The sequence below is a fragment of the Citrobacter sp. KTE151 genome (assembly GCF_000398845.1).
GTDB classification, from domain to species: Bacteria; Pseudomonadota; Gammaproteobacteria; order Enterobacterales; family Enterobacteriaceae; genus Citrobacter; species Citrobacter braakii.
This window is the reverse complement of sequence record NZ_KB976064.1, coordinates 1,263,284-1,320,954: the sequence shown is the minus strand read 5'-3', so window position 1 is coordinate 1,320,954 and position 57,671 is coordinate 1,263,284. Positions and strand designations below refer to the sequence as shown.

Here is a 57,671-nt window from a genome sequence, read left to right as displayed (position 1 = left end):
GGAAGAAAGGTTTTTATGCTTCCTTCCAGTACGTGACGTTAATCGGCGGGCAGTTACTGGCACTGCTGGTTGTGGTCATATTACAGCAAACGTTAGAAGACTCAGCGCTAAGATCGTGGGGTTGGCGTATTCCATTTGCGTTGGGCGCCGTACTGGCTATTGTTGCGTTATGGCTGCGTCGACAGTTGGATGAAACCTCGAAACAGGACGTTCGCGCGCTGAAAGAAGCTGGTTCTCTGAAAGGTCTGTGGCGTAATCGCAAAGCCTTCATCATGGTGCTTGGCTTTACCGCTGCTGGCTCGCTGTGTTTTTACACGTTCACAACCTACATGCAGAAGTACCTGGTTAACACCGCCGGTATGCATGCCAACGTAGCCAGTGGGATTATGACGGCGGCACTGTGTGTGTTTATGCTGGTGCAACCGTTGTTCGGTGCCTTGTCAGATAAAATTGGCCGACGTACTTCAATGCTGTGTTTTGGCGCGTTGGCCGCGATTTTCACCGTCCCCATTCTGACAGCGTTGCAAAGCGTGACGTCCCCGTATATGGCGTTTGCTCTGGTGATGTGTGCCTTGCTGATTGTGAGTTTCTATACGTCAATCAGCGGTATTCTGAAGGCCGAAATGTTCCCGGCACAGGTGCGCGCTCTGGGGGTTGGATTATCTTATGCGGTGGCCAATGCTCTGTTTGGTGGCTCAGCCGAATATGTTGCGTTATCCCTGAAGTCTGTCGGTATGGAAACAACATTCTTCTGGTACGTTACAGCACTGGCAATAGTCGCATTTTTGGTATCCCTGATGCTGCATGGGAAGGGGAAAGGTCTGCGCCTCTAGTGATGTGCCAGTTGCCAGACCGCATAACCGGTAGACGCACCTGCAACATCCCAGGCGAAGTCTTTCCAGCTCCAGCCGCTCCCAGCGGGACGGCTGTCCCATAGCTCTTTTGACGCGCCCAGGCTGACTGAGAACATCAGGCCGATAGCCGCGCTGCGATCGCGGCTGTTGCCCTGATGTTGAGCATATTCGTTTCCAGCCGCGGAGAGCATAGCGGAGGCGATAAAGTGTTGAGCCTTGTCTTGTCCGCTCCAGCGGTCGTTTGCCATGTGGCTGCAGCCAGAAATGGCCATGATACTGAAAAGAATAAACAAGCGCACCGTTGCCTCCATAGGAAAAACCCCGTCACTGGACGGGGTCTTGGTTACAGAATACGGCTAATTAATCTGTCGATACGGATACGGCGTAGTCGACGGATGAGCTTACGCACTTTGACTGGATAGTCGGCAATGCTTTGCAGGTCGCGATAGTGCTTAACGACGGTGGTATGCGTGCGAATAAGCTCCAGCTCTTTATCGCGCTGGGGAGTCAGCTCTTGCTTCGGATCGTGGATAAGGATGGCGTTTTCCAGATCCAGACGCCAGGCGCGAGGGTTAAGGTTGTTGCCGGTGAGCAGCATCCATTTATCATCAACCCACATGCCTTTCAGATGATAGGTGTTGTCATCATCTTTCCATAAGCGCACGACCAGTTGGTCGGTATTCACATAATATTGCAGTCTGCTCAGGAAACGGCGCAGGTTAATTTCATACAGGTAGGGCAGCGCGCCGATGATTTTAAATGGCTCATCTTCTGGAATGAAAAAGTCGTTGGCAGTTTTATCACCGACAATGATCTCGACCTTTTTGCCTTCACGCAGCAGCTGAATGATATTGCGCACCAGTATAGCGGGCAGGTTGAAATAAGGGGTACAGATTGTGAGCTTGTGCTCCGCGCAGGGCATAAGGTGGAAAATGGTCTTATTTAACAGACTGGATTTTCCAAGGCCTACCAGAGGCGTTACCGAAAGCTGTTCATTATCCGCATCACCCTGAAAATGGAATGACGCATCGCGCAGTTCCTGACGGTACAGGCGGATGTCGTTTTTAATTTCCGGGCTTTTAGGGCGATTAATATCATCAAGGCGATTAACGCCGCGACCGTTCATCAGGTTCTGCGTGACCCAATCGAACATGATATCGGCCATTTGCGCGTTGCGAATCAACTGATAACGGTCATAGCGATATTTATCATGCTGATGCAGATAAACATCATTCAGGCTGGCCCCGCTGTACAGGACGCTGTCATCGATGATAAAGCCTTTAAAATGCAGGACGCCAAGCGCTTCTCGGGTGTTAATCGGAACACCGTAGACAGGAATATCAATACCTGGGTTTTCTTGTGCCATTCGGCAATACCAGTCAGCGTTGGTATTTGATGCCGCAGCACCAATACGTCCGCGCTGGGCTCGGTGCCAGTCGACAAGCACCCGTACATCCAGTTCAGGACGCTGCCGTTTTGCCGCATAGAGCGCGTCGAGTATGCCTTTGCCACCGTCATCCTGTTCCAGGTACAGCGCAATAATGCAGATCCGTCGCGTCGCGCTGGCTATTTTTTCCAGCAGAGTCTCCCTGAAATTAGCGGGAGCATAAAAGAAATCTACATCATCAACTGACTGAGAAATCTTGGGTAGTTGGGCAAGGTGTTGTTGATGTTTATTACGCTTAAATTTTGACAACATCACAGTGCATTTCTTCTCTGTTCATTGAAGGGTCCTCTGTGCTATGCAGACGACATAAGCGGGTAATGATACCACCAGTACCTATTAATGTGGTCAACATTTCCAGTACCTTACTCACGATTCCTCAAATTGGGCCAGATTAAGCGTTAGCCCAACAATTCCCTCTTCGAGTTGGACGTCAACAGCGAACCCGAGTTTCCGGGCCAGGGCGACCATCCCACGATTGTTTGGCATCGTAATACCATTCAAACGTCTAAGTCCGTGATCTCGGGTATATGCAATTAATTTTTCCATCAACCGGCGACCCAGTCCAAGCCCTTTGAGATCTGAACGAACCAGCACGGCGAACTCGGCGTCAATGTTATCAGGATCCGAGATTGCTCGCGTTACGCCGAGGATCTCTTGCTGATTGTTTTTACAGCGTATCGCAACAAAGGCCATTTCCCGATCGTAGTCGATCTGCGTCATATTGGCTAAATCTTCGTGGGTAAATTCGTTGATCTCACTGAAATAGCGATAATAAAGATCTTCTTTTGTTACCTGAGAAATGAACTGCTGCAGATGAGGTTCATCCTCGGGCAAAATAGGGCGGAACAAGCAACGCTCGCCGTTCTTCAACTCCACCCATTCTTCAAGCTGATGGGGGTAGGGACGTATAGCCAGCCTGCTTTCGTTATCGCCCGTGAAAGGGGCAATGTCCAGCGTGACATCCAGCGCGGTAAATTCACCGGCGGAGGCCAACAGCGGATGAATATCCAGACGCTGAATTTCCGGACAATCGACGATCAGATTGGAGACCTGCACCAGAAGCTGACTTAACCCGGCGATATCCAATGGGCGTAATGCGCTGCGAGCGCGGATCTTTTTATTTTTGATCCCCTGGATCACCAGATAACGCGCCAGATTCATGTTCAATGGCGGCAACGCCACCACGGCTTGTTCTTCTGGTCGCCACTCAACTCCGCCTTCACCAAGCATAATCAACGGGCCAAATACCGGGTCGTGTTCAACGACGACGCGCAGCTCCTGAGCGCCAGCGCGATTCGCCATACTTTGTACTAATAAACCGTGAATGCGCGCCTGCGGCCAGGCCATTTTTACCCGATCAAAAATCGCATTGGCTGCCTGCTGCACCTCTGTTGCCGTCCGCAGGTAGAGCATTACCCCCTGAACTTCTGATTTATGCGGGATATCAGGAGAACGCAGCTTTAGCGCCACTGGGTAACCGATTTGCTCCGCGATGTGTACGGCTTCAGCGCTGTCGCTGGCGATCCACGTCGGCAGCGTGTGTAAGCCATAGGCTTGTAAAATCGGCTGCACTTCATGGGTATCCAGCGACGTTGCTCCTTCAGCAATCGCCTGCTGTAACAGATTATGCGCCTCGGCGGTGTTGGTGGTCAGGTAGTCGGGCAGCGCAGGGGTTTCCCGCAGTTGCTTCTGGTTACGCCGGTACTCCACCATATGCATAAACGCGGTGATGGTGCCTTCTGGCGTGCGGTAGGTAGGTAATCCGGCTTCGCTAAACAGTCTACGGGCTTCCTGAGAGGAAAACTCTCCGCACCAGTTGGTCAGCAACGAGACAAACTTACCGCGGGGATGACGTTTTACCGCTTCGATTAACGCTTGTGCGCTTTCTGTTCCCGGGGCGGCTGCGCTGGGTGAGTGAATCACCATCAGTGCGTCGAAATCCTGGCTGGCGAGCAAGATATCCAGCGTCTTAACGTAGTGTTCGCTGCTGGCGTCGTCACGCAGATCCAGCGGGTTGGCGATATCAATATGTTCAGGTAACGCATCGCGTAATTTCTGGCAGGTATCTTCACTCAATGTCGCCAACTTACCATTTTTTGACCACAGCTCATCTAATGCCAGTGCGGCAGGCGCGGCCCCATTGCTGATGATCATCAGCCTGTCGCCGCGCAGTGGACGCATGTGGCTCAGGGTTTCTACCGCAGAGAACAGCTCGTGAGTGTCTTGTACGCGTAATAAACCGGCGCGCTGGATAGCCGCGTCCCACGCAGGGTCCATCCCTGCACTGGTATGCAGTAAACGCTGCGCAGCCGGACTGCGACCGCTCTTAATCACCAGAATGGGTTTATTGCGCGAGGCGCTACGGGCGGCGGAGACAAAGCGCCGGGCATCACTTAAATGTTCGAGATACAGTAATATCGCGCTGGTTTTACTGTCGCGCGCCAGGTAATCCAGTAGTTCATCAACGTCGATATCCAGGCTGTCGCCCAGCGCGATAAACCAGGAAAAACCCATGTCGCGCTGCTGCGCCCAGTCCAGAATGGTGTTGGAAATCGCCGCTGACTGGGAAATAAATGCCAACTTACCGCGCTTGATGGGAACGGGGGAAAAGCTGGCGTTAAGCCCCTGCCAGGGCGCGAGAAGTCCCAGGCTGTTTGGGCCGAGGAGACGTATGTTGTAGCGTGCGGCGCAGGCCAACAATTCCAGGTGCTGCGATGCGGGAGCTGAAAGAATAATGCAGGTTTTACAGCCTTTCTCGCCAAGCGCTTCGAGTAATGCCAGGTTGCGGCTGGCATTGGTGCACAACACGGCAAGGTCTGGGCTAAAAGGCAGGCTGTTGATATTGGGCCAGGCCAGGACGCCCAACACCGCTTTCCATGCTGGCGTCACTGGTAAAACAGGTCCATTGAAACCGCCGGCAAGCAGGTTACGCATCATCAGGTAACCTGCGCGATTAGGCTTCATTGACGCCCCAATCACCGCAATGGATTTCGGTCGCAGTAGTGCTTCCAGACCACGCTGACTCATATCGGCTTCCTTAATGACACCAGTGACCGAATGATTTTAAACGCTTTCTGGCGAGTCTGCTGTGACGCTTCCCTGATGTTGCGTTTTTCCTGCCAGGTAGCGGGTTTTAAAGCGAGTGAAATGTTCGCTCAATCCCTCCGCGGCTTGCGTATCGCCCGCCAGATCCAACAACGCGATGGCCACTTCGGCAGTACAGTATTGCCCTTCGGCGTGAATGCCACGCAGGTGGTAAGCGGAAAGTCGCGATAAATCAACGGAGATCACCGGCAGGTTATCAAGGTACGGGCTTTTGCGGAACATTTTACGCGCTTCAGGCCAGGTACCATCAAGCATGATAAACAACGGCGGTTTACCGGCTGGTGGAGCGAAAATCACTTCACGCTCTTCGCCCGCATAGGATGCCGGGAATACAACCATCGGCTGGTAATCCGGATTTTTCACCAGTTCGAGCAGCGCCTGTGGCGGTTCGGTGCGTGACCACTGAAAAGCCGTGGTATCGGGTAAAATATCGGCAATCAAACGTCCCGTGTTGCTGGGCTTCATCGGCTCGGTATCAAACATCACCAGACAAAAGCGGCTTTTGGCCTCAGACGGCACCAGCGTTGCGCACAAGCAGAGCTTCAGCGGCAGCAGGCAGCGCTGACAGCGGCGAATGCGATTACCTCGGGCAAGGAAAGGACGCGTGGCGCGCGCGAGGCGCTCAGCGCGTAACTGAAGAACAGCGTTATCGGTCATGGGAGAACACGTTGAAAAACGCTATTGTCGCAGAGGTGAAAACGGGGCACAAGATGCGCCCCGTAGAGATTATAATGATTCGTTAAGCCAGCTATCAAACGGGGCTTTAGGTACGGCGCCATTAAGCATGTCGACGATTTCACCTTTTCTGAAGATCATAATGGTCGGGATGCTGCGGATACCGAAACGGGCGCTGAGTTCTCGCTCGGCTTCTGTATTCACTTTAACAAAACGCACTTTACCGCTACGCTCTTCCGCGACATCTTCAAAAATCGGGGCGAAGTTACGGCATGGACCACACCAGGGGGCCCAAAAATCAACCACCACCGGGAGATCGTCTTTTAACAGTTTATCCAGTGTTTCACCGGTCGCATTGATCACCTCCCCATCAAACAGGTCGTGACCACAGCGTCCGCATTTAGCCGCTTCCTGGACACGATCGTCGGGGATGCGGTTGATAGCCTGGCAGCTGGTACAAACGGTATTCATAACTAACCTCTGGATGAGTGGAGTGGACTTCACGGCAGTAACGCCAGTATGTTTCTATTATGTTACATATTATCGGGGAGTCTGTTCTAAACAACAATGCGTTTTATTCAATGAGTACAATAGTCCTTAGCTTTTAAATGAAATAATGGCTAACGACGTGCACATCGGGTAATCTTCGCGCTTCGCGCAGAGCAGGTGGAGAAAAACATGAGCGACGAACTGAAGAATAAAAACGGCAAGGTCAAAGTGATGTACGTCCGCAGTGACGATGACTCGGACAAACGCACCCAAAATCCACGTACTGGTAAAGGCGGCGGTCGCCCCGGTACTTCCCGAGCCGAAGGCGGTCGTCGCCCTGCCCGTGATGACAGAAAGGGTCCGAACAGCGAACGTGGTCGAGAACGTGGTCGTGGCCGCGATGTAGAACGCGACCGTGGACGTGAAGATTCACCATGGCGTACCGTGTCCCGCGCACCGAATGATGATGCAGCAGACAAAGCCGATCACGGTGGTATCAGCGGCAAAAGCTTTATCGATCCTGAAGTATTACGTCGTCAGCGCGCGGAAGAAACCCGCGTTTACGGTGAGAATGCCTGTCAGGCTCTGTTCCAGAGTCGTCCGGACGCTATTGTCCGCGCCTGGTTTGTTCAGAGCGTAACCCCGCGCTTTAAAGAAGCATTACGCTGGATGGCGGCGAACCGCAAAGCCTACCACGTGGTTGACGAAGCCGAGCTGGCGAAAGCCTCCGGCACTGAACACCATGGCGGCGTCTGTTTCCTGATCAAAAAACGTAACGGTACCACTGTTAAGCAGTGGGTTGGTCAGGCCGGGGCGCAGGATTGTGTGCTGGCCCTCGAAGACATTGCTAACCCGCACAACCTGGGCGGCATGATGCGTAGCTGCGCGCACTTCGGTGTGAAAGGCGTGGTGGTACAGGATGCGGCGCTGTTGGAATCAGGTGCGGCTATCCGCACCGCTGAAGGCGGAGCTGAGCACGTTCAGCCGATCACCGGTGACAGTATTGTCGATGTGCTGGACGACTTCCGTAATGCGGGTTACACGGTAGTGATGACCTCAAGCGTGAAAGGCAAGCCGCTGTTTACTACCACGTTGCCGGAAAAAATGGTGCTGGTATTAGGGCGTGAGCGTGAGGCTCTGCCAGAAGCAGCATGCTCAGCCGACGACCTGTGCGTGGCGATAGAAGGTACGGGCAACGTAGAAACGCTCAACGTTTCTGTCGCGACCGGCGTGCTGCTAGCGGAGTGGTGGCGTCAGAACAAAGCCTGATAACAAAAATGCCAGCGATTCGCTGGCATTTTTTTACTCGCTTTCTGCGGGTAATACCGGCGTCCAGTCAATCGGCTTTTCACCTCGTTGTTCCAGCCACTCATTAGCCAGTACAAAGTGATTGCAGCCAAAGAAACCGCGATGCGCAGAGAGCGGTGATGGGTGCGGCGCTTTCAATACATGGTGACGCTGCGCATCAATAATCGCACCTTTCTTTTGTGCGTGTGAACCCCAGAGCAGGAATACCACGCCTTCCCGATGTTGGTTAATCAGGCTGATGACTTTATCGGTAAATGTTTCCCATCCCAGACTGGCGTGCGAATGTGCCTGCCCGGCACGGACGGTAAGCACGGTGTTGAGTAACAGCACACCCTGGCGTGCCCAGCTTTCCAGATATCCGTGCGTTGGGCGTGTGAAGCCAGGAATCGTTGCTTCCAGCTCTTTGTACATGTTCAGCAACGAGGGCGGGGTGGCAATACCGGGGCGGACAGAAAACGCGAGACCGTGTGCCTGGCCCGGACCGTGGTATGGATCCTGCCCCAGGATGACGACTTTCACGTCGCCAAGTTCGGTAAAGCGAAAAGCGTTGAATACATCTTTTTGTGGCGGATAAATTGTCATACCTGACTGACGCTCGCCCGCCACAGTATGCAGCGTGTTAACAAAATAAGGCTGCTGTTTCTCTTCTGCCAGCACATCGTGCCAGGTTAATTCGGTGGCCATCTCGCTCTCCTGCGAATTTTCAATCCCCCTAGCTTAACTGCTTCTTTCGACGTCGCAAAATTCTGTACGTTTCTCAAGGGTCTACCCCTTAAAGATAGTTGAAAATTTATGTAAAAAGTTTAGCTGCGCATGTGGCGTAAGTTGATGTAAAACAATAAAATCCACCTATCACCACTTTTCATGTGTGGTTTCTATTGATTTAAATCAAAGATTCAAGGGTGTGTGAGGGGTATATATACACTCAAGCAACAATGGTTTTACCAATTGGCCGGATGACGGCCAACCGAGATCAAATAATTTTGCCGGGGAGGCATCAAATGATTACAGGTATCCAGATTACTAAAGCTGCAAACGACGACCTGCTGAACTCTTTCTGGCTGCTGGACAGCGAAAAAGGCGAAGCACGCTGCATCGTTGCGAAAGCAGGTTTCAATGCTGATGAAGTCGTTGCTGTCAGCAAACTGGGTGAAATCGAATACCGTGAAGTACCGGTAGACGTACAGCCGGAAGTCCGTGTGGAAGGTGGTCAGCACCTGAACGTGAACGTTCTGCGCCGCGAAACTCTGGAAGATGCAGTTAAGCATCCGGAAAAATATCCGCAGTTGACCATCCGTGTTTCTGGTTATGCCGTGCGTTTCAACTCTCTGACGCCAGAACAGCAGCGCGACGTTATTGCTCGTACCTTTACTGAGAGCCTGTAAGGCTCACGGGGAATAACCCCGTCTGGCAGAGAATCTGAAAGCGGAAGATGCCAACGTATCTTCCGCTTTTTTGTGCACAAAAAATGCCGGGCTAAACGGCCCGGCATTCGGTTTACTCTTTGTCGGACTGCTGGGTAGCAGCTCCGCTCGGCTTACGGCGTTTGCCGATATTTTTGGCGTCGCGGTGACGTTTTTTCACCCGCGGTTTCTCTTTCTCTTTCGCTTTTTGCTCGGCGCGCTTCGCCAGCACTTTCTTGGATGGCTTACCGTTAGATTTCTCACTTGGCGCGCGCGTGGTTGGACGCAGTTCGTCGATGACGCGTGCTTTCAGTGGCTCGTCAATATAGCGGCTCGCTTTGCCGAGCAGCAGATGGTCGTGGGCTTCAACCAAAGAGATCGCAGTACCTTTACGGCCTGCACGACCGGTACGGCCAATGCGGTGCAGATAGGCATCGCCGCTGCGCGGCATGTCGAAGTTAAAGACGTGGCTGACGTCAGGAATATCGATCCCACGAGCGGCAACGTCGGTTGCTACCAGCACGTTCACACGACCATCGGTCAGGCGTTTGATCGCTTCATTACGTTTGTTCTGCACCATCTCGCCTTCGAGATAGCAGTTATTAATGCCCGCCTGGCGCAACCAGCCTGCCAGCTCGTGCACACGCTCGCGTTTACGTACAAAAACAATCGAGCGGGTCGCTTCTGGCTGTTTTAACAAATGGATCAGCAGGGCCGTTTTGTGCTCGATGTCATCGGCACGGTAGTAAAACTGATGAATCTTCTTGCGTTCGCGGGTAGACGGATCCGCCGAAACTTCGACCGGATCCTCCAGCAGACGCTCAGCAAAATCTTTGATCGCATCGCCTTCCAGCGTGGCGGAGAACAGCATGGTTTGCTTACGCCAACGGGTTTCTCCAGCGATATGCTCGATGTCCTGGGCAAAGCCCATGTCCAGCATGCGGTCTGCTTCATCGAGGATTAGTGTCTCAACCGCATGGCAGTCGAAGTTTTCTTCTTTAATGTACTGCAGCAGACGACCGGTAGTGGCGACCACGATGTCCTGGTTTTCGCTAAAGACTTCCATGTGGTTCATGTAAGCCACGCCGCCGGTAATCGTGGCGATATCCAGATGCGTATTCTTCGCCAGTTCACGGGCGTGTTCGGCAACCTGCATCGCCAGTTCGCGCGTCGGTGTCAAAATCAAAATGCGCGGCGGGCCAGATTTCTTGCGCGGGAAGTCGAGCAGGTGCTGCAACGCTGGCAGCAAATATGCCGCCGTTTTACCGGTGCCTGTCGGCGCAGAACCGAGTACATCACGGCCATCGAGCGCAGGCGGAATGGCGGCAGCCTGAATGGCGGTCGGGCGAGTGAAACCTTTTTCCTGGAGGGCATCCAGAAGGCTTTCATCGAGTTCAAGTTCGGAAAAAGTCGTTACAGTCATGTTCTACCTCTGAGTGGGGCGCTGATTATAGACGTTACGGCTGCAATCTTCATCTGTTTGTATGGATATACCTTCTCAGGTATTGTTTTTATCCTATGTTATCGTTTTTTTTCCAGGAAGGTTGTTCTTCATGCCCCAGTCTACATCCGTACTTAGACGTAATGGATTTACTTTTAAGCAGTTTTTTGTGGCACACGATCGTTGTGCAATGAAAGTCGGAACGGACGGCATTTTATTGGGGGCCTGGGCCCCTGTTGCTGGCGTAAAGCGGATCCTGGATATTGGTACCGGGAGCGGCCTGTTGGCGCTGATGCTGGCCCAGCGCACAGATGAAAACGTCATCATTGACGCTGTGGAGCTTGATGTTGATGCCGCGCAGCAGGCGCAGGAGAACATCGCGCAATCCCCGTGGATGCATCGCGTGAACGTTCATACGGAAGATGTGCAGCAGTGGGTTCCGCGCCAGACCGTGCGCTTTGATTTGATCATCAGCAACCCTCCCTATTATGAACAGGGAGTGGAATGTGCCACGCCGCAGCGCGAGCAGGCTCGCTACACCACCACGCTCGATCATCAAGTATTGCTGACGCTGGCGGCAGACAGCATTACGGAAGAAGGTTTTTTCTGTGTGGTGCTGCCCGAACAGATTGGTAACGCATTTTCCCAGCAGGCACTGGGCATGGGCTGGCATCTGCGATTGCGCACGGATGTAGCAGAAACCGAGGCCCGACTACCGAATCGGGTACTGCTGGCATTCTCCCCGCAGGCCGGGGAGTGCTTTAGTGACAGGCTGGTGATCCGTGGGCCAGACCAACGTTACTCTGAAGGTTACACGGCGCTGACCCAGGCGTTTTATCTGTTCATGTGATGACTTAGCGGTGAGAGAATGGACGGGCCCGCCTCTGGAAGCTGTTCTGGATAATCCAGCGTATAGTGCAGGCCCCGACTCTCTTTACGCATCATCGCGCAGCGGACAATCAGCTCAGCAACCTGCACCAGATTGCGCAGTTCCAGCAAGTTGTTCGACACGCGGAAATGAGCGTAATACTCGTCGATTTCCTGTTGCAACATGGTGATACGGCGCAGGGCGCGCTCCAGACGTTTAGTTGTGCGCACGATACCGACGTAATCCCACATAAATAGCCGCAGCTCATGCCAGTTATGCTGAATCACAACCAGTTCATCCGGGTTTTCTACCCGGCTTTCATCCCAATCCGGGAGGGTGCTGACGCTGCGAGCATAAGGCATTCGCCTGTCGATATCTTCAGCCGCGGACCAGCCGTAAACCAGGCACTCCAGTAATGAGTTTGACGCCATCCGGTTGGCTCCATGCAGGCCGGTGTAACTCACTTCGCCGATCGCATACAGTTCGTCGACATCTGTACGGCCAAAGTCATCCACCATCACGCCGCCGCAGGTATAGTGCGCGGCAGGAACGATGGGAACCGGCTCTTTGGTCAAATCGATGCCCAGTCCCAGCAATTTTTCATAAATCATCGGGAAATGCTGACGAACAAATTCTTCCGGTTTATGGCTGATGTCGAGAAACATGCAGTCAGCGCCCAGACGCTTCATTTCGTGGTCAATGGCGCGGGCAACAATATCGCGGGGAGCCAGTTCGCCACGCTCGTCAAAATCGGGCATAAAGCGCGAACCGTCCGGGCGTTTCAGATGTGCGCCTTCGCCACGCAGCGCCTCGGTTAGCAGAAAGTTGCGCGCCTGCGGGTGATACAGCGCCGTCGGGTGAAACTGGTTAAATTCCAGGTTGGCGACACGGCATCCCGCGCGCCAGGCCATCGCAATCCCGTCACCCGAGGAAATATCTGGATTGGTGGTGTATTGGTACACCTTTGACGCGCCGCCGGTGGCCAACACTACTGACTTGGCATGGCAGGTTTCTACGGCTTCTTTATTACGGTTCCAGATCCAGGCTCCGACAACCCGACGCGTTCCCGGCAGACCGATTTTATCGGAGACAATCAGATCGACGGCATTACTGCGCTCAAGAACCCGTATGTTGGGGTGATTTTGTGCCTGGCTGACGAGGGTGGTTTCGACTTCTTTACCGGTGGCATCCGCAGAGTGCAGAATGCGTCGATGGCTATGACCACCTTCACGGGTCAGGTGATAGCTCTCCTCACCGTTGGGCTGAACCTGCGTATCAAATAAGACGCCCTGATCGATAAGCCACTGAACGCAGGTGCGGGCATTGCTGGCGACAAATTCAACCGCATGGCGATCGCACAGGCCGGCCCCGGCAATCAGAGTATCTTCAACGTGGGAATCGATGCTGTCGGTTTCATCAAACACCGCGGCAATACCGCCCTGGGCATAAAATGTCGAGCCTTCGCTGACCGGACCTTTGCTCAGGACAATAACCTGATGTTTTTCGGCCAGGCGCAGCGCCAGTGAGAGTCCGGCAGCCCCGCTGCCAATGATCAGCACGTCACAGGATAATTCAGGAGTCGTATTCATGATTTTTGTTTAATTTACTAAACAGTGTTTGGTCACCATAGCACCACATTGCGCGATACTGCACGTTTTATTTTTAAATGTGTTGCAGTGACTAAACATGAAAAAAAAGCATGACGAGGACGAAATGAGCAAAAATATTTTGTGAAGCAGGCCGTTAGCACCAGATTATGTGATGAAATAAAGTGGCCGTTGGGTTACTCTGCAAGCGGTGAAATGGGCATTTCTAAACAGATAGTGCGTCGATCGGATTATGTAGACTTATAATGAGAGATAAGACCTGTCTACAACATGACAAACAAAAAACAATGCGTAACGGAACTTTACGAAACTTGAGCGCTCTAAGCATTTGCTTGCTCATAGTGAAGCTGATGGAGTGGCGTTTCGAAGGCGCGTGGAAATTTGGTTTGGGGAGACTTTACCTCGGATGAGCGAGCAGTTAACGGACCAGGTCCTGGTAGAACGGGTCCAGAAGGGAGATCAGAAAGCCTTTAACCTACTGGTAGTGCGCTATCAGCATAAGGTGGCGAGTCTGGTTTCTCGCTATGTACCGTCGGGCGATGTACCCGATGTAGTACAAGAAGCATTTATCAAGGCCTATCGTGCGCTGGACTCGTTCCGGGGAGATAGTGCTTTTTATACCTGGCTGTATCGTATTGCAGTCAATACAGCGAAGAATTACCTGGTCGCTCAGGGGCGTCGTCCACCTTCCAGTGATATTGATGCGATTGAAGCAGAAAATTACGAAAGTGGCGGTGCGCTGAAAGAAATTTCGAACCCTGAGAACTTAATGTTGTCAGAAGAACTGAGACAGATAGTTTTCCGGACTATTGAGTCCCTCCCGGAAGATTTACGCATGGCAATAACCTTGCGGGAGCTGGATGGCCTGAGCTATGAAGAGATAGCCGCTATCATGGATTGTCCGGTGGGTACGGTGCGTTCACGTATCTTCCGAGCGAGGGAAGCTATTGATAATAAAGTTCAACCGCTTATCAGGCGTTGACGATAGCGGGATACTGGAAAAGGTATTAGGCATGCAGAAAGAAAAACTTTCCGCTTTAATGGATGGCGAAACGCTGGATACTGAGTTACTCAAAGAGCTGACTCAGGACCCGGAAATGCAAAAAACCTGGGAGAGTTATCACCTGATTCGCGATTCTATGCGAGGTGATACCGCCGACGTTCTCCATTTCGATATTTCCGCCCGCGTAATGGCTGCCATCCAGGATGAGCCAGTACGTCAGACGGTGCCATTGATTCCTGAGGCCCAGCCAGCACCGCACCAGTGGCAGAAAATGCCATTCTGGAAGAAAATGCGTCCATGGGCCGCGCAGCTTACCCAAATGGGTGTGGCCGCGTGTGTATCACTTGCAGTTATTGTTGGCGTCCAGCACTATAATGGGCAATCTGAAACGTCCCAGCAGCCCGAAACGCCGGTATTTAATACATTACCGATGATGGGTAAAGCCAGTCCGGTGAGCCTGGGTGTACCCTCTGACGCGACGGCCAGCGGCGGTCAGCAACAGCAGGTACAGGAGCAGCGTCGTCGTATTAATGCCATGTTGCAGGACTACGAACTGCAACGTCGACTGCACTCTGAACAGCTTCAGTTTGAGCAGGCCCAAACACAGCAAGCCGCTGTGCAGGTGCCAGGAATTCAAACTTTAGGAACGCAATCGCAGTAATGAAGCAACTTTGGTTTGCCATGTCACTTGTGGCTGGTAGCCTGTTTTTCTCTGTAAACGCCTCGGCCAATCCTGCGTCCGGGGCGTTGTTGCAGCAGATGAATCTGGCCAGCCAGTCGCTAACCTATGAGCTGTCATTTGTCAGCATCAATAAGCAGGGTGTTGAATCCCTACGTTATCGCCATGCCCGCCTGGATAACCGTCCGCTAGCGCAACTGTTGCAAATGGATGGACCGCGCCGGGAAGTGGTGCAGCGTGGCAATGAAATCAGCTATTTTGAGCCTGGTCTCGAACCGTTCACGCTGAACGGCGACTATATCGTTGACTCTCTGCCCTCTCTGATTTACACCGACTTCAAACGTCTTGCTCCCTACTATGACTTTATCTCAGTAGGTCGCACCCGCATTGCCGATCGGCTCTGTGAAGTGATCCGCGTAGTCGCCCGTGACGGTACGCGTTACAGCTATATCGTCTGGATGGACACGGAGACTAAGCTGCCGATGCGCGTCGATCTTCTCGACCGTGATGGTGAGACGCTGGAACAGTTCCGTGTTATCGCGTTTACCGTAAACAACGGCGTTAGCGATAGCATGCAGGCGCTGGCGAAAGCCAATCTACCGCCGTTGCTGTCAGTTCCTGCGGGTGAGAAAACCAACTTCAACTGGAGCCCGTCGTGGTTGCCGCAAGGCTTCAGCGAAGTTTCCAGCAGTCGACGTCCGCTGCCGACGATGGATAACATGCCGATCGAATCGCGCCTATATTCTGATGGCCTGTTCAGTTTCTCCGTGAACGTAAACCGTGCGATGCAAAACAGCGCCGATCAGCTGTTGCGAACCGGGCGTAGAACGGTTAGCACCAGCGTGCGTGATAACGCGGAAATTACGATTGTGGGCGAGCTTCCACCGCAAACGGCGAAGCGTATCGCGGACAATATTAAGTTCAGGGCTGCACAATGATTAAAGAGTGGGCGACAGTCGTCTCCTGGCAAAATGGTCTGGCGACGGTCAGCTGTGATGTTAAAGCATCATGTAGCAGCTGTGCTTCCCGGGCCGGATGCGGGAGCCGCGTGCTGAACAAACTTGGGCCGCAGACCACGCATACCATCGTGGTGCCCAGCGACGAACCCTTAGCGCCCGGTCAAAAAGTTGAACTGGGTATTGCCGAGGGTAGCCTGCTGGGTTCAGCGATGTTGGTCTACATGTCTCCGTTGGCGGGGCTCTTTCTCTTCGCGGCGCTATTCCAGGTGCTGTTTGGTTCCGACTTTGCGGCATTAAGCGGAGCCGTGCTGGGGGGCGTGGGCGGATTCCTGATTGCCCGTGGATACTCTCGTAAGCTTGCTGAGCGCGAAGCCTGGCAGCCGGTCATTCTGAACGTTGCTCTCCCACCCGATCTCATTCGCGTCGAAACCCAACAGTGATAGCTTTGCCTGATGGCGCTTGTGTCGCCATCCGGCAAAAGTTTCACCGACTTTGCAAAGTTGTTTCCAGTTCCCGCTATCCTTGCTCTATGAACATTTCCTCGCCTCAGCGTTGTAGTGTAGAATGCGGCGTTTCACTTAAACAGACGTTAAGCTCAGATCAGCGACTTCTCAGAGCCTGCTCAGGCGGGCGTAAGGCACAATAATTACACTATATGAAGAACATACGTAACTTTTCAATCATAGCTCACATCGACCACGGTAAATCGACGCTGTCTGACCGTATTATCCAGATCTGCGGTGGCCTGTCTGACCGTGAAATGGAAGCGCAGGTTCTCGACTCGATGGATCTTGAGCGTGAGCGCGGTATTACTATCAAAGCGCAGAGCGTGACGCTCGATTTCAAAGCATCTGATGGTGAAACCTATCAGCTTAACTTTATCGACACCCCGGGCCACGTTGACTTCTCGTATGAAGTTTCCCGCTCGCTTGCTGCCTGTGAAGGCGCACTGCTGGTGGTTGATGCCGGACAGGGCGTCGAAGCACAGACCCTGGCTAACTGCTATACCGCCATGGAAATGGATCTGGAAGTGGTGCCGGTACTGAACAAAATTGACCTGCCAGCCGCCGATCCTGAGCGTGTGGCGGAAGAGATCGAAGATATCGTCGGTATTGATGCGACGGATGCCGTTCGCTGTTCGGCGAAAACCGGCGTAGGCGTCACTGACGTTCTTGAACGTCTGGTGCGCGACATTCCGCCGCCGGAAGGCGACCCGGAAGGTCCGTTACAGGCGCTAATCATCGACTCCTGGTTCGATAACTACCTGGGCGTCGTGTCACTGGTGCGTATTAAAAACGGCACCATGCGTAAAGGCGACAAAATTAAAGTGATGAGCACCGGTCAGGTCTATAACGCTGACCGTCTGGGCATCTTCACGCCAAAACAGGTTGACCGTACCGAGCTGAAATGCGGCGAGGTGGGTTGGTTGGTTTGTGCGATTAAAGACATCTTGGGCGCACCGGTTGGCGATACCCTGACGCAGGCGCGTAACCCGGCGGACAAGCCGCTGCCAGGCTTTAAAAAAGTGAAGCCGCAGGTTTACGCCGGTCTGTTCCCGGTGAGCTCTGACGACTACGAAAACTTCCGTGACGCGCTCGGCAAGCTGAGCCTCAACGACGCCTCCCTGTTCTATGAACCGGAAAGCTCAACCGCGCTGGGCTTCGGCTTCCGCTGTGGCTTCCTCGGTCTGCTGCACATGGAGATCATTCAGGAACGTCTGGAACGTGAATACGATCTGGATCTGATCACTACCGCGCCGACCGTAGTCTACGAAGTCGAAACCACGGCGAAAGAGACGATCTACGTCGATAGCCCGTCCAAGCTGCCGCCGTTGAACAACATTTACGAACTGCGTGAGCCGATTGCTGAGTGTCACATGCTGCTGCCGCAGGCTTACCTCGGTAACGTCATCACGCTGTGTATCGAGAAGCGCGGCGTACAGACCAACATGGTTTACCACGGTAACCAGGTGGCGCTGACCTATGAAATTCCGATGGCGGAAGTGGTACTCGACTTCTTCGACCGTCTGAAGTCAACTTCTCGCGGCTATGCGTCGCTGGACTATAACTTCAAACGTTTCCAGGCGTCTGACATGGTGCGCGTTGATGTTCTCATCAACAACGAACGTGTCGATGCGCTGGCGCTGATTACCCACCGCGACAATTCCCAGAGCCGTGGTCGTGAACTGGTCGAGAAGATGAAAGATCTGATCCCTCGCCAGCAGTTTGATATCGCGATCCAGGCGGCCATTGGTACGCACATCATCGCGCGTTCAACGGTTAAGCAGCTGCGTAAAAACGTTCTGGCGAAATGCTACGGTGGCGATATCAGCCGTAAGAAAAAGCTGCTGCAAAAACAGAAAGAGGGTAAAAAGCGCATGAAGCAGATCGGTAACGTCGAACTGCCACAGGAAGCCTTCCTCGCCATTCTGCATGTCGGTAAAGACAGCAAATAATCTTAAGGAGTTGGCATGGCGAACATGTTTGCCCTGATTCTGGTGATTGCCACACTGGTGACGGGCATTTTATGGTGCGTAGATAAATTCATCTTCGCGCCTAAACGCCGGGAGCGTCAGGCAGCAGCGCAAGCTGCTGCAGGTGATTCACTGGATAAAGCAACGCTGAAAAAAGTGGCCCCTAAGCCAGGCTGGCTGGAAACCGGGGCATCCGTTTTCCCGGTTTTAGCTATTGTGCTGGTGGTGCGTTCATTTATTTATGAGCCATTCCAGATCCCGTCTGGTTCGATGATGCCGACACTGCTTATCGGTGACTTTATCCTGGTGGAGAAATTCGCCTACGGGATTAAAGATCCGATTTACCAGAAAACGCTGATCGAAACCGGCCATCCGAAACGCGGTGATATCGTGGTGTTTAAATACCCGGAAGATCCGCGTCTGGACTACATCAAACGTGCTGTCGGTTTACCGGGAGACAAAGTGACGTACGATCCGGTGGCGAAAGAGGTAACTATTCAGCCAGGATGCAGTTCTGGTCAGGCGTGTGAAAACGCGCTGCCGGTAACGTACTCTGATGTTCAGCCAAGTGATTTTGTGCAGACATTTGCGCGTCGTAACGGCGGTGAAGCGACCAGCGGCTTCTTTGAGGTTCCGCTGAATGAAACGAAAGATAACGGTATTCGCCTCTCTGAGCGTAAAGAAACGCTGGGTGAGGTAACGCACCGCATTCTGACCGTGCCAATCGCGCAGGATCAGGTGGGGATGTATTACCGCCAGCCAGGCCAGCAGTTGGCAACCTGGATCGTCCCGCCGGGACACTACTTCATGATGGGTGATAACCGTGACAACAGCGCGGACAGCCGTTACTGGGGATTTGTGCCGGAAGCGAATCTGGTTGGTAAAGCAACCGCTATCTGGATGAGTTTCGATAAGCAAGAAGGCGAATGGCCGACCGGTGTGCGCTTAAGCCGTATTGGTGGCATTCACTAATCGCTGATAATCGTTCACGTTGTCGTCATTATGGCGACAACGTGAATTATTTCTCGGATAAATTCCCGCAGACTAACGACATCCCTTGTCGTTGTGTATAGAATATTCCCCCGAAGTTTGAGGTTGGCACCGACAGGTTGCCACGGCACACGAAACAGCGTTGGTTTGTGTATAAATGCATTCAGCCGAAGCGGGATAGCTAAGCGAAATGCGTATATCAGGTCTGTTTCGTGTGCTGAATTGTTGACGCATTCATTTATTGGTATCGCATGAACCCCATCGTAATTAATCGGCTTCAACGGAAGCTGGGCTACACTTTTAATCATCAGGAGCTGTTGCAGCAGGCATTAACTCACCGTAGCGCCAGCAGCAAACATAACGAGCGTTTAGAATTTTTAGGCGACTCTATTCTGAGTTTTGTTATCGCTAATGCGCTGTATCACCGTTTTCCGCGTGTGGATGAAGGTGATATGAGTCGCATGCGCGCGACGCTGGTTCGCGGCAATACGCTGGCTGAATTAGCCCGTGAGTTTGACCTCGGTGAATGTTTACGTTTGGGGCCAGGCGAGCTGAAAAGCGGCGGTTTCCGTCGTGAATCGATCCTGGCAGATACCGTTGAAGCTTTGATCGGCGGCGTCTTCCTCGACAGCGATATTCAAACCGTTGAACAACTGATCCTGAACTGGTATCAGACTCGTCTGGATGAAATTAGCCCAGGCGATAAACAAAAAGATCCGAAAACGCGCCTGCAGGAATATTTGCAGGGTCGCCACCTGCCGCTACCGTCCTATCTGGTGGTGCAGGTTCGTGGTGAAGCACACGATCAAGAATTTACTATCCACTGCCAGGTCAGCGGCCTGAGTGAACCGGTGGTTGGCACAGGTTCGAGCCGTCGTAAGGCTGAGCAGGCTGCCGCCGAACAGGCGTTGAAAAAACTGGAGCTGGAATGAGCGAAGAGAAAACTTACTGCGGATTTATTGCCATCGTCGGTCGCCCGAACGTCGGCAAATCCACCCTGTTGAATAATCTGCTTGGGCAGAAGATTTCCATAACCTCACGTAAGGCTCAGACAACACGTCACCGTATTGTTGGCATCCATACCGAAGGTGCGTATCAGGCAATTTATGTTGATACCCCGGGCCTGCATATGGAAGAAAAACGGGCGATCAACCGCCTGATGAACAAAGCGGCGAGCAGCTCGATTGGTGATGTTGAACTGGTTATTTTCGTTGTGGAAGGCACCCGCTGGACGCCGGACGACGAAATGGTGCTCAACAAGCTGCGCGACGGTAAAGCCCCGGTTATTCTGGCTGTGAACAAAGTTGACAACGTTCAGGAAAAAGCCGATTTACTGCCGCACCTGCAGTTTCTGGCAAGCCAGATGAACTTCCTTGATATTGTCCCGATTTCTGCCGAAACCGGCCTGAATGTTGATACCGTTGCGGGCATCGTGCGTAAGCACCTGCCGGAAGCCATTCATCACTTCCCGGAAGATTACATCACCGACCGTTCTCAGCGCTTTATGGCGTCTGAAATCATCCGTGAAAAGCTGATGCGTTTTCTGGGGGCTGAACTGCCGTACTCCGTTACCGTGGAGATTGAACGTTTTATCTCTAACGAACGCGGTGGTTACGATATTAACGGTCTGATCCTCGTTGAACGTGAAGGGCAGAAGAAGATGGTTATTGGCAACAAAGGGGCCAAAATTAAAACCATCGGCATCGAAGCGCGTAAAGACATGCAGGAGATGTTCGAAGCGCCCGTTCACCTCGAGCTGTGGGTGAAAGTGAAATCCGGCTGGGCCGATGACGAGCGCGCGCTGCGTAGCCTCGGTTACGGCGACGACGTCTAATTTTTCATAGGTTATGGCTTTCGAGGTGCAGGAAGGCGGCAAGACCGCAGATCCTCGAGAGCTTACTCAAGTGAGTGACTGGGGTGAGTGGGCGCAGCCAACACACCTGCAGCTTGAAAGACGGCGGGTATGATGGAAGGATGGCAACGCGCTTTTGTCCTGCATAGCCGCCCGTGGAGCGAAACCAGTCTCGTGTTGGACGTCTTCACGGAAGAATCGGGTCGTGTGCGCCTGGTGGCTAAAGGCGCGCGCTCCAAACGTTCTAATCTCAAAGGCGCGCTCCAGCCTTTTACTCCATTGTTGCTTCGCTTTGGTGGACGTGGTGAGGTCAAAACCTTACGCAGTGCCGAAGCCGTTTCTCTGGCTCTCCCTCTTAGCGGTATCACACTGTACAGCGGCTTGTATATCAACGAGCTTATCTCTCGCGTACTTGAGTATGAGACCCGCTTTTCTGAACTCTTTTTCGACTACCTGAACTGTATTCAGGCGCTGGCTGGCGCGACGGGTTCGCCAGAGCCTGCGCTGCGTCGCTTTGAGCTGGCCTTACTTGGACATCTGGGGTACGGCGTCGATTTTACCCACTGTGCGGGGAGTGGCGAGCCGGTGGACGACACCATGACCTATCGTTACCGGGAAGAAAAAGGGTTTATCGCAAGCGTAGTGATTGATAACGCCACCTTTACCGGACGCCATCTGAAAGCACTCGAATCGCGGGAATTTCCGGATGCTGATACGCTTCGCGCCGCGAAACGCTTTACCCGCATGGCGTTAAAGCCGTATCTTGGTGGCAAGCCGTTAAAAAGCCGGGAACTGTTCCGGCAATTTATGCCAAAACGCGCAGTAAAAACAAAAAATGATTAACGAGGATGGATTGCCATGGCCGAATTACTGTTAGGCGTCAACATTGACCACATTGCCACTTTACGTAATGCACGCGGCACCGCATACCCTGACCCGGTTCAGGCGGCGTTTATCGTTGAGCAGGCGGGCGCAGACGGCATTACCGTGCACCTGCGTGAAGATCGTCGCCATATTACCGATCGCGACGTGCGCATTTTGCGCCAGACGCTGGATACGCGTATGAATCTGGAAATGGCGGTAACCGAAGAGATGCTGGCGATTGCCGTTGAGACTAAGCCACATTTTTGCTGCCTGGTGCCGGAGAAACGTCAGGAAGTGACGACTGAAGGTGGCCTGGACGTCGCGTGTCAGCGTGACAAGATGCGTGATGCCTGCAAACGCCTGGCGGACGCAGGCATTCTGGTTTCGCTGTTTATCGATGCTGATGACGAACAGATTAAGGCCGCTGCTGAAGTCGGCGCGCCGTACATCGAAATTCACACTGGCTGTTACGCCGATGCGAAAACCGACGCTGAACAGGCCAGCGAACTGGCGCGTATCGCCAAAGCGGCGACCTTTGCCGCCAGCCTTGGTCTGAAGGTGAATGCGGGGCACGGCCTGACGTACCACAACGTTAAAGCCATCGCCCGGATCCCGGAAATGCACGAGTTGAACATTGGCCATGCCATTATCGGCCGCGCGGTGATGAGCGGTCTGAAAGATGCAGTAGTCGAAATGAAGCGCCTGATGCTGGAAGCGCGTGGCTAATGGCGATTCTGGGATTAGGTACGGATATCGTGGAGATTGCCCGCATCGAAGCGGTGATCTCCCGTTCCGGCGACCGTCTGGCAAGACGCGTGCTCAGCGACAACGAATGGGCAATCTGGGAGACGCATCAGCAACCGGTGCGCTTTCTGGCGAAGCGTTTTGCGGTCAAAGAGGCGGCAGCAAAAGCCTTTGGTACCGGTATTCGCAACGGTCTGGCGTTTAATCAGTTTGAAGTCTTTAACGACGAACTCGGTAAGCCGCGTCTGCGGTTATGGGGGGAGGCGTTAAAACTGGCGGAAAAACTCGGCGTCGCACATATGCATGTGACGCTGGCCGATGAGCGTCACTACGCCTGCGCCACAGTGATTATCGAGAGCTAACGTTTTGTCGGCCTGATAAGCATAGCGTCATCAGGCAACGTTACAGCTTATCGGCGTGGTGCATCAGTACAAACTTATCCCACAGCTGCTCTTCCGTTTCGACATGTGCCGGATCTTTCAAAATAGTATTGGGGATCGGGCACACCTTCTGGCAGGTTGGCGTGTCGTAATGGCCTACGCATTCCGTACACTTGTCGCTGTTAATCTCGTAAATGCTGTCACCCATCGAAATCGCCTCATTCGGGCATTCGGGCTCGCACATATCGCAATTGATACACTTTTTAGTGATTAACAGGGCCATCAGGAAACTCTCAAAACATCACAAATCGGGCGGGCATTATACGCGCATTCTTTGCTCAGACCAGTTTTTTTACCAGTGCTTCGCTGTGGCGAATGCGTTCCGGGGCATGCTCCAGATCTTGCTGCACCAGCGCCATAAACAGTAAATCAGTGAGCATCATTTGCGCATGGGTAGAGGAAATCGCTGCGCTGCGCGTGGCCTGTTCTTCAGCAATCGTGTACAGACAATGAGTTGCGCGCTGTTGCAGGGCGTTAGGGGTAAATCCGGTGATGGCGAGAATTTTGGCTCCGGCGCGCAACGTTTCATCCGCAGCCAGGTTGAGTTCGCGGCGTTCTCCGGTATACGAAATGGCCAGCAGCAGATCGTTGGGTGAAAGCGCCTGCACCGCCGCCAGCAGGGCGTGCATATCGCGTTCAACCACCGCGTTAAAACCAATCTTTAGCAGTTTCCAGGCAAAATTCTGCGCTACCAGACCCGATGCGCCAATCCCGGTCAGGATAATGCGCCGGGCTGAGCGCAGCATCGTGACGCTCTCTATCAGTTTCTCTTCGCTGTTGACATCCAGCGTCGCATGCATCGCGGCCACGTTCTCTTTAATCAGTTTTTCGCCCACCATACGCATGGGGTCGTCACCGCGAATCTGATTATGCACCGGAATGGAATGAGGGTTGGGATTGCTGGCCAACGCTTCGCTAATCGCCAGTTTCAGCGCCGGAAACCCTTTAAAGCCCATCTTTTGCGCGAACTTCACCACGCTGGACTGGCTGACGCCTGCTTCAAAGGCCAGCTGCTGTGAGCTGAGATGACGCGCGGTATCCGGCTGAGCAAGAAGATAATCCGCAAGTTTTTTATCGCTTTGCGCGAGGTCCGGGTAACGCTGACGAATGCGAATTAAACAGTTCATGCTGTCTCCTGGCGAAAACGTGATGGCGATTGCAAAACAAAATTTCACTCGCCTGGATGAATATAATATTCCATTATGACAGATTATTATGAATTAAAAATTCCTAAGGAACAAAAAATGAATCTCGGTGCATTAGTTTCAGAAACCCGCAATCCACAGACCATGGATCTGGATGCGCTCTCAACGTTGGAGTTGGTTCATCGATTTAATCAACAGGATACGCTGGTAGCGGAAGCAGTAAAAGCAACTCTGCCTCAAGTTGCGTGCGCGGTCGATGCGGCAGCTAACGCGTTAAAAGCCGGTGGACGCATTATTTACATGGGCGCAGGTACCAGCGGGCGTCTTGGGGTGCTGGACGCGTCTGAGTGCCCACCGACCTTCGGTGTACCGCATGGTCTGGTGGTTGGGCTGATTGCCGGGGGGCCGGGCGCGCTGCTCAAGGCGGTAGAAGGTGCGGAAGATAACCCGCAGTTAGGCGAAGACGATCTGCGCGCACTCAACCTTACCGCACAGGATCTGGTGGTTGGTCTGGCGGCTTCAGGTCGCACGCCGTATGTGATTGGTGGGCTGAAATATGCGCGTTCGGTGGGTTGTACGACGGCGGCTATTTCCTGCAATCCGGATTCTCCTGTCGCGCATGAAGCGGATATTGCAATCTCCCCGGTGGTGGGACCGGAGGCGTTGACCGGGTCAACGCGACTGAAATCCGGCACCGCGCAAAAATTGGTGCTCAATATGATCTCCACCGGTGCGATGGTGAAATTTGGCAAGGTGTACCAGAACCTGATGGTGGATATGCAGGCAACCAACGTCAAACTGGTCGATCGAGCGTGCCGTATGGTGGTTGAAGCCACCGGCATTGCGCGAGAACAGGCGCAAGCGCTGTTAAAGCAGACTGATTTTGACGTTAAGCCAGCGATTTTAATGGCGCTCACCGGCCTGGATGCCGCTGCCGCCCGTGAAAAGCTTGCCGCTCACCAGGGTTTTTTACGCGCGGCGTTAGAACACTAAGAGGTTTATATGGATAAGACGGCGGTGCTGGCCAGCGACATTCTGCTGGGCGTAGGCGGAGAGCAAAATATTCTGCGCCTGGAAAATTGTATGACCCGCGTCAGGGTGGAAGTTCAGGATGACGATCAGATTGATATTCCCCGTCTCAGGCAACTGCCCGGTGTTAGCGGTTACGTGAAGCAGGGCGCGCAGCATCAGATAATCGTCGGCCCCGGTAAAGCTGCCAAGGTGGTGGATGCCATGCGCTCCCTGATTGCCGGTGGTGGCGAGCGTGCAGATGTGAATAATATCGAGCGCACCAAATCAGAGGCCAAAGCGAAGTACAAAGCGCCAATGAGCGATGCGCTGCGCAAGCTGGCGAACGTCTTTATCCCTCTTATTCCGGCGTTTATCGCCTCCGGTTTGATTACCGGCATTATTAACATCCTTAAGCGACCGGATATCGTGGGGGATTTTGCGACCCATTATCCGAATATGCTGGGGCTGATGGGCATATTTGGCAGCGCCGTGTTTGCCATCATGAATATTCTGGTTGGGGTTAATACCGCCAAAGTCTTCGGCGGCTCTCTGGCGATGGGCGGGGTGATGGCGGGGATCCTCTCCAGTCCGCAGCTGGCGCAGATTACCCTGTTTGGCGAAGCGTTGCAGCCGGGGCGCGGCGGGGTGATCGCAGTGCTGCTGGTGGTTGCGCTGATGTGTTGGATCGAGCGCAAATTACGCGAGCTGTTGCCGGAATCGCTGGAGCTTATTCTTAACCCGCTGCTGACCACCATCATTACCGGGGCCATCGCGATTGTGGCGCTGCAACCGCTTGGAGGCTGGATTTCTGAATCTATCGCTCACGGCGCATCCTGGGCTATCGACCGCGGCGGTTTCCTGGTTGGTGCCATACTGGCGGGAACTTTCCTGCCATTGGTGCTCACCGGACTTCATCAAGGGTTGGTGCCCATCCACGTTGAGCTGGTACAGGCGCACGGTTATAACGCGCTCTTTCCTATCCTGGCGATGGCAGGCGTTGGACAAGTAGGGGCTGCGATAGCGGTGTTGATGAAAACCCGCAATGCGCGGCTTAAGAAAGTGATCAAAGGAGCGCTGCCGGTCGGGCTGCTGGGCATTGGCGAACCGCTTATTTTTGGCGTCACGCTGCCGTTGGGTAAACCGTTTATCGGTGCCTGCCTTGGCGGAGCGGTAGGCGGGGCGCTGATTAGCTACTGGAAGGTGGCGACGGTTATCACCTTTGGCATCTCCGGTTTGCCGCTGGCACTGACGATTGTTGCCGGAAAAGTGATGTTCTATCTGTTAGGCTATCTGGTAGCAGTTATCGCCGGGTTCCTGTTTACCTGGCTATTGGGGTTCAACGATCCAGAGGAATAAGGTTTGACCAATCACCAGCGCCGCGTTGTTTTTTTTGATTTGGATGGCACGTTACATCAGCAGGATATGTTCGGTAGCTTTATACGTTATCTGCTGCGTCGCCAGCCGCTGAACGCGTTGCTTGTGCTGCCTCTGCTACCGGTGATTGCGCTGGCGCTGCTGATACAAGGGCGCGCCGCCCGCAGGCCAATGAGCCTGCTGTTATGGGGATGCACTTTTGGTCGTAGCGAGGCGCGCCTGAAAGGGCATCAGGCTGACTTTGTGCGCTGGTTTCGCAGTAACGTGACGGCCTTTCCGCTCGTTCAGCAGCGGCTGACAACCTACCTGTTAAGCTCTGACGCCGAAATCTGGCTTATCACTGGCTCCCCGCAGTCGCTGGTCGAGCAGGTGTACTTCGACACGCCGTGGCTACCGCGTGTCAATCTGATCGCCAGTAAAATGGCGCGGGGATTCGGCGGGTGGGTACTGCCTCTGCGCTGTCTGGGCCATGAGAAAGTGACGCAACTGGAACGCCACATTGGTGCGCCGCTTCAGCTTTACAGTGGCTACAGCGACAGTAATCAGGACAATCCTCTGCTCTCTTTTTGCCAGCATCGCTGGCGCGTCACGCCGCGCGGAGAGCTGCAACAACTCGAATAGAGTAAACGATAGCGTCTGTGTATAATGCGCCCGCTTTGATTACTGGAGTTACCCCCTTTGTCTGAAGTTGAATTTAGCCACGAATACTGGATGCGTCATGCTTTAACGCTGGCTAAGCGCGCCTGGGATGAGCGTGAAGTCCCGGTGGGCGCGGTATTGGTACATAACAACCGCGTGATTGGCGAAGGCTGGAACCGTCCGATTGGTCACCATGATCCGACTGCCCACGCTGAAATTATGGCGCTGCGTCAGGGCGGCCTGGTGCTGCAAAACTACCGTCTGTTGGATACCACGCTGTATGTCACTCTGGAGCCGTGCGTGATGTGCGCAGGCGCGATGGTGCACAGCCGTATCGGCCGGGTCGTTTTTGGCGCGCGCGATGCGAAAACGGGGGCTGCCGGGTCATTAATGGATGTACTGCATCACCCTGGAATGAATCATCGGGTGGAGGTGACCGAAGGGGTGCTACGGGATGAATGCGCCACGTTGCTCAGTGATTTCTTCCGCATGCGTCGTCAGGAAATCAAAACGCTGAAAAAAAACGCCAATTTGTAAATGCCGGTCTGATTGCCTGATGACGCTGCGCTTATCAGGCCTACGAAGCTACTTGCCCTCTTTTTTCTGCGGTGAAAACAGCAGGGAAGGGGAGTGCGACAGGTAATTTGACGACGTCTGAGACAAAAACGCCGAAAGCGGCAATTCATCTTTACCTATTAGCTCTGCCGGCGTCACCGCCGGGTAATCCTGCGCCAGTTGCTGCGTTTCAAGCGCCCGTTTTTCTTTCTCCTGCAGATACCCCACCAGGCTAATCTGGTACTTACGGATATTTTCCACATAAGCGTAGGCTTCGTGGCCTCGCGCATAACCATAGGTCAGCTTGTTGTAATACGGCTTTTGGCTGAGCAGCGGCAGACGCTGTTTTACGTCGGACCAGCTGTTCGGATTGCCTTTGGTTTTCACGGTCAGCGCCCGTGCATCCAGCATGTGCGCATAACCCATGTTGTAGGCTGCGAGCGCAAACCAGATGCGTTCCCCTTCGGGGACGGTATCGGGCACTTTACTCATCATATCCTGCAAATACCGCGCGCCGCCGCTGATGCTTTGTTCGGCATCGGTACGGTCAGTCAGTCCGAGACTTTGAGCGGTATTTTTGGTCAGCATCATCAACCCGCGTACGCCGGTCGGGGAAGTAGCCTGCGCGTCCCAGTGTGACTCCTGATAAGAGATTGCGGCGAGCAGTCGCCAGTCTATCTCCTGCGCATATTTCTCAAACAGTGGCTTAAGGTCCGGCAATACGCTGTCTACGGCACGTAAAAAGGTGCGGGTATCAACATAGTCAAAATCATCGCCATGTCCGAGATACTTTTCTTCCAGCCGCGCCAGAGAGCCGTCTTCATTCATGGTGTTAAAAAAATCCAACAGGGCGGCAGACAGCGTGTTGTCATCGTCCAGGCGACTAAACCAGGTCACCGGCTGTTCGTCAGATACGTCCAGCGCTACGGCCAGTTCAGGATGTACGCGTTGGTATAAGCTGATGGCGACGGAATCGGCAATGGTGTAATCCAGCTTCCCGGCGATAACATCATCAAGCAGTTCAGTAGTGCCCTTTTTGTCATCCACCTTCCAGCTCAGATCGGGAAATTTATTCTCTTTAAGCAACTGGAGATCGTTAACCACCACGTGCCCCGGGGCAATGGTCAGTTGATTTTCGTTCACGGTGGCAAGAGTGCGCGGGCGGTATTGCCCAACCCGATACACCAACTGTTGTGAAACCGAATAGTAGGTTGGGCCGGGCTGGTAATTTTTCACCCGCTCGCTGTTATATACCAGGCCTGCGGCTAACAGATCGGCATGGCCGTTATCCAGGTCGTCAAAGAGCTGGCTGATGTTCTGGCGCACGGTGACTTTTAACTTCACGCCCAGGTAGTTGGCGAACGCCTGAGTCAGTTCATAATCCAGGCCGAATTTCTTGCCGTTGAGGGTCGCGTAAGTTAATGGCGAGTCGAGGGTACTGACGCGCAGTTCTCCCCGCGACTGAATGGCGGCGATACGATTTTCGGCTTTACCGAACCAGGGAATAGATGGCCAGAGGGCCGCTGCCAACAACAGCGTTAATATGCCGATGAACAGATAATTAATCTTTAATTTTTTCAATTAGTTAATTCTCTGAACCGTACGTTGTCTCTGCCTGCTGTGGTGATGATTAAGAAGTGAAGTCGTCATTAATGAGCGGCATTTTGCTTAAACTTGCGTCAGTTGGCAACTTATTCAGAAACCAGACCGCATTTGATGATAAGAGAAGGTCGTGATTTTATTTCGACGCAAACGGTTTCGTCGGCGCGGTAGATTCTTTATAATGACGCCCGTTTCCCCCACTTGGGCACACCGAAAGCTTAGAAGACGAGAGACTTATGATGGAAATTCTGCGTGGTTCACCTGCACTGTCTGCATTCCGTATTAACAAACTGCTGGCACGTTTTCAGGCTGCCAACCTCCAGGTCCACAATATTTACGCCGAGTACGTCCATTTTGCCGATCTGAATGCACCGTTGAACGAGGATGAGCACGCCCAGCTTGTACGCCTGCTGAAATATGGTCCTGCTCTTCACAGCCATGCCCCTGAAGGCAAACTGCTGCTGGTTACGCCTCGCCCTGGCACCATCTCCCCGTGGTCTTCTAAAGCGACTGATATTGCCCACAACTGCGGCCTGCAACAGATTAGCCGTCTGGAACGTGGCATTGCCTGGTATGTAGAAGCCTCTACGCTGACCGCTGAGCAATGGCAGATGGTTGCCGACGAACTGCACGACCGCATGATGGAAACGGTTTTTTCTGCGCTGAACGATGCCGAAAAACTGTTTGTCCATCACCAGCCTGCGCCGGTCTCCAGTGTTGATCTGCTGGGTGAGGGACGCCAGGCGCTGATCGACGCTAACCTGCGTCTCGGTCTGGCGCTGGCGGAAGACGAAATCGACTATCTGCAGGATGCGTTTACCAAACTGGGACGCAACCCGAACGACATTGAACTGTACATGTTTGCGCAGGCTAACTCCGAGCACTGCCGCCACAAAATTTTTAACGCCGACTGGGTTATCGACGGTAAACAGCAGCCCAAGTCGCTGTTCAAGATGATTAAAAACACTTTCGAAACTACGCCGGACCACGTGCTGTCTGCTTATAAAGACAACGCCGCGGTAATGGAAGGTTCTGAAGTGGGCCGCTACTTTGCCGACCACAAAACCGGCCGCTACGATTTCCATCAGGAGCCAGCCCACATTCTGATGAAAGTTGAAACCCACAACCACCCGACGGCTATCTCTCCGTGGCCGGGCGCGGCTACCGGCTCCGGCGGCGAAATCCGCGACGAGGGTGCAACCGGTCGTGGTGCAAAACCGAAAGCCGGGCTGGTGGGCTTCTCCGTTTCCAACCTGCGTATTCCTGGCTTTGAACAGCCGTGGGAAGAAGACTTTGGTAAGCCGGACCGTATTGTTACCGCGCTCGATATCATGACCGAAGGTCCGTTGGGCGGCGCGGCGTTTAACAACGAATTCGGTCGTCCGGCGCTGACCGGCTACTTCCGAACCTACGAAGAAAAGGTCAACAGCCACAACGGCGAAGAGCTACGCGGTTACCATAAACCGATCATGCTGGCGGGCGGGATCGGTAACATCCGTGCCGATCACGTGCAAAAAGGTGAGATCGTCGTTGGCGCCAAGCTGATCGTCCTCGGCGGCCCGGCGATGAACATCGGGCTTGGCGGCGGGGCGGCCTCCTCTATGGCTTCCGGCCAGTCTGATGCCGATCTTGATTTCGCTTCGGTACAGCGCGACAACCCGGAAATGGAACGTCGTTGCCAGGAAGTTATCGACCGCTGCTGGCAGATGGGCGATGCGAACCCGATCCTGTTTATCCATGACGTTGGCGCAGGCGGTCTGTCTAACGCCATGCCGGAGTTGGTAAGCGATGGCGGTCGCGGCGGTAAGTTCCAGCTGCGCGATATTCTTAGCGACGAGCCGGGTATGAGCCCGCTGGAAATCTGGTGTAACGAATCCCAGGAGCGCTATGTGCTGGCGGTTGCCGCTGACCAGCTACCGCTGTTTGACGAACTGTGTAAGCGCGAGCGCGCGCCGTATGCGGTGATCGGTGAGGCCACTGAAGAACAGCATCTCACACTGAGCGATAGCCACTTCGATAACCAGCCGATCGACATGCCGCTTGATGTGCTGCTGGGTAAAACCCCGAAAATGACCCGCGATGTGCAGACGCTGAAAGCCAAAGGCGACGCCCTGAATCGTGGCGAAATCTCGATTGCAGATGCGGTTAACCGCGTGCTGCATCTGCCGACTGTCGCTGAGAAAACGTTCCTCGTGACGATCGGCGACCGTACCGTTACCGGCATGGTGGCGCGTGACCAGATGGTTGGTCCGTGGCAGATCCCGGTAGCCAACTGCGCGGTCACCACCGCAAGCCTGGATAGCTACTACGGTGAAGCGATGTCTATCGGTGAGCGTGCGCCAGTTGCGCTACTGGATTTCTCGGCTTCTGCGCGTCTGGCGGTAGGTGAAGCGCTGACTAACATTGCGGCAACGCAGATTGGCGATATCAAACGCATTAAACTGTCGGCTAACTGGATGGCGGCTGCGGGTCACCCCGGTGAAGATGCCGGGCTGTACGAAGCGGTAAAAGCCGTTGGGGAAGAATTATGTCCGGCGCTTGGCCTGACTATTCCGGTGGGCAAAGACTCTATGTCGATGAAAACCCGCTGGCAGGAAGGTAATGAGCAGCGTGAAATGACTTCGCCGCTGTCCCTGGTGATCACCGCCTTTGCCCGCGTGGAAGACGTGCGCCGCACGATAACCCCACAGCTCTCTACTGAAGACAACGCCCTGCTGCTGATTGACCTCGGTCTTGGTCACAACGCGCTGGGCGCGACGGCGCTGGCACAGGTTTATCGTCAACTGGGCGACAAGCCTGCCGACGTGCGTAACGTTGAGCAACTGAAAGGCTTCTACGACGCCATTCAGGCGCTGGTCGCGCAGCGTAAGCTGCTGGCCTACCATGACCGTTCCGACGGCGGACTGCTGGTTACGCTGGCGGAAATGGCCTTCACCGGTCACTGCGGTATTGACGCTGATATCCACTCGTTGGGTGACGATCGTCTGGCGGCGCTGTTTAATGAAGAGCTGGGCGCAGTGATCCAGGTTCGCGCTGCTGACCGTGAAGCGGTTGAGGTGTTGCTGGCACAACATGGCCTGGCAGATTGCGTGCACTATCTCGGCCAGGCGGTAACGGGTGACCGTTTCACCCTGAGCGCCAACGGTCAGCCGGTGTTCAGCGAAAGCCGCACCACGCTGCGCATGTGGTGGGCGGAAACCACCTGGCAGATGCAGCGTCTGCGCGACAACCCGGAGTGTGCCGATCAGGAACACGACGCGAAAACCAACGATGCCGATCCTGGCCTCAACGTTAAACTGTCGTTTGATATCAACGAAGATGTTGCCGCCCCGTACATCGCTACCGGCGCGCGTCCAAAAGTGGCCGTGCTGCGCGAGCAGGGCGTGAACTCCCACGTCGAAATGGCGGCTGCCTTCCACCGTGCGGGCTTTGACGCCATCGATGTGCATATGAGCGACCTGCTGGGCGGACGCATCGGTCTGGGTAACTTCCAGGCGCTGGTAGCCTGTGGCGGTTTCTCTTACGGCGATGTGCTCGGCGCAGGGGAAGGCTGGGCGAAGTCGATTCTGTTCAACAACCGCGTCCGCGATGAGTTCGAAACCTTCTTCCATCGCCCGCAAACGCTGGCGCTCGGGGTGTGTAACGGTTGCCAGATGATGTCTAACCTGCGTGAACTGATCCCGGGAAGCGAGCTGTGGCCACGCTTTGTGCGTAACCACTCCGATCGTTTTGAAGCCCGCTTCAGCCTGGTCGAAGTGACGCAAAGCCCGTCTTTACTGCTTGCCGATATGGTTGGTTCGATGATGCCGATTGCCGTTTCTCACGGTGAAGGCCTTGTGGAAGTGCGTGACGGCGCGCATCTGGCCGCGCTGGAGAGTAAGGGGCTGGTGGCGCTGCGCTACGTTGATAACTTCGGTAAGGTGACCGAGACCTACCCGGCTAACCCGAACGGTTCGCCGAACGGAATTACTGCCGTTACTACTGAAAATGGTCGCGTCACCATTATGATGCCGCACCCGGAACGTGTATTCCGTACCGTGAGCAACTCCTGGCACCCGGAAAACTGGGGCGAGGACAGCCCGTGGATGCGTATTTTCCGCAACGCGCGTAAACAGCTCGGGTAATCAGCTCGATAACCCTTAAGCCCCTCTGCGTGAGGGGCTTTTTTTTGTCTGTCATTTTGTATGCCAGATAACGCATGTATGCCGCTATCCGACAATGCGTTTAAGTGTCGGGAAATCCCGACATAGGCGGGGTTACGTTGTCGCCAAAAAGAGACACTTAATTATATGATTTACAATGAATTTGTTTTTAAGTGCTGCAAGTGTTGCTGATTGGAGACGGTAAGGGTGAAAAATAGCCAAAATCATTTTTCATATGAATAAGAACATTTTTTATATTTATCATTGTGTTAATAAAGTGTTTTGAATATTGGCACAGATGCTGCATAATATTGCCCAGTGGCTCATTCACCTTCTTATGTCAGCCCCTTCGGGACGTGCTACATAAACTTCGAATGACGCACAACAAGGTGCCTGCCGTCCAACATCTGATATTAGCATCGCTCATATCAACCTTCGGGCGAAACGTCGAGTTAGGCACCGCCTTATTCCACAACAAAGCCGGGTTAATCCCGGCTTTGTTGTATCTGACGTTCCCCTCAGTTAGCATCAACCTATTCCTGTCCATTGAGAGTAACGCCTTGAAGCGCTGGTCTGTTTTCCCCCGATCTTTACGTCAATTGGTTACGTTGGCATTTTTGCTTATCCTGCTGCCGTTGTTAGTTTTGGCCTGGCAGGCGTGGCAAAGTCTGAATGCCCTGAGCGCGCAGGCGGCGCTGACGAACCAAACCACGCTGATTGACGCCAGACGCAGTGAAGCAATGACCAATGCCTCGCTGGAGATGGAGCGTAGCTACAGGCAATACTGTGTGCTTGATGACCCAACGCTGGCTAAGGTTTACCAGAGCCAACGTAAACGCTACAGCGACATGCTGGATGCGCATGCGGGTGTGTTGCCGGATACCAAGCTTTATCAGGCACTGCGTCAGGACCTCAACGATCTCGCGCAGTTACAGTGCACCAACAGTGGTCCTGATAGCGTGGCGGCGGCGCGGCTGGATGCTTTCGCCAGTGCCAATACTGAAATGGTACAAGCGACGCGCACGGTCGTCTTTTCTCGTGGGCAGCAGCTACAGCAGGAAATAGCCGAACGTGGGCAGTTCTTTGGCTGGCAGGCGCTGGTGCTGTTTCTTGTCAGCCTGGCGATGGTGTTGCTGTTTACCCGCATGATAATCGGTCCGGTGAAGGGCATAGAAAAAATGATCAATCGTCTGGGGGAAGGGCGCTCGCTGGGCGATAGCGTATTATTTACGGGACCCCGGGAGCTGCGGTCCGTGGGGCAGCGCATTATCTGGCTGAGCGAACGTCTCTCCTGGCTGGAGTCACAACGACATCAGTTTTTACGCCACCTGTCTCATGAGCTGAAAACGCCTCTGGCGAGTATGCGCGAAGGTACCGAGCTGTTAGCCGATCAGGTCGTTGGGCCGTTAACGCCAGAGCAAAAAGAGGTGGTCGGTATTCTCGATGACAGTAGCCGCAACCTGCAAAAACTGATTGAGCAACTGCTCGATTACAACCGCAAGCTGGCGGATGACGAGGTTGAGCTTGAACGAGTGGAAATCGCGCCGCTGGTGGAAAGCGTTGTTTCTGCACATAGCCTGCCCGCTCGCGCCAAAATGATACATACTGATGTTGCGCTTGCGGTGAACGCCTGCCTGGCAGAACCGATGCTATTGATGAGCGTGCTGGACAATCTTTATTCCAATGCGGTGCACTATGGCGCTGAATCCGGTAACATTTGGATCCGCAGCAGTTTGCATGGCTCAATGGTATACATTGATGTAATGAATACCGGCACACCGATTCCAGAAGCAGAACAGACCATGATCTTCGAGCCTTTTTTCCAGGGTAGCCATCAGCGAAAAGGGGCGGTAAAAGGAAGCGGGTTGGGGCTGAGCATTGCCAGAGATTGCATCCGCCGTATGCGGGGCAAACTGTATCTGGTTGATGAGCATGCGCAAAACGTTTGTTTTCGCATAGAACTGCCGCTATCTGCAGCGAAAAATCACTAAAATAAACCTAAGTCTGGTGAGTATGCCATACGTTGTTGTCCGAATGCTTAAACGACATTTTTTCCGTCGCGTCATCCTCGCAAGCCTGCCGTGTCTGGCGCTGGTAGGCTGCGTCCCGAACGCGGTGAATCATATTATCGGCGACCCCTCGCAGGAGAAAATTCCGCCTCATCAACTGGCGGACTACCTTGCAACCGACTGTAGCGATATCTGGTCGCTGTCTGGTCAGCCCACAGAGACTAATCCGCTGTACTGGCTGCGGGCGATGGATTGCGCCAATCGCCTGATGCCGGTACAGGCGCGTAGTGAAGCCAGCACGATGATGCCTGATACCTGGCAGGGGGCTTTCAGGCGCGGGATCCTGCTTGATAACGCCAACATTACGCCGCCTGAAAGGCGGGAGACGGTTACGCGCCTCGACGCATTAAGCCCGCAAATTCCGCCACAGGTACGCCCGCTGTATCAGGTCTGGCGCAGCAGTCAGACGATGCAGCTGCAGCTGGCCGAAGAGCGTATGCGCTACAGCAAGCTTCAGCAGGCGTCAGACAGCGATCTTGATACGCTACGTCAGCAGCAGCAACATTTGCAGTCTCAGCTCGATCTCACGACCCGCAAGCTGGAGAATCTAACCGATATTGAACGCCAGCTTTCCACGCGCAAACCTGCCGGTAGTTACAACCCTGATGCGCCGCACGGGAACGAAAAAGTCACCCTACCTGATAACGAGGAAGGCGCAGCGCCGTCTGCCGATGAGGTCACGCCATGATAAGCCGTAAGCCCGCGCATCTGCTGCTGGTGGATGACGATCCCGGCCTGTTGAAATTACTTGGAATGCGCCTGACCAGCGAAGGCTACAGCGTCGTAACCGCAGAAAGCGGGCAGGAAGGGCTACGGGTGCTGAACCGTGAAAAAGTGGATCTGGTTATTAGCGATCTGCGCATGGATGAAATGGACGGCATGCAGCTGTTTACTGAAATCCAGAAAGTGCAGCCGGGAATGCCGGTTATTATTCTCACCGCTCACGGTTCCATCCCCGACGCCGTTGCGGCGACTCAGCAAGGGGTGTTCAGCTTTCTCACTAAGCCGGTCGATAAAGACGCGTTATACCATGCGATCGACGGGGCGTTGGAACAGTCTGCGCCTGCCGCTGATGACAGCTGGCGTGAGTCCATCGTCACCCGCAGCCCACTGATGCTGCGCCTGCTGGAACAGGCGCGCATGGTGGCGCAATCGGACGTAAGCGTATTGATCAACGGCCAAAGTGGAACCGGGAAAGAAGTTTTTGCCCAGGCCATTCACAACGCCAGCCCGCGCAGCCACAAGCCCTTTATTGCCATTAACTGCGGCGCATTGCCGGAACAACTGCTGGAGTCTGAGCTGTTTGGTCATGCGCGCGGCGCCTTTACCGGCGCGGTGAGCAATCGTGAAGGGCTGTTTCAGGCCGCGGAAGGCGGGACGCTGTTTCTCGATGAGATTGGCGATATGCCCGCGCCGTTGCAGGTTAAATTGCTACGTGTATTGCAGGAGCGAAAAGTCAGGCCGCTGGGCAGTAACCGCGATATCGATATTGATGTGCGGATCGTTTCCGCGACCCACCGTGATTTACCCAAAGCGATGGCTCGGGGGGAATTTCGCGAAGATTTGTACTATCGCCTCAATGTGGTGAGCCTGAAGATCCCAGCGCTGGCCGAGCGTACGGAAGATATTCCGCTGCTGGCAAACCATCTGCTGCGCCAGTCTGCTGAACGACACAAACCGTTCGTGCGCGCCTTTTCGACCGATGCCATGAAACGGTTAATGACCGCCAGTTGGCCTGGTAACGTGCGTCAGTTGGTTAACGTGATTGAGCAGTGCGTGGCGTTGACCTCTTCGCCGGTGATCAGCGACGCGCTGGTGGAGCAGGCGCTGGAAGGGGAGAATACCGCGTTGCCGACCTTTGTTGAAGCGCGTAACCAGTTTGAACTCAACTACCTGCGTAAGCTGTTGCAAATCACCAAGGGCAATGTGACCCATGCGGCGCGAATGGCAGGGCGCAACCGCACCGAATTCTACAAGTTGCTCTCTCGCCATGAGCTGGATGCAAACGATTTCAAAGAATAAATCTGCGGATTATGTTAGTTTTATTCGATCAAAAGACAGGCGACCTTTTCAAGGAATAGCATGAAAAAGATTGATGCGATTATTAAACCCTTCAAGCTGGACGACGTCCGCGAAGCGCTGGCTGAAGTCGGCATTACCGGTATGACTGTAACAGAAGTGAAAGGGTTTGGCCGTCAGAAAGGCCATACTGAGCTGTACCGTGGTGCGGAATATATGGTGGATTTTCTGCCGAAGGTAAAAATTGAAATTGTGGTCACCGACGACATCGTCGATACCTGCGTCGACACCATTATTCGTACTGCCCAGACCGGTAAAATCGGTGACGGTAAGATTTTTGTCTTCGACGTGGCACGCGTGATTCGTATTCGCACCGGTGAAGAAGACGACGCGGCAATCTAAGCCGCGCCGTGCTTGCCGGATGGCGGTGTAAACACCTTATCAGGCCTACAATATCCCGTAGGCCTGATAAGCGTAGCGTCATCAGTCATGAGTAATTACAAGACTTTATGCGGGCCGAAGCATTCGTAATGAATGTTCTCGTTTTTCACGCCCAGGCCGACCAACTGCTTCGCGGCAAACTGCATAAAGCCAACCGGACCGCACAGATAAAACTGCATCGCCGGATCGCTGATTGCGCCTTCCAGTTTGTTCAAATCCATCAGACCAACGCTATCAAACGCACCTTTCGCGCGATCGGCTTCGGTTGGCTCACGATACCAGGTGTGTGCGCTAAAGCGTGGCAGCGTTTTGCCCAGTTCATTCACTTCATCGGCAAAGGCATGTACATCGCCATTTTCTGCCGCGTGGAACCAGTTAACCTGCGCCGTATGATTCGCTTTTGCCAGCGTATCCAGCATCGCCAGCATCGGGGTCTGACCTACGCCTGCTGAAATCAGAGACACTGGGGTTTCGGTCGCAACGTCCATAAAGAAATCGCCCGCAGGTGCAGCTAAGTGAACGACGTCGCCCACATTCGCATGGTTGTGCAGCCAGGTGGAAACCTGACCACCGTCTTCACGCTTCACAGCAATACGGTAGACTTTGCCATCGGGTTTACGGGTCAGTGAGTACTGACGAATTTCCTGATGTGGGAAACCTTCCGGCTTCAGCCAGACGCCCAGGTATTGCCCCGGATGATATTCAGCCACTGCGCCACCGTCGACAGGTTCAAATTCAAAGCTGGTGATAAGCGCACTGCGTGGGGTTTTTGCCACGATGCGGAAAGGACGGGTACCCTCCCAGCCGCCATTTTTATTGGCATTTTCACTGTAGATCTGCGCTTCACGGTTGATGAAAACATTCGCCAGCACGCCGTATGCTTTGCCCCATGCATCCAGAACTTCCTGGCCCGGACTGAACATTTCGTCCAGCGTTGCCAGCAAATGGCCACCTACGATGTTGTACTGCTCCGGTTTAATCTGGAAGCTGGTATGCTTCTGCGCGATTTTCTCAACGGCAGGCAACAGCGCCGCCAGGTTCTCGATGTTGCTGGCATACGCGGCAATAGCGTTAAACAGCGCTTCCCGCTGATCGCCATTACGCTGGTTACTCATGTTGAAGATTTCTTTCAGCTCCGGGTTATGCGTAAACATGCGATCGTAGAAATGTGCGGTCAGCTTCGGGCCTGTTTCAACCAGCAGGGGAATGGTGGCTTTCACTGTAGCGATGGTTTGTGCGTCAAGCATACGGTCTTCCTTTATCTGAAATTTTAATGATGTATGTCAAATGCATCTTATAAAAAATACCCCTGCATTGTAAATGGTTCTTTGTAACTTTGCGTTGTAAAGGTTACATCGTGAAAAATCTGCATCACAAACCTGAAAAGAAATCCGTTGAAATTCAGCAGACCTTTGTTCTCCAAAGCCTTGCGTGCCGTGAAGGTAATCGTTTGCGTAAAATCCTTTGTCAAGACCTGTTATCGAAGAATGATTCGGTTATACTGTTCGCCGTCGTCCAACGGGACTGCCTTTTTAGGCCGAAATTCTATTGTTAGCTGAGTCAGGAGATGCGGATGTTAAAGCGTGAAATGAACATTGCCGATTATGATGCCGAACTGTGGCAGGCTATGGAGCAGGAAAAAGTACGTCAGGAAGAGCACATCGAACTGATCGCCTCCGAAAACTACACCAGCCCGCGTGTTATGCAGGCGCAGGGTTCTCAGCTGACCAACAAATACGCTGAAGGTTATCCGGGCAAGCGCTACTACGGCGGTTGCGAGTACGTTGATATCGTTGAGCAATTGGCTATCGATCGTGCAAAAGAGCTGTTTGGCGCTGACTACGCTAACGTACAGCCGCACTCCGGCTCCCAGGCTAACTTCGCTGTTTACACCGCTCTGCTGCAACCGGGTGATACCGTTCTGGGTATGAACCTGGCGCAAGGCGGCCACCTGACTCACGGTTCCCCGGTTAACTTCTCTGGCAAGCTGTACAACATCATCCCTTACGGTATTGATGAGTCCGGTAAAATTGACTACGAAGATATGGCTAAGCAGGCCAAAGAGCACAAGCCGAAGATGATCATCGGCGGCTTCTCTGCTTACTCCGGCGTTGTTGACTGGGCAAAAATGCGTGAAATCGCCGACAGCATTGGCGCATACCTGTTCGTTGACATGGCGCACGTTGCGGGCCTGATCGCCGCAGGCGTTTACCCGAACCCGGTTCCACACGCACACGTAGTGACCACCACCACCCACAAAACCCTGGCGGGTCCGCGCGGCGGCCTGATCCTGGCGAAAGGCGGTGACGAAGAGCTGTACAAAAAGCTGAACTCCGCGGTGTTCCCAAGCGCGCAGGGCGGCCCGCTGATGCACGTGATCGCGGCGAAAGCCGTGGCGCTGAAAGAAGCGATGGAGCCTGAGTTTAAGGTTTACCAGCAGCAGGTTGCCAAAAACGCCAAAGCGATGGTGGAAGTGTTCCTGAACCGTGGCTACAAAGTGGTTTCTGGCGGTACTGAAAACCATCTGTTCCTGCTGGATCTGGTTGATAAAAACCTGACCGGTAAAGAAGCTGACGCCGCACTGGGCCGCGCTAACATCACTGTTAACAAAAACAGCGTGCCGAACGATCCGAAGAGCCCGTTTGTGACTTCCGGTATCCGTATCGGTTCTCCGGCTGTAACTCGCCGTGGCTTTAAAGAAGCGGAAGTGAAAGAGCTGGCTGGCTGGATGTGTGACGTTCTGGACAACATCAATGACGAAGCCGTTATCGAGCGCGTCAAAGGTAAAGTTCTGGATATCTGCGCACGCTTCCCGGTTTACGCGTAATTCTGCTTAACGCAAAACGAAAGGCCGCTGATGCGGCCTTTTTTAATGCTCATCCCGGTCAACGAATCGTCTGTAGTTGCTCCTCCACATACAGATAACCAATTCCCATCAGCTGTTGTGCGCGGCTCAGCTTGCCAAAGCCGATTTGGGTTGCTCTGGTGCGAGTCGCGTCACGATGATCAAAGGGGTTAAATCCCGTCTGCCTGATGATGATATTCAGCCACTCTTCCCCAAAGCCACAGCTGCGACCGTATAACAAAATATTATTTATATTTAAGGTATTCAGGAAGTTGTAGAGACTAAGTCCGATGGCGTTGGCCGAATCTTCAACCCAGGCATGAAGGCGTAAATCCCCCTGTTGCCATTTTTCAATCAAGGCATCAATGGTTAGTGCTTCAGGATTATCAGCGAGATCGGGGCGCGTTTTTAACCACATTCTCGCCTGTTTTTTTAGCGCGCTGAGGGACGCTACGGTTTCCAGACAACCGTATCGACCACAATCGCAGGCTACGCCATCAGGGTTGATAATCGTGTGCCCGATTTGTCCGCTGCCGTAGAGACTGCCGCGCCATACCTGGTCGTTGATAACAAATGATGAGCCAATACCATAATCGACATTGATGACGCAAAAGTCCCGATACTGACCGTCGTTTTGCCATTTTTCCGCCAGCGCCAGCATCACACAATCGTTATCGACCATGACGCGCACGTTGAGTTTTTCTTCCAGCAGGTATTTCAACTCCACGGGCTGTTTCCAGGGCGCCTGCGGCATCGTCTGCGATACGCCCGTTCCCGCATCAACCTGTCCATGAACCGCCAAAGCCAGATTGATTTTTCGATTAGGCCAATTTTTACGGTACTGATGCCAGCATTTCTCAATGGCCGCGAGTAATGCCTGGGGATGGGGGGCGTCAATCGCATGGTATTCAACGTCGCCTTTTGGACTCAGGCAGGCGTTGCCAAGCTGGCACTCGATACTGGTAGGTGTGATGTTCATGCATAAGGTCCAGTCACCCTCCGGGGCGATAAGCCAGGCACCGCTGCTATGGCCGCGTGACAGACGGTCGTCCGGTACATTTACGACGCGTCCTTCTTCCTCCAGCTCCTGAAGAATATTGCTGACGGCAGGAATCGAGATTTGTGCCAGTCGGGCGAGGGTCGATTTGCTGGCTCGTTTCTTGCGATACAGGTACTCCAGCAGCACACCCTTGTTGTAATGGCGAATTTGCTGATTGTTAATGCAGGCTTTCATACACTAAACCTTGTTAACTAAATTGCGTGATTATTGTGCGTAAAACCCGTAATTCTGTCCATTACACTGCTCTCATTATTTCACTCCAGTATGTCTTGTTAACTTTGAGGGCGTTATGAGTTCAGTAAACGTTTGGCAGGAGACGGTACATATTCCGACCTATGAAACGGGGGCGCAGGATGTACATCCCATGTTTCTGGAGAATCGGGTTTATCAGGGGTCTTCCGGGGCCGTGTATCCCTACGGTGTGACGGATACGCTGAGCGAGGATAAAACGTTAAAGGCCTGGCAGGCGGTATGGCTGGAAAATGATTATATCAAAATCATGATCCTGCCCCAGCTCGGGGGCCGCGTGCATCGCGCATGGGATAAGGTGAGGCAGCGTGATTTCGTTTATCACAATGACGTTATCAAACCCGCGCTGGTGGGGCTGCTTGGTCCGTGGATCTCCGGGGGGATCGAGTTCAACTGGCCGCAGCACCATCGACCCACTACGTATATGCCGGTGGATTTTACGATTAGCGAAAATGACGATGGCTCAAAAACAGTGTGGGTTGGCGAGACGGAGCCGATGCATGGGCTGCAGGTGATGACCGGATTTACTCTGCGCCCGCAACGTGCAGCGCTGGAGATTGGCAGTCGCGTCTACAACAGCAATGCCACGCCGCGTCATTTCTTATGGTGGGCGAATCCGGCAGTGAAAGGTGGCGACGGGCATCAAAGCGTCTTTCCACCGGATGTCACCGCGGTGTTTGATCACGGCAAACGTGCGGTTTCAGCCTTCCCGATCGCCACCGGAACGTATTACAAGGTGGACTATTCGGCGGGTGTTGATATCTCTCGCTATAAAAATGTTCCGGTACCGACCTCCTACATGGCGGAAAAGTCAGAATACGATTTTGTCGGCGCCTGGTGCCATGATGAAAATGGCGGGCTTCTGCATGTTGCGGATCATCATACCGCGCCGGGGAAAAAACAGTGGAGCTGGGGGTATAGCGAATTTGGTCAGGCATGGGATAAAAATCTGACCGATGAGAATGGGCCTTATATCGAACTGATGACCGGTATTTTTGCCGATAACCAACCGGATTTTACCTGGCTTGACCCATTTGAAGAAAAGCGTTTTGAGCAATACTTCCTGCCTTACCACTCGCTGGGCATGGTACAGAACGCCTCGCGCGATGCGGTGATTAAACTACAGCGTGATGACGAGGGGATTGCCTGGGGTGTGTATGCCATTTCTCCTCTCTCCGCCCACCGTCTTACCCTTTGCGAAGAGGGGAACCCGCAGCCGCTGCTGGATGAAGTGATTGAGCTGATGCCATGCGCCGTTGTGCAGGGGGCGTTAACCGGGATTAATCCCGCTCGTCTGACGATAACGCTGTCCGATCGCCACGGCAGGAGCGTATTGCGTTATCAGGAACATCAGCCTCAGGAGATACCGCTGCCGGAAGTGGCGAAAGCCCCGCTAAGTGCGGATAAGATCGGCAGCGTGGATGAGGCGTGGTTTATCGGCCAGCATCTGGAGCAATATCACCACGCCAGCCGTTCACCTTTCGACTATTACCTTCGCGGCCTTGAACTGGATCCACTGGATTACCGCTGCAATCTGGCGCTGGCGATGCTGGAATATAATCGCGCCGACTACGTACGAGCGAGCGATTATGCCACTCAGGCGTTGGCGCGTGCGCATCGCCTGAACAAAAATCCGCAGTGCGGGCAGGCAAGCCTGATCCGCGCCAGCGCCAGAGAACGGCTACAGCAATGGCACGATGCGCAGGAGGATTTTTGGCGCGCAGTGTGGAGTGGTAACAGCAAAGCGGGCGGATATTATGGGCTTGCCAGGCTGGCTACGCGAAATGAGCGTTACGATGATGCCCTGAATTTTTGTCGGCAGAGTCTGCTGGCGTGTCAGACCAACCAGGATGTGCTGTCTCTCGAAACATTATTACTGCACCTCACCGGTCGTCATGGCGAGGCACTGCAACTGACCGAAAACCTGCTGCGCGACTATCCGCTGAATCCCACTTTCTGGTGGGTGAAAGCGACGATCTCTGCAGCCGAATCGGACATGGCCCGCTGGGTGGGCGTCTGCCAGTCGCGGGATATTAACGCCTTGCAGACCGCCGGATTATTGCTGGACTGGGGAATGACTGAGCGGGCGAAAGCCGTCCTGACCGCGCTTAACTGCCAGAAAACGCTACCGCTCTATTTGCAAGCCAGTTTGAGCGAGGGGAATGAGCGCCTTGCGCTGATAAACCGCGCGCGCGAGGTGTTTCCTGACTTTGTGCGTTTTCCCAATCTGCTGCCGGAAGTGACGGCGCTGGAAAATGTCACAGAGTGCTATTTTGCTCAGCACCTGCTCGCCTGCTTTCACTACAGCCGGCGTAACTATGAGAAAGCGACTCACCTGTGGCAGCGCTGTGTTGAGATGGCCCCTGATTTTGCTGATGCCTGGCGAGGGCTGGCGATTCATGCGTGGAATAAGCTGTCTGATGTCAGTCTGGCGACGGCGTATCTGGATAAAGCGTGTGAGCAACAACCGCAAGACGCTCGTCTTTTGTTTGAGCGCGATCTGCTGGATAAGCTCACTGCCGCAGAGCCTGGCAAACGCCTTACCCGGCTGGAGGCAAATCTCGCTACGGCACTGAAACGCGACGATTTAACGGCGGAGCTGCTGCATCTTTGGCATCTCGCCGGGAAAACGGAGCACGCGGCCGGGATCCTTTCTTCGCGTAAGTTTCATCCCTGGGAAGGTGGCGAAGGAAAAATAACCAGTCAGTTTATTATCAATCACCTTTTGCGAGCCTGGCAGCATATTCAGCACCAGTGTCCGCAGCAGGCTGAAGCGTTGCTGACTGCCGCGCTGCACTACCCGGATAACCTCAGCGAAGGACGGTTGCCGGGTCAGACCGATAACGATATCTGGTTCTGGCTGGGGATTTGCGCCCGGCAGCAGGGTATGGAAGAACGTGCTGTCGAGTGTTTCCAGAAAGCGGCGCGGGGCGATCGGACGATCAACATTCATAGCTACTACAACGATCAGCCGGTGGATTACCTCTTCTGGCAAGGTATTGCCTTGCGGATGACGGGTGAAAACGCGGCCAGCCACCAGCTTTTCAACGATATGCTGCAATGGTCGCAACACATGGAGGCTGAGCAGGTGGAGGCCGATTTCTTCGCGGTATCCCAACCCGATCTCCTCTCGTTATATGCCGATATCCAAAAGCAGCATCAGGAGAAATGTTTGCTTGTGCGCTCCCTGGCGACGGCAGGACTGGGCGGTGGATCAAGATACGAGCAGGCGCTATCTGAGCTGGAAGCGCTCAATCCCGCCTGGGCGAAGGCAGCGCTGTTTCGACAGACAATGCCCTTCGTGCTGCACCTCATTAACTAAAGAACGTTTACTGTAATCTTTGAGCGGCCTGACCCGCCGCTTTCTTCGGGATGTTTAGAATATGTGAAATCGCCCGGCGGACGCTTATGTTTCGCCGAAGCTAAACAACAATAAATGCCTGACCCTACAGGAGGCACGTATGTCTAAAAATAAGGTAGTCTCATTTTTTTCATGTTTACTGTTAACGTTGTTGAGTATTTCATTCCCCGGCTTTAGCGCAGAGAAAGAGATTACCGTCGGTGCAATCTACCTTGATACTCAGGGGTATTACGCTGGCGTACGTCAGGGCGTTCAGGATGCGGCACTGGAGAATCAGGCAAAAATTCAGCTCATTGAAACCAATGCTCAGGGCGATATTTCCAAAGAGAGTTCGTTTATCGATACGCTGGTTGCGCGTAACGTGGACGCCATTATTCTCTCTGCCGTTTCAGAAAACGGCAGCAGCCGCGCGGTTCGCCGGGCCAGTGAAGCCGGTATTCCGGTGATTTGCTACAACACCTGTATCAATGATAAAGGCGTGGACAAGTATGTCTCTGCCTACCTGGTTGGCGATCCGGTTGAATTTGGTAAAAAGCTGGGGGAAGCCGCGGCTGATTATTTTATTGCACAAAAAATCAGCGCCCCAAAAATTGCGATAATCAACTGTGAAGCGTTCGAGGTCTGTGTGCAGCGGCGAAAAGGCTTTGAAGAGGCGCTAAAAGCACGCGTTCCGGATATGCAGATTGTCGCGAATCAGGAAGGAACTGTTCTCGATAAAGCTATCTCTGTGGGCGAAAAGCTGATTATCTCCTCATCCAGTCTGGACGCCATTATGGGGGAGTCCGGCGGGGCGACGCTGGGTGCGGTTAAAGCGGTCCGCAATCAGGGGAAAGCGGGCAAAATTGCCGTGTTCGGCTCGGATATGACAACGGAAATCGCTCAGGAATTGCAAAGCTATCAGGTGCTGAAAGCCGTTGTCGACATTTCGGGTAAGAAAATGGGCAATGCCGTTTTCGCACAAACCATGAATGTGATTAATAAAACCCCACAGGCAAACAAAATCATCCCTGTGAACATCGATACCTATGTTAAATCTGAAGATGGTAAGCAGTGGCTGACTACGCATGTCGACGGTCTGCCTTGATGACTCCTGTCCGTTAACTGAGGTAGAGATGTGATGACAGCAAGTGAAAAAACGTCGACACCGGTCGCGAAGATAGTCGCAGGAAATAAGCGTTATCCCGGCGTCGTGGCGCTGGATAACGTAAATTTTATGCTCTCAAAAGGTGAGGTTCGGGCGCTGTTGGGGAAAAATGGCGCGGGAAAGTCCACGCTCATTCGTATGCTGACCGGCAGTGAAAGTCCTGATAGCGGCGAAATTTGGTTGGGTGGAACCCGCCTTGAGGGCAGCGATGCCACGCTGACGCGACGCGCAGCGGAGTTGGGGGTCAGAGCCGTATACCAGGAGCTGAGTCTGGTTGAGGGATTGACGGTTGCTGAAAATCTCTGTCTTGGTCAATGGCCGCGTCGTAATGGCATGATTAATCAGACTATGATGGCTCGCCAGGCGACAGAGGCACTGGCGGCTCTCGGTGTTGATGTTCCACCCGATGCTTTAGTCGGGACGTTGAGTCCGGCACAAAAGCAGCTGGTGGAGATTGCCCGTGTAATGAAAGGCCAGCCGCAGGTGGTTATTCTCGATGAACCGACCAGCTCGCTGGCTAATGCGGAAGTTGAGTTGGTGATCAACGCGGTAAAACGGATGTCAGCGCTGGGCGTCGCCGTGATTTATGTCAGTCATCGCATGGAGGAGATCCGCCGTATCGCCTCTTGCGCAACGATCATGCGCGATGGTCAGGTCGCCGGGGATGTTACGCTGGAGAGCACGACCACTCAGGAAATCGTATCGCTGATGCTGGGCAGGGAACATATCGATCTCCCGCGGGTTAAACCCGGCATCTCGCTAACGACTCCGGTTCTGCAGGTTGCGCAATTATGCCACCCGCCAAAGATACATAATATTAGCTTTACGCTGCACCGGGGCGAAGTCCTGGGGATTGCAGGCCTGCTGGGATCGGGTCGTAGCGAATTACTCAAGGCAATCATTGGATTAGAGTCTTTTTCCCGCGGAGAAATCACGCTGAACGGCGTGAATATTTCGCAGCCTGATTATGCCGCAATGCTCAAAAGCGGCGTGGGCTATACCCCGGAAAACCGTAAAGAAGCGGGGATCATTCCGCTACTGGGCGTGGATGAAAACACGGTAATGACCAACCGACACAAGGTGAGTCAACATGGCGTGTTGAACTGGCAGCGGATCCAGGCGCTGACGGCGGCGGTGATGAGCAGGATGACGGTAAAAGCGGCAAATACGCAGACCGCAATCGGGACGTTATCGGGCGGCAATCAGCAAAAGGTGGTCATTGGACGCTGGGTATATGCCGAAAGCGAAATTTTGCTCCTTGATGAGCCGACGCGCGGCGTCGATATTGAAGCCAAACAGCAGATATATCGTATCGTGCGCGAGCTGGCCGCAGAAGGAAAAAGTGTCATCTTCATTTCCAGCGAAATAGAAGAACTGCCTTTAGTTTGCGATCGTATTTTGCTGCTGCAAAACGGCGAATTTACCCGCGAGCTTTTAGCCCCTGTAAATGTCGATGAATTAATGTCGGCCATTCTATCCACGCACTAGCCATTACGTTTATTGAGGAAAAAACAGATGTCTGCCTCATCATTAACGCTGCCGCAAGGCAAAAGTACCGCGCCAAAGCAATTTATTAGCAATCATATTAATGAAATTGGTTTGCTGGTGGTTATTGCTATTTTATATCTGGTATTTTCATTGAACGCGCCAGGATTTATTTCGTTAAATAACCAAATGAACGTCCTCCGGGATGCCGCAACTATTGGGATTGCCGCATGGGCAATGACGCTCATTATTATTTCCGGTGAGATAGACGTGAGTGTTGGGCCGATGGTGGCGTTTATCTCCGTCTGTCTGGCCTTCCTGTTACAGTTTCAGGTGCCGCTTAGCCTTGCCTGCCTGATGGTGTTAATTCTGGGCGCCGCGCTGGGCACGCTTGCTGGCGTATTGCGTGGCGTATTTAGCGTTCCAAGCTTCGTGGCCACATTAGGTTTGTGGAGCGCCTTACGCGGTATGGGACTGTTTATGACCAACGCGCTTCCGGTACCGATTGATGAAAATGAGGTGCTGGAATGGCTCGGTGGGCAGCTATTTGGCATCCCGGTGTCGGCGCTCATTATGCTGATTCTGTTCGTCATCTTTGTCTTTATTAGCCGCAAGACTGCCTTTGGTCGCTCCGTTTTTGCCACCGGCGGGAATGCGACCGCTGCGCAGCTTTGCGGGATTAACGTTAAGCGGGTGCGTATTTTGATTTTTACGCTCTCCGGTTTGCTGGCTGCCATTACCGGGATTCTTTTGGCCGCCAGGCTTGGCTCAGGTAATGCGGGGGCGGCAAATGGCCTGGAGTTTGACGTCATTGCGGCGGTTGTGGTCGGAGGCACCGCGCTGTCCGGCGGTCGCGGTTCATTGTTTGGCACTTTATTAGGCGTACTTGTGATTACCCTTATTGGTAATGGACTGGTGCTGCTGGGAATTAACTCTTTCTTCCAGCAGGTTGTTCGCGGACTAATTATTGTGGTGGCAGTGCTAGCGAATATATTGCTGACCCAACGTAACAGTAAACATTAATATTTATTAATTTATGTAGAGGGAATGATGAAAACAATGCTGGCTGCTTTTTTACCGGGAAATTCCACCGTTGAACTCAGAGAAGTTCCTGTGCCAACGCCGGGGATCAATCAGGTTCTTATTAAAATGAAGTCATCAGGAATTTGCGGGAGCGATGTTCATTATATTTATCATCAGCATCGGGGGACTGCTGCTGCGCCGGATAAGCCATTGTATCAGGGGTTTATTAACGGTCATGAACCTTGTGGACAAATTATTGAAACCGGGGCTGGCTGTCGACACTTCAAAGCGGGTGACCGGGTGCTGGTTTACCATATTTCCGGCTGCGGATTCTGCTCCAACTGCCGACGGGGTTTTCCGATCTCCTGTACCGGGGAGGGCAAAGCCGCCTACGGCTGGCAGCGCGACGGGGGTCATGCTGAATATTTATTAGCGGAAGAGAAAGACCTGATTCATCTCCCGGATGCCCTGAGCTATGAAGACGGGGCGTTTATTAGCTGCGGCGTTGGGACAGCCTACGAAGGTATTCTGCGTGGTGAAGTGTCCGGCAGTGACAACGTTCTGGTTGTCGGCCTCGGGCCTGTCGGTATGATGGCCATGATGCTGGCGAAGGGGCGTGGGGCGAAGCGCGTTATTGGCGTTGATATGCTGCCGGATCGCCTGGCGACGGCAAAACAGCTGGGCGTGATGGACAACGGATTCCTGGCCACGACGGAGAATCTACCGGCGCTGATTGCCGAACTGACGCACGGCGGCGCGGACGTGGCGCTGGATTGTTCCGGTAATGCAGCGGGTCGTCTGCTGGCATTGCAGTCGACAGCGGACTGGGGGCGAGTTGTCTATATCGGTGAAACCGGGAAAGTTGAATTTGAAGTGAGTGCCGACCTGATGCATCACCAGCGGCGTATTATTGGCTCCTGGGTAACCAGCCTGTTCCATATGGAGAAATGCGCCCGCGATCTGACCGACTGGAAGCTTTGGCCGCATAGTGCGATTACGCATCGTTTTTCTCTTGAACAGGCAGGGGAAGCCTATGCGCTGATGGCGAGCGGGAAGTGTGGCAAAGTGGTTATTAACTTTCCGGATTAAGGAGGCCAGATGACGCTTTATACGCTGGAAAATAGCGATCTGCGGCTTCAGGTTGCGGAGCAGGGCGGGGCGATTGAGGGACTGTGGTGGCAACATCAGGGGGAAAAAATCCCCGTGCTGCGCCCAGGCCTGAAAAGCGGAATTGCGGTGGGATCGTCTTGTTTTCCCCTCGTGCCGTTCGGTAACCGGGTGAGCGGGAATCGGTTTCGCTCACCGGCGGGAGAGCATCAGCTGCAACCTAACGTTGAGTGGGACCGCCATTACCTTCACGGCGATGGCTGGCTGAATCGCTGGCGCTGTGTGGCACACTCTCCGACGCAGCTCAGACTGGAGTATATCCATCGGCAGGGAGTCTATCTTTATACGGCGCAGCAGGTTTTTACCCTGAGCGCCAGCGGGGTTGAGGTTGAACTGATCGTCACCAATGAGGGGGATTCGCTCCCGTTTGGCCTGGGCTGGCATCCCTATTTCCCGCTGTCGCCGGGAACCCGTATACAGGCGCATGCCACCGGCTACTGGCTTGAGAAAGAACACTGGCTAACCGGCGCGCACCAGGAGAGCTTGCCGCAAGAGCTGGATTTCAATCAGCCCGCTCCGCTGCCTGAACATTGGGTGAATAATGGTTTCTCCGGCTGGGATGGGGCTGCGGCAATCCAGCAGCCCGATTTGGGGTATCAGCTTTTGATGACTACTGAGCCACCTGCGCCCTGCTATTTTGTTTTTGTTTCCGATCCGGCATTTGATAAGGGATATGCATTCGATTTTTTCTGTTTTGAACCTATGAGCCATGCGCCTGACGATCACCATCGCCCGGATTTTGGTCAGTTAACCCTGTTGGCATGCGGCGAAAGCATGCGGCAAAAAATGACGCTGAATATTCAGTCTTATTAAACTCCCTGCCCGGAAACGGGCAGGAATAACGTCAACTTTGGCGGCTTCTATACTTATTCCGGCGTTGTTGACTGGGCAAAAATGCGCTTATCAGGCTGCTATCACAACGATTTCAGCGCCACGCCTTCATCGCACAGTGCTTCCTCGCTTACCACTCGTCCTGAATGAATTAACTTACGCAGTGCGCGCACTTCGCGTCCGTTGTTGAGCGCTACTGCGCCAATTAGCTTCCCATCACGCAGGTGGAACCAGATAGCCTTGCTGTCATCCGGATTGCCACGACATAACCATGTTTGCCCTTGCATATCGCCAACAAATTGCAGATTGTCATTAAATTGGTCGGTCCAGAACCAGCCTGGCGTCTTCTCCGGCAACGGCAGGTTGAGCATTGCGGCAGCGGCAATCTGTGCCTGGTTATTGGCATTTTCCCAGCTTTCTACTCGTTCTAACGAACCGTCGGGCTGGCGCGTTATCGCCACATCACCGGCGGCAAAAATCGCGGGATCGGAGGTGATGCAGGCGGAGTCAACGATAATACCGTTAGCCGTCTCCAGCCCCGCTTCGCGAGCCAGCGCATCATTCGCCACGATGCCGATGCCATAAACCAGCGCATCGGCCTGTAGCGTCTCGCCGTTTTGCAGGGTAAGCGAGAGAAACTCTCCCGCTTCAGCGTGCTCAATGGCGCTGTTGAGCAGCACCCGCACCCCTGCCTGTCGGTGGCGGTTTAGCAGATAGTCGCGCACCGGAGCTGGGGCGTTGCGACCCATTACCGTTGAGGCCAGCTCCACTAACGTCACCCGACAGCCGCGTTGGATCGCGCTGGCCGCTAATTCCAGGCCAATGGTGCCCGCACCGACAATCACAATCGACTTGCCCGGCAGCAAGGTACCGCGCAGACGCTCGGCATCTGTGGCGTGACGCAGGGTAAAGCAACGTTCGCCCAGTTTATCCAGTAGCGGCAGCGGTCTGGCGGCGGCCCCGGTCGCCAACAGCAACTGCGACCAGCGGTAAGACTGACCATCGGCGAGCATCAGCGTGCGCGAGGTGCGGTCAATCTGACGCAGAGTGACGCCAAGATGCAACTGTACGTTGTTCTCCAGCCACCAGTCAGCGTTCAGGATCGGCTGTCGCTGTGGATTTTCGTCCAGCAGCATTGCTTTGGAGAGCGGAGGGCGTTCATAGGGTAGATACGGCTCATCGGAAAACAGATGCAATTCGCCGTTAAATCCTTGCTGACGCAGTGCGACGGCGGCCATTGCCGCAGCCTGACCACCGCCGACGATAGCGATAATTTTAGGGCTCATAACGCCTCCTCAGAGATCCAGTCCGGCGGCAACGTGACGAATACCGCGAATGCCCAAACCGGCATCGGCATTGATCATCACGCCACTCAATGTGCGATTGTTGCGCTTTGACGCCAGCATCACATACGGGCCGGTAAAATCCGCTGGCTCAGGAAAAAACTGCAACGGCAAAATGGCGGCGATTTTTTCCGGCGTCAGCGACTGCATAATCGACGTATCGCCCTGGCCCAGCGCCTGTGGGCCGCGCAGATCGGTCGCCATACCGCACGGACCGACGCCGTTGACGCGCACCTTTGGCGCCAGCTCGTAGGCTAACTGGCGAATCAACCCGGTGGCGGCATGTTTAGAGGCGGTATACAACGGACCGCCGCCGCCGGGATACCACGCCGCGTTGGAAAGGGTAAAGATGATGTTGCCTTCGCTGGCGATAAGCGCAGGGGCGCAGGCTTTTGCGCCCAGCAGATAGCCCAACACGTTGACGTTAAACAGCTCATGAAAGCCGCTCTCCAGCGCGTCCGCTGGCGTATTGACCAGCGAGGCGTTGTGATCCCATATCCCGGCGTTGCCGATCAAACAGTCCAGGGTGCCGTAGCGCGCCAGAATTTGATCCACCGCGCGCTGATAGTCGGCGTAGCAGGTGACGTTGCCTTCTACTGCCAGCACATGTTCGCCAAAACGTTGGCGCAGGCTGGCGATTTTGGCTGGCGAAAGTTCCAGCGTGGCGACCCGCGCACCTTCCTCAATGAAACGCTCGACCAGCGCCAGGCCAAGACCGGAGCCGCCGCCGGTGATAAAGACCACGTTATCGCGTAAATCGCTCATCTCGCGTCCTCTGGAATATCAACGAACACATCGCTACCTTCCACGTACACCGCGTAGGTGGTCAGCGGATCTGTGGCAGGTAAACACAACGCCTTACCGGTTTTCAGGCAGAAACTGGCGGCATGCAGCGGGCATTCCACCGTCGCGTCGTCTTCCAGATAACCTTCCGACATCGAGGCATTACCGTGGCTACAGCGATCGTTAATGGCATAAAACTCGCCGCCAACGTTGAACAGCGCGATGACGGGCGAGGTGTCGAGCCGGAGCGCTTCACCCTCCGGCAAATCCCCTACGGGGCAGGCATAAATACGACTCATCAGAACAATACACTCAGGTTATGGGAGGTGATCACCGCTTGATCCAGCACGATCTCACGCTCCAGTAAGCGCCACTCATCGCCCGGTAAACGGCGCACTTTGTCCATGCGCATGCCGACGTAAAAGGTTTCATCGCGCTCTTTTTGCGCGCGATACAGCAGATAGTTAAGACGCACGGCGAATACATCCGGCACTTCGGTTTCACTGACCTGGCAGTTGCTGATCAGGTGCCGGGTACGCGACGGCGGCTCCTCTGCCCAGGCCATCCCGGTTTCCAGTCGCGCAATACGGCGTTCAAGCTGATCTTTATTGTCGTTAAAAATCCAGGTGGTTGGCGGCTGCACGCCTTTGCGACGATCGCGCGTCTGGGCATTGACCGTTGTGCGCATGGTATAGCGAATGTCGTCATCCAGCTGTGCCAGCCAGTCGCGAAACTGCCAGTCATCCAGCAGGCTGGCTTCATGGTAGAGAAACTGCGTAATGCGGTGATGCAGTTCCAGGGAAACTAAAGCACTCATTTCATCACCTCCTGCTGGTAAGCGGCGGTTTTTTCCTGCACTTCCTGCCAGCTTTCGCTGCTGAGTAAATCAGCCCAGCGCTGATACATGCCGCGGGCGGCGGTTTCTGAGAAGATGTAGTTGGTGATCCCCGGAATGCCGTCTTCACGACGTTTCTCCTGACCTAACCCCATTTCCAGGCACAGTTTGCTATTACGCGCCCGATGGCCCTTCAGCAGTTTTTGAATTTCACACCAGTTTTCCGAGTCGTCCTGCTCAAGGAATCCGGCGGGGCCAAAAGCGCGCGTAGCGCTGTTTTCAAATGCGGCTTTCACTTCATCAGAGGCGGCTTTATCGGTAATACAGAACGCCCACACTTCAACCTGATCAGGACCGCGCGGATGCCAGACGCGCAACGTAGCGGTACCATTGAGCCAGGAAAGCGTTGGAAAAATGTTGTTGTGACCGGCCAGACGCAGGGCACGAACCTTACCCAGACGCTGTTCAGCTTCCGCGTAGGTGTCGCGGTAGTAGCTGGAGACTTCGCCGTCGACCCACACGTTGGCATCCGGCTTTTCGGTAAAGAAGAAGCCGCTGCCGTGCCCGTCCTGGCCGAACTGTAGTGCATCTTTGGCGGTTTCCCACACCGGGCGAGCGGTTTGTCCGTCACCGAGGCGTTTATCGCTACCGTCGTCTTTTGCCCCCAACACCTGCACAGCGGAGGCATGACTGAACAATGCGTGATACTGATCGCTGGCAAACTGTTCGGCGGGGAATTTCCAGTTACAGTCGATGGTCCACTTCTGTACGCCGCCGACGATTTCTGTGCCGCCTTCGCGGCGGTCAAGCACACCGTCGAGATACCACGCGATGTCGCCGAGATAATCGCGTAGCGGGGGCGCGGTGGTGTCCCAGTTGCCGAAAATCAGCCCTTTATAGCTCTCTACGCCAGGAACTTCGTTCAGTCCCCAATGCGATTTGCATAGCCCTTGCGGGTAAGCGCGAGGCTCCAGCGGAACGTCGATCAGCTCGCCATTGATACCGTACGACCAGCCGTGATACGGGCAGGTAAAGGCGCGAGTGTTCCCGCAGTCGGCGTAGCTGACGCGCATCGCCCGGTGGCGGCACTGGTTGAGAAACGCTTTGATGCTGCCGTCTTTCTGGCGAACCACCACGACCGCATCCTCGCCCATGTAGGTGTTAAAAAAATCACCGGCTTTGGGGATTTGGCTTTCGTGGGCGAGAAATAGCCAGCAGCGCCCGAAGATGCGCTCCAGCTCCAGTTGGTAAATTTCTGGGTCAGTATAAATCCGTGGGGTTACACGACCGTTTTGCGTGTCGATCAGTTGGTAGATGTCTAAATTTGAGGGTGTGGTCATATTTTTTAATCCTGAAAGATAAGATGTATTGACCTTCTATTTTTGTGCCATAAGGATGTTGCTGGTTAGTTATCAATCTGTGAAATAGTAAATTTCTACCAGTTGAGACATTTTTTCGATAACAAGGAGAAGGGCATGGAACTGAGGCACTTACGCTATTTTGTGGCGGTGGCGCAGGCGCTGAATTTCACCCGGGCGGCAGAAAAGCTGCATACCTCTCAGCCGTCGTTAAGCAGCCAGATCCGCGATCTGGAAACCTGCGTGGGCGTTCCGTTACTGGTGCGGGATAAGCGAAAAGTTGCGCTGACGGCGGCGGGGGAGTGCTTTTTACAGGACGCGCTGGCGATCCTTGAGCAGGCGGAAAATGCCAAAGTTCGCGCCCGTAAAACGGGGCAGGAAGATAATCATTTCGCTATTGGTTTTGTCCCTTCCGCTGAGGTGAATTTGCTCCCGAAGGTGCTGCCCTTATTTCGTTTAAAACAACCGGATACGCACATTGAGCTGGTAAGCCTGATAACCACCGAACAGGAAGAAAGGATCCTCAACGGAGAACTGGACGTGGGCTTAATGCGTCATCCGGTGTACAGCCCGGAGCTGGATTATCTGGAGCTGATTCATGAGCCGCTGGTCGTGGTGTTACCGGTGAATCATCCGTTAGCCAATGAGCCAGCGATCTCCGCAGAACAGTTACACGGCGTAAATTTTGTCAGTACCGATCCCGCTTATTCCGGGGCGCTAGCGATGATTGTCAAAAACTGGTTTCAGCAGCAGGAAAGCCAGCCCAATATTGTGCAGGTAGCGACCAATATTCTGGTGACCATGAATCTGGTCGGCATGGGACTGGGGGTGACTTTGATACCCGGTTATATGAATAATTTTAATACTGGGCAGGTGATTCTTCGGCCAATCGTCGGTGAAGCGCCAACGCTGGCATTGTTGATGGCATGGAAGAAGGGCGAGCTAAAGCCCGCCCTGCAGCAATTCATCGAACTGGCACAACGCCAGAGGATAGAGTAAAGCGCTATTTCACGAGAACGGTAATCGTGGCTGTACCGCTAAATTTACCTGGGGCTGGCGTTCCACCGAGGAGATTGATCGGCCATGCCTCCAAGCTGATGTGCCCCTGGCCGGAAGGATGGATACCGATTAACCCATTTGTGAACGGGATATTGAGGTGGGTGTCGTCGATACGAGCCATTCTCACGCCGATGTCTGGGGTATTATCGGCCTCCCGGCGGCGGGCGACTAACGTGTACTGATCAAGCACATCATCGCCATCAATCCTCATTTCCATCTTATTGTTGATGCTTGATGTATCGCCACAGTCGTAGTGAATGTCAAAATTGACTGGTGTATAGCCGTCCGGCATCTCATTACGGGTAGTGAAACGACTGGTGTTGATATAACCGAGATCGACCTGAATGACGTCGCCCTGGTTGATTTTACAGTCCTGAGGCACGGTAATGCTCCCCTGGATGCGCAGTTCGGCGATATCTTCCAGGCTGCTCATTGACGGAGAGGTGGTCGTCGTGCTCCATCCTGCCCGTACGGAGGCGATTAGGGTATCTGGAATCACCAGTTCACCTAAGAAGGGTTTGGTGACGTACAGCGTAAAACGGGTACTTGCGCCAATCGTCACCGGCGCGGCGCGATTACCCACCGGATCGTCGGTACATACGCTGCCTTTTTCGCTGCTTATCCCATACGAGCCGCTTTCTCTCAATGGGTCACGGTTTGTCGGTAAGACGGCTGCGGCGTCGGGAATATCGTCAACTTCGGTTTTAATATCCAGATTATCATTCAGATGGTAAAAGCCGCTGAGTTGACCGATTTTGGGTAGTGCGCTGGTGACCGTATAGAACAACGCCACTTTGCTACCCGCGCTACAGCCGCATTCAATTGGATAGGCACCTCCAGACAGCGGTGTCGGCAGCTCCAGCGAGGTTCCGGCGACGTTCTGGGCTTGCGTCCAGTCGCTGGAAACATCGGCGTTAAAGCGACCTGCTG

At 53.9% G+C, this 57,671-nt stretch carries 51 protein-coding genes and 1 pseudogene (2 of these 52 running past the window's edge); 33 read left to right on the top strand and 19 right to left on the bottom strand.

The annotated features are described in order from the left end of the window. Positions 1-833: the 3' portion of an MFS transporter gene (locus WC7_RS08515; protein ID WP_016154060.1), read on the top strand. Its footprint begins 466 nt before the window's first position; only the last 833 of its 1,299 coding nucleotides appear in the window; its start codon lies off the left edge, out of view; the stop codon is at positions 831-833. On the opposite strand, the gene WC7_RS08520 is transcribed toward WC7_RS08515, so the two are convergent. The 5 genes from WC7_RS08520 to trxC all read right to left on the bottom strand — a co-directional run bounded on the left by WC7_RS08520 (position 830) and on the right by trxC (position 6,552). Beyond that, the gene (locus tag WC7_RS08520; RefSeq protein WP_202633508.1) at positions 830-1,165 is read right to left on the bottom strand and encodes a YfiM family lipoprotein; all 336 of its coding nucleotides are present in this window, start codon (positions 1,163-1,165) and stop codon (positions 830-832) included. The two genes, WC7_RS08515 and WC7_RS08520, sit on opposite strands and share 4 nt — an antisense overlap. A gap of 32 nt (positions 1,166-1,197) precedes the next feature. Then, positions 1,198-2,553: a CDP-diacylglycerol--serine O-phosphatidyltransferase gene (gene pssA / locus WC7_RS08525; RefSeq protein ID WP_003835350.1), complete on the bottom strand. Its 1,356-nt coding sequence runs from the start codon at positions 2,551-2,553 to the stop codon at positions 1,198-1,200. Between the two features lie 114 nt (positions 2,554-2,667). Beyond that, positions 2,668-5,328, bottom strand: a complete 2,661-nt coding sequence (gene pat, locus WC7_RS08530; protein ID WP_016154058.1) for a bifunctional acetate--CoA ligase family protein/GNAT family N-acetyltransferase — start codon at positions 5,326-5,328, stop codon at positions 2,668-2,670. Between the two features lie 36 nt (positions 5,329-5,364). Next, positions 5,365-6,063, bottom strand: a complete 699-nt coding sequence (gene tapT, locus WC7_RS08535; RefSeq protein WP_016154057.1) for a tRNA-uridine aminocarboxypropyltransferase — start codon at positions 6,061-6,063, stop codon at positions 5,365-5,367. Between the two features lie 69 nt (positions 6,064-6,132). Next, on the bottom strand, positions 6,133-6,552 hold the full coding sequence (gene trxC, locus WC7_RS08540) for a thioredoxin TrxC (protein ID WP_003037559.1): 420 nt from the start codon (positions 6,550-6,552) through the stop codon (positions 6,133-6,135). A gap of 207 nt (positions 6,553-6,759) precedes the next feature. Between trxC and WC7_RS08545 the strand changes: the two genes are divergently transcribed. After that, positions 6,760-7,839, top strand: coding sequence for a tRNA/rRNA methyltransferase (locus tag WC7_RS08545; RefSeq protein ID WP_016154056.1), 1,080 nt, complete (start codon positions 6,760-6,762; stop codon positions 7,837-7,839). A gap of 33 nt (positions 7,840-7,872) precedes the next feature. On the opposite strand, the gene ung is transcribed toward WC7_RS08545, so the two are convergent. Then, positions 7,873-8,562, bottom strand: coding sequence for a uracil-DNA glycosylase (ung, locus tag WC7_RS08550; RefSeq protein ID WP_016154055.1), 690 nt, complete (start codon positions 8,560-8,562; stop codon positions 7,873-7,875). A 317-nt stretch (positions 8,563-8,879) separates the two neighbouring features. Between ung and grcA the strand changes: the two genes are divergently transcribed. Further along, entirely contained in the window at positions 8,880-9,263 is a 384-nt protein-coding gene (gene grcA, locus WC7_RS08555; protein ID WP_003037563.1) for an autonomous glycyl radical cofactor GrcA, read from the top strand. Positions 9,264-9,375: 112 nt separating this feature from the next. Here the strand turns inward: grcA and srmB are convergent, their stop codons facing one another. Next, a complete protein-coding gene (srmB, locus tag WC7_RS08560; RefSeq protein WP_016154054.1) occupies positions 9,376-10,704 on the bottom strand; it encodes an ATP-dependent RNA helicase SrmB in 1,329 nt (442 codons plus the stop codon). A gap of 130 nt (positions 10,705-10,834) precedes the next feature. Between srmB and trmN the strand changes: the two genes are divergently transcribed. Further along, the gene (gene trmN, locus WC7_RS08565) at positions 10,835-11,572 is read left to right on the top strand and encodes a tRNA(1)(Val) (adenine(37)-N(6))-methyltransferase TrmN (protein ID WP_016154053.1); all 738 of its coding nucleotides are present in this window, start codon (positions 10,835-10,837) and stop codon (positions 11,570-11,572) included. Here the strand turns inward: trmN and nadB are convergent. Beyond that, positions 11,557-13,179, bottom strand: coding sequence for an L-aspartate oxidase (nadB, locus tag WC7_RS08570; protein ID WP_016154052.1), 1,623 nt, complete (start codon positions 13,177-13,179; stop codon positions 11,557-11,559). The genes trmN and nadB overlap by 16 nt on opposite strands. Before the next feature lie 263 nt (positions 13,180-13,442). On the opposite strand from nadB, the gene rseD reads away from it, so the two are divergent. From rseD to acpS, 12 genes are all read left to right on the top strand, one after another. Continuing rightward, positions 13,443-13,607 (top strand): rpoE leader peptide RseD, encoded by a 165-nt coding sequence (rseD, locus tag WC7_RS26765; RefSeq protein WP_155849797.1) that lies wholly within the window; start codon positions 13,443-13,445, stop codon positions 13,605-13,607. Beyond that, positions 13,604-14,179 (top strand): RNA polymerase sigma factor RpoE, encoded by a 576-nt coding sequence (rpoE, locus tag WC7_RS08575; RefSeq protein WP_003037573.1) that lies wholly within the window; start codon positions 13,604-13,606, stop codon positions 14,177-14,179. The genes rseD and rpoE overlap by 4 nt, the downstream gene beginning before the upstream one ends. Before the next feature lie 31 nt (positions 14,180-14,210). Beyond that, on the top strand, positions 14,211-14,861 hold the full coding sequence (gene rseA, locus WC7_RS08580) for an anti-sigma-E factor RseA (RefSeq protein ID WP_019077408.1): 651 nt from the start codon (positions 14,211-14,213) through the stop codon (positions 14,859-14,861). Beyond that, positions 14,861-15,817, top strand: a complete 957-nt coding sequence (rseB, locus tag WC7_RS08585) for a sigma-E factor regulatory protein RseB (protein WP_016154050.1) — start codon at positions 14,861-14,863, stop codon at positions 15,815-15,817. Before rseA ends, rseB begins: the two co-directional genes overlap by 1 nt. After that, the gene (gene rseC, locus WC7_RS08590; protein WP_016154049.1) at positions 15,814-16,278 is read left to right on the top strand and encodes a SoxR-reducing system protein RseC; all 465 of its coding nucleotides are present in this window, start codon (positions 15,814-15,816) and stop codon (positions 16,276-16,278) included. The genes rseB and rseC overlap by 4 nt, the downstream gene beginning before the upstream one ends. Before the next feature lie 215 nt (positions 16,279-16,493). Beyond that, the gene (gene lepA, locus WC7_RS08595; protein ID WP_003037577.1) at positions 16,494-18,293 is read left to right on the top strand and encodes a translation elongation factor 4; all 1,800 of its coding nucleotides are present in this window, start codon (positions 16,494-16,496) and stop codon (positions 18,291-18,293) included. Between the two features lie 15 nt (positions 18,294-18,308). Beyond that, complete coding sequence (gene lepB, locus WC7_RS08600) at positions 18,309-19,283, top strand: signal peptidase I (protein ID WP_016154048.1); 975 nt, start codon at positions 18,309-18,311, stop codon at positions 19,281-19,283. A gap of 269 nt (positions 19,284-19,552) precedes the next feature. Then, complete coding sequence (gene rnc, locus WC7_RS08605; protein WP_003037579.1) at positions 19,553-20,233, top strand: ribonuclease III; 681 nt, start codon at positions 19,553-19,555, stop codon at positions 20,231-20,233. Beyond that, complete coding sequence (era, locus tag WC7_RS08610) at positions 20,230-21,135, top strand: GTPase Era (protein WP_003037581.1); 906 nt, start codon at positions 20,230-20,232, stop codon at positions 21,133-21,135. Before rnc ends, era begins: the two co-directional genes overlap by 4 nt. A 132-nt stretch (positions 21,136-21,267) precedes the next feature. Beyond that, positions 21,268-21,996 (top strand): DNA repair protein RecO, encoded by a 729-nt coding sequence (gene recO / locus WC7_RS08615; protein ID WP_016154047.1) that lies wholly within the window; start codon positions 21,268-21,270, stop codon positions 21,994-21,996. A 15-nt stretch (positions 21,997-22,011) separates the two neighbouring features. Beyond that, entirely contained in the window at positions 22,012-22,743 is a 732-nt protein-coding gene (pdxJ, locus tag WC7_RS08620; RefSeq protein WP_016154046.1) for a pyridoxine 5'-phosphate synthase, read from the top strand. Then, positions 22,743-23,123, top strand: coding sequence for a holo-ACP synthase (acpS, locus tag WC7_RS08625; protein ID WP_003037588.1), 381 nt, complete (start codon positions 22,743-22,745; stop codon positions 23,121-23,123). The genes pdxJ and acpS overlap by 1 nt, the downstream gene beginning before the upstream one ends. Before the next feature lie 40 nt (positions 23,124-23,163). On the opposite strand, the gene WC7_RS08630 is transcribed toward acpS, so the two are convergent. Both WC7_RS08630 and WC7_RS08635 read right to left on the bottom strand, forming a co-directional pair. After that, on the bottom strand, positions 23,164-23,424 hold the full coding sequence (locus WC7_RS08630) for a YfhL family 4Fe-4S dicluster ferredoxin (RefSeq protein WP_003037590.1): 261 nt from the start codon (positions 23,422-23,424) through the stop codon (positions 23,164-23,166). A 55-nt stretch (positions 23,425-23,479) separates the two neighbouring features. Further along, complete coding sequence (locus tag WC7_RS08635; RefSeq protein ID WP_016154045.1) at positions 23,480-24,328, bottom strand: MurR/RpiR family transcriptional regulator; 849 nt, start codon at positions 24,326-24,328, stop codon at positions 23,480-23,482. Between the two features lie 117 nt (positions 24,329-24,445). Here WC7_RS08635 and murQ point away from each other — a divergent pair, with 117 nt between their 5' ends. The 4 genes and pseudogenes from murQ to tadA all read left to right on the top strand — a co-directional run bounded on the left by murQ (position 24,446) and on the right by tadA (position 27,907). Beyond that, a complete protein-coding gene (gene murQ / locus WC7_RS08640) occupies positions 24,446-25,339 on the top strand; it encodes an N-acetylmuramic acid 6-phosphate etherase (protein ID WP_016154044.1) in 894 nt (297 codons plus the stop codon). 9 nt (positions 25,340-25,348) lie between these two features. Beyond that, entirely contained in the window at positions 25,349-26,713 is a 1,365-nt protein-coding gene (locus tag WC7_RS08645) for a PTS transporter subunit EIIC (RefSeq protein WP_016154043.1), read from the top strand. Between the two features lie 3 nt (positions 26,714-26,716). Further along, on the top strand, positions 26,717-27,352 hold the full coding sequence (yfhb, locus tag WC7_RS08650; RefSeq protein ID WP_016154042.1) for a phosphatidylglycerophosphatase C: 636 nt from the start codon (positions 26,717-26,719) through the stop codon (positions 27,350-27,352). A gap of 17 nt (positions 27,353-27,369) precedes the next feature. After that, positions 27,370-27,907, top strand: a pseudogene (gene tadA, locus WC7_RS08655) (tRNA adenosine(34) deaminase TadA). Between the two features lie 48 nt (positions 27,908-27,955). Here the strand turns inward: tadA and mltF are convergent. Further along, complete coding sequence (gene mltF / locus WC7_RS08660; RefSeq protein ID WP_016154040.1) at positions 27,956-29,506, bottom strand: membrane-bound lytic murein transglycosylase MltF; 1,551 nt, start codon at positions 29,504-29,506, stop codon at positions 27,956-27,958. A 257-nt stretch (positions 29,507-29,763) separates the two neighbouring features. Between mltF and purL the strand changes: the two genes are divergently transcribed. The 5 genes from purL (at position 29,764) to glnB (ending at position 38,159) form a co-directional block, all read left to right on the top strand. Beyond that, positions 29,764-33,651: a phosphoribosylformylglycinamidine synthase gene (gene purL, locus WC7_RS08665; protein ID WP_016154039.1), complete on the top strand. Its 3,888-nt coding sequence runs from the start codon at positions 29,764-29,766 to the stop codon at positions 33,649-33,651. 578 nt (positions 33,652-34,229) lie between these two features. Next, the gene (gene qseE / locus WC7_RS08670) at positions 34,230-35,660 is read left to right on the top strand and encodes a two component system sensor histidine kinase QseE/GlrK (RefSeq protein ID WP_155849803.1); all 1,431 of its coding nucleotides are present in this window, start codon (positions 34,230-34,232) and stop codon (positions 35,658-35,660) included. Positions 35,661-35,682: 22 nt separating this feature from the next. After that, on the top strand, positions 35,683-36,426 hold the full coding sequence (gene qseG / locus WC7_RS08675; protein WP_016154037.1) for a two-component system QseEF-associated lipoprotein QseG: 744 nt from the start codon (positions 35,683-35,685) through the stop codon (positions 36,424-36,426). Beyond that, positions 36,426-37,760: a two-component system response regulator GlrR gene (gene glrR, locus WC7_RS08680; RefSeq protein WP_304412487.1), complete on the top strand. Its 1,335-nt coding sequence runs from the start codon at positions 36,426-36,428 to the stop codon at positions 37,758-37,760. The genes qseG and glrR overlap by 1 nt, the downstream gene beginning before the upstream one ends. Positions 37,761-37,820: 60 nt before the next feature. After that, positions 37,821-38,159 (top strand): nitrogen regulatory protein P-II, encoded by a 339-nt coding sequence (gene glnB, locus WC7_RS08685; protein WP_002914032.1) that lies wholly within the window; start codon positions 37,821-37,823, stop codon positions 38,157-38,159. Positions 38,160-38,254: 95 nt separating this feature from the next. Here glnB and hmpA read toward each other — a convergent pair whose 3' ends face one another. Then, positions 38,255-39,445: an NO-inducible flavohemoprotein gene (gene hmpA, locus WC7_RS08690; protein ID WP_016154035.1), complete on the bottom strand. Its 1,191-nt coding sequence runs from the start codon at positions 39,443-39,445 to the stop codon at positions 38,255-38,257. 326 nt (positions 39,446-39,771) lie between these two features. On the opposite strand from hmpA, the gene glyA reads away from it, so the two are divergent. Continuing rightward, the gene (gene glyA / locus WC7_RS08695; protein ID WP_003835277.1) at positions 39,772-41,025 is read left to right on the top strand and encodes a serine hydroxymethyltransferase; all 1,254 of its coding nucleotides are present in this window, start codon (positions 39,772-39,774) and stop codon (positions 41,023-41,025) included. A gap of 58 nt (positions 41,026-41,083) precedes the next feature. Here glyA and WC7_RS08700 read toward each other — a convergent pair whose 3' ends face one another. After that, a complete protein-coding gene (locus tag WC7_RS08700; RefSeq protein ID WP_016154034.1) occupies positions 41,084-42,277 on the bottom strand; it encodes an ROK family transcriptional regulator in 1,194 nt (397 codons plus the stop codon). A gap of 115 nt (positions 42,278-42,392) precedes the next feature. Between WC7_RS08700 and WC7_RS08705 the strand changes: the two genes are divergently transcribed. From WC7_RS08705 to WC7_RS08730, 6 genes are all read left to right on the top strand, one after another. Further along, the gene (locus tag WC7_RS08705) at positions 42,393-45,674 is read left to right on the top strand and encodes a DUF5107 domain-containing protein (protein ID WP_016154033.1); all 3,282 of its coding nucleotides are present in this window, start codon (positions 42,393-42,395) and stop codon (positions 45,672-45,674) included. Between the two features lie 139 nt (positions 45,675-45,813). Continuing rightward, on the top strand, positions 45,814-46,797 hold the full coding sequence (locus tag WC7_RS08710) for a substrate-binding domain-containing protein (RefSeq protein ID WP_016154032.1): 984 nt from the start codon (positions 45,814-45,816) through the stop codon (positions 46,795-46,797). A 30-nt stretch (positions 46,798-46,827) separates the two neighbouring features. Continuing rightward, positions 46,828-48,345 carry a sugar ABC transporter ATP-binding protein gene (locus WC7_RS08715; RefSeq protein WP_155849796.1) on the top strand — a complete coding sequence of 506 codons (1,518 nt, stop codon included), beginning with the start codon at positions 46,828-46,830 and terminating at the stop codon, positions 48,343-48,345. A gap of 27 nt (positions 48,346-48,372) precedes the next feature. Then, complete coding sequence (locus WC7_RS08720; protein WP_016154030.1) at positions 48,373-49,365, top strand: ABC transporter permease; 993 nt, start codon at positions 48,373-48,375, stop codon at positions 49,363-49,365. 27 nt (positions 49,366-49,392) lie between these two features. Further along, entirely contained in the window at positions 49,393-50,454 is a 1,062-nt protein-coding gene (locus tag WC7_RS08725) for a zinc-dependent alcohol dehydrogenase family protein (protein WP_016154029.1), read from the top strand. Between the two features lie 9 nt (positions 50,455-50,463). Further along, positions 50,464-51,345, top strand: a complete 882-nt coding sequence (locus tag WC7_RS08730) for an aldose 1-epimerase (protein ID WP_016154028.1) — start codon at positions 50,464-50,466, stop codon at positions 51,343-51,345. A gap of 101 nt (positions 51,346-51,446) precedes the next feature. Here the strand turns inward: WC7_RS08730 and hcaD are convergent, their stop codons facing one another. The 5 genes from hcaD to hcaE are packed head-to-tail and all read right to left on the bottom strand — an operon-like array spanning position 51,447 to position 55,664. Next, positions 51,447-52,649, bottom strand: a complete 1,203-nt coding sequence (hcaD, locus tag WC7_RS08735) for a phenylpropionate dioxygenase ferredoxin reductase subunit (RefSeq protein WP_016154027.1) — start codon at positions 52,647-52,649, stop codon at positions 51,447-51,449. A 9-nt stretch (positions 52,650-52,658) separates the two neighbouring features. After that, positions 52,659-53,471, bottom strand: a complete 813-nt coding sequence (gene hcaB, locus WC7_RS08740; protein ID WP_016154026.1) for a 3-phenylpropionate-dihydrodiol/cinnamic acid-dihydrodiol dehydrogenase — start codon at positions 53,469-53,471, stop codon at positions 52,659-52,661. Next, on the bottom strand, positions 53,468-53,788 hold the full coding sequence (hcaC, locus tag WC7_RS08745; protein WP_016154025.1) for a 3-phenylpropionate/cinnamic acid dioxygenase ferredoxin subunit: 321 nt from the start codon (positions 53,786-53,788) through the stop codon (positions 53,468-53,470). The genes hcaB and hcaC overlap by 4 nt, the downstream gene beginning before the upstream one ends. Next, positions 53,788-54,306 carry a 3-phenylpropionate/cinnamic acid dioxygenase subunit beta gene (gene hcaF / locus WC7_RS08750; protein ID WP_016154024.1) on the bottom strand — a complete coding sequence of 173 codons (519 nt, stop codon included), beginning with the start codon at positions 54,304-54,306 and terminating at the stop codon, positions 53,788-53,790. The genes hcaC and hcaF overlap by 1 nt, the downstream gene beginning before the upstream one ends. Then, the gene (hcaE, locus tag WC7_RS08755) at positions 54,303-55,664 is read right to left on the bottom strand and encodes a 3-phenylpropionate/cinnamic acid dioxygenase subunit alpha (RefSeq protein ID WP_016154023.1); all 1,362 of its coding nucleotides are present in this window, start codon (positions 55,662-55,664) and stop codon (positions 54,303-54,305) included. The genes hcaF and hcaE overlap by 4 nt, the downstream gene beginning before the upstream one ends. Positions 55,665-55,799: 135 nt before the next feature. On the opposite strand from hcaE, the gene hcaR reads away from it, so the two are divergent. Further along, positions 55,800-56,681, top strand: a complete 882-nt coding sequence (gene hcaR / locus WC7_RS08760) for a DNA-binding transcriptional regulator HcaR (protein WP_016154022.1) — start codon at positions 55,800-55,802, stop codon at positions 56,679-56,681. Positions 56,682-56,685: 4 nt separating this feature from the next. Here the strand turns inward: hcaR and WC7_RS08765 are convergent, their stop codons facing one another. Further along, positions 56,686-57,671 carry the 3' portion of a fimbrial protein gene (locus WC7_RS08765; RefSeq protein WP_016154021.1) on the bottom strand. 97 nt of this gene lie beyond the right edge of the window, so 986 of the gene's 1,083 nt are visible here — the last part of the coding sequence; its start codon lies beyond the right edge, outside the window — the gene reads right to left on this strand; the stop codon is at positions 56,686-56,688.

Excerpts from the sequence above, each read along its gene's own strand:
- WC7_RS08705 (WP_016154033.1), top strand. The coding sequence starts at position 42,393 with ATGAGTTCAGTAAACGTTTGGCAGGAGACGGTACATATTCCGACCTAT.
- rseB (WP_016154050.1), top strand. The coding sequence starts at position 14,861 with ATGAAGCAACTTTGGTTTGCCATGTCACTTGTGGCTGGTAGCCTGTTT.
- purL (WP_016154039.1), top strand. The coding sequence starts at position 29,764 with ATGATGGAAATTCTGCGTGGTTCACCTGCACTGTCTGCATTCCGTATT.
- pat (WP_016154058.1), bottom strand. The coding sequence starts at position 5,328 with ATGAGTCAGCGTGGTCTGGAAGCACTACTGCGACCGAAATCCATTGCG.
- acpS (WP_003037588.1), top strand. The coding sequence starts at position 22,743 with ATGGCGATTCTGGGATTAGGTACGGATATCGTGGAGATTGCCCGCATC.
- rseD (WP_155849797.1), top strand. The coding sequence starts at position 13,443 with ATGAGAGATAAGACCTGTCTACAACATGACAAACAAAAAACAATGCGT.
- WC7_RS08730 (WP_016154028.1), top strand. The coding sequence starts at position 50,464 with ATGACGCTTTATACGCTGGAAAATAGCGATCTGCGGCTTCAGGTTGCG.
- recO (WP_016154047.1), top strand. The coding sequence starts at position 21,268 with ATGGAAGGATGGCAACGCGCTTTTGTCCTGCATAGCCGCCCGTGGAGC.
- WC7_RS08720 (WP_016154030.1), top strand. The coding sequence starts at position 48,373 with ATGTCTGCCTCATCATTAACGCTGCCGCAAGGCAAAAGTACCGCGCCA.
- rseA (WP_019077408.1), top strand. The coding sequence starts at position 14,211 with ATGCAGAAAGAAAAACTTTCCGCTTTAATGGATGGCGAAACGCTGGAT.
- hcaF (WP_016154024.1), bottom strand. The coding sequence starts at position 54,306 with ATGAGTGCTTTAGTTTCCCTGGAACTGCATCACCGCATTACGCAGTTT.
- srmB (WP_016154054.1), bottom strand. The coding sequence starts at position 10,704 with ATGACTGTAACGACTTTTTCCGAACTTGAACTCGATGAAAGCCTTCTG.
- WC7_RS08635 (WP_016154045.1), bottom strand. The coding sequence starts at position 24,328 with ATGAACTGTTTAATTCGCATTCGTCAGCGTTACCCGGACCTCGCGCAA.
- trxC (WP_003037559.1), bottom strand. The coding sequence starts at position 6,552 with ATGAATACCGTTTGTACCAGCTGCCAGGCTATCAACCGCATCCCCGAC.
- hcaC (WP_016154025.1), bottom strand. The coding sequence starts at position 53,788 with ATGAGTCGTATTTATGCCTGCCCCGTAGGGGATTTGCCGGAGGGTGAA.
- WC7_RS08545 (WP_016154056.1), top strand. The coding sequence starts at position 6,760 with ATGAGCGACGAACTGAAGAATAAAAACGGCAAGGTCAAAGTGATGTAC.
- WC7_RS08710 (WP_016154032.1), top strand. The coding sequence starts at position 45,814 with ATGTCTAAAAATAAGGTAGTCTCATTTTTTTCATGTTTACTGTTAACG.
- rseC (WP_016154049.1), top strand. The coding sequence starts at position 15,814 with ATGATTAAAGAGTGGGCGACAGTCGTCTCCTGGCAAAATGGTCTGGCG.
- WC7_RS08630 (WP_003037590.1), bottom strand. The coding sequence starts at position 23,424 with ATGGCCCTGTTAATCACTAAAAAGTGTATCAATTGCGATATGTGCGAG.
- pssA (WP_003835350.1), bottom strand. The coding sequence starts at position 2,553 with ATGTTGTCAAAATTTAAGCGTAATAAACATCAACAACACCTTGCCCAA.
- nadB (WP_016154052.1), bottom strand. The coding sequence starts at position 13,179 with ATGAATACGACTCCTGAATTATCCTGTGACGTGCTGATCATTGGCAGC.
- WC7_RS08645 (WP_016154043.1), top strand. The coding sequence starts at position 25,349 with ATGGATAAGACGGCGGTGCTGGCCAGCGACATTCTGCTGGGCGTAGGC.
- hcaB (WP_016154026.1), bottom strand. The coding sequence starts at position 53,471 with ATGAGCGATTTACGCGATAACGTGGTCTTTATCACCGGCGGCGGCTCC.
- lepA (WP_003037577.1), top strand. The coding sequence starts at position 16,494 with ATGAAGAACATACGTAACTTTTCAATCATAGCTCACATCGACCACGGT.
- hcaD (WP_016154027.1), bottom strand. The coding sequence starts at position 52,649 with ATGAGCCCTAAAATTATCGCTATCGTCGGCGGTGGTCAGGCTGCGGCA.
- rnc (WP_003037579.1), top strand. The coding sequence starts at position 19,553 with ATGAACCCCATCGTAATTAATCGGCTTCAACGGAAGCTGGGCTACACT.
- qseG (WP_016154037.1), top strand. The coding sequence starts at position 35,683 with ATGCCATACGTTGTTGTCCGAATGCTTAAACGACATTTTTTCCGTCGC.
- WC7_RS08725 (WP_016154029.1), top strand. The coding sequence starts at position 49,393 with ATGAAAACAATGCTGGCTGCTTTTTTACCGGGAAATTCCACCGTTGAA.
- ung (WP_016154055.1), bottom strand. The coding sequence starts at position 8,562 with ATGGCCACCGAATTAACCTGGCACGATGTGCTGGCAGAAGAGAAACAG.
- hcaE (WP_016154023.1), bottom strand. The coding sequence starts at position 55,664 with ATGACCACACCCTCAAATTTAGACATCTACCAACTGATCGACACGCAA.
- era (WP_003037581.1), top strand. The coding sequence starts at position 20,230 with ATGAGCGAAGAGAAAACTTACTGCGGATTTATTGCCATCGTCGGTCGC.
- rpoE (WP_003037573.1), top strand. The coding sequence starts at position 13,604 with ATGAGCGAGCAGTTAACGGACCAGGTCCTGGTAGAACGGGTCCAGAAG.
- glnB (WP_002914032.1), top strand. The coding sequence starts at position 37,821 with ATGAAAAAGATTGATGCGATTATTAAACCCTTCAAGCTGGACGACGTC.
- grcA (WP_003037563.1), top strand. The coding sequence starts at position 8,880 with ATGATTACAGGTATCCAGATTACTAAAGCTGCAAACGACGACCTGCTG.
- WC7_RS08520 (WP_202633508.1), bottom strand. The coding sequence starts at position 1,165 with ATGGAGGCAACGGTGCGCTTGTTTATTCTTTTCAGTATCATGGCCATT.
- lepB (WP_016154048.1), top strand. The coding sequence starts at position 18,309 with ATGGCGAACATGTTTGCCCTGATTCTGGTGATTGCCACACTGGTGACG.
- tapT (WP_016154057.1), bottom strand. The coding sequence starts at position 6,063 with ATGACCGATAACGCTGTTCTTCAGTTACGCGCTGAGCGCCTCGCGCGC.
- WC7_RS08700 (WP_016154034.1), bottom strand. The coding sequence starts at position 42,277 with ATGAAAGCCTGCATTAACAATCAGCAAATTCGCCATTACAACAAGGGT.
- murQ (WP_016154044.1), top strand. The coding sequence starts at position 24,446 with ATGAATCTCGGTGCATTAGTTTCAGAAACCCGCAATCCACAGACCATG.
- trmN (WP_016154053.1), top strand. The coding sequence starts at position 10,835 with ATGCCCCAGTCTACATCCGTACTTAGACGTAATGGATTTACTTTTAAG.
- glyA (WP_003835277.1), top strand. The coding sequence starts at position 39,772 with ATGTTAAAGCGTGAAATGAACATTGCCGATTATGATGCCGAACTGTGG.
- pdxJ (WP_016154046.1), top strand. The coding sequence starts at position 22,012 with ATGGCCGAATTACTGTTAGGCGTCAACATTGACCACATTGCCACTTTA.
- hmpA (WP_016154035.1), bottom strand. The coding sequence starts at position 39,445 with ATGCTTGACGCACAAACCATCGCTACAGTGAAAGCCACCATTCCCCTG.
- hcaR (WP_016154022.1), top strand. The coding sequence starts at position 55,800 with ATGGAACTGAGGCACTTACGCTATTTTGTGGCGGTGGCGCAGGCGCTG.